Below are 48,649 nucleotides of genomic sequence, written 5' to 3' on the forward strand. Positions count from 1 at the left end.
GGAGCGGGATCGCTCCGGGCCCTTCGGCGTGGTGTGGGGCTAACAGGACTTGAACCTGTGGCCTCTTCCTTATCAGGGAAGCGCTCTAACCGTCTGAGCTATAGCCCCGTACCCTCGGCCCCGCCTGCACGGCGGGACGTCGTACGGAGAAGGGTACCGGACCCGGCGGGGGTGCTCGCACACCGGGGAAACCCGGTGCCCCGGGACCTGCCGTTCGCCCCACGCCTCACCCACTTAAGAAATAAGGTATTAAGAATTAACTGCCCCATAAGGAACCGGAGAGGCCGGCCGTCCCGTGGACCCGCGCAGCAGCCCCACCGCGCGCAGTGCCATGCGCTGCGTCCGCTTATTGCTCGGCTGCACCAGCGCCGCCGAACTGCTCGGCACCGTGCTGGCCGAGGGCCCGGGCTGGATCACCGGCGAGGGCTCGGCGCTCTACCTGCTGGACCCCGCCGGGATGCTCCGGCTGTCCGCCTCCCACGGCCTGCCCGACTGGGCCCACGAGCGCTACAGCGTGGTCGACCCGGCCAGTGAGCTGCCCGCCGCGATGGCCCTGAAGCTGCGCCGCCCCTATCTGCTGAGCCCCGAACGCACCAGCGTCGACTACCCCAACCGGAACGCCGGGATGGGCACCGGGATGGTCGCCATCGTCACGCTGCCGATGGTCGTCGACGAGCGGCCGATCGGCGTGCTCGCCCTCGCCCTCGCCCACCGGGGGATCGTCCCGCGCCGCGACCTGGACGTGCTGGAGACCCTCGCCGACGCCTGCGCGCACCGGCTGGCGTACCTGCTGGACCACGCCGGGGCGCCCGGGGCGCCCGGAGCGCCGCGCACCGGCGGGGCCGCGCCGAACGGGGTCCGCCCCGGTCCCGCGAGCTGCGGCGACCCGGCCGCCGGGACGGCCCACCCGCTGCTCTCGCTCGCCGTCCGGGCCGCCGGGCACGGCGCCTTCGAACGCGACCTGGTCACCGGCGAGACCCACTGGGACGCCCAGGCGCTCCGGCTGGTCGGCCGGCCCGCGCCGCAGGACGGCGGCCCGGCCCCCGCGCCCGACCTCGACCTCGTCGTCCACCCCGAGGACCTGCCGGACGTCCAGGCCGCGCTCGCCGAGGCGCTCGCCACCGGCGGGCCGTACCGGATCCGCTACCGGGTGCCGCGCCGGGGCGGCGGGGTGATCCGGATCGAGGAGACCGGCGAGGTCATGCTGGACGTGCACCGCCGGCCGGTGCGGATCTCCGGGCTGATCGCCGACCTCGACCACGGCCGCGCCCCCGGTGAGCGCCCCGCGGGCGGACGGTCCGGGCGGTCGGCCGGGGCCGCCGAGCGGGCGGCCGTCGTCGGGACGTCCGCCGCCGGGGCCCGCTCGGCGCTGCTGCTGGCGCTCACCCGGGCGCTGTCCCGGGCGGTCACCGTCCGGGACGTCACCACGGCCGTGACCGACATCGCCCGGCCCGCCTTCGGGGCGGCCAGCATCGTGCTCGACCTGGTCGACGAGGGCCGGCTGCTGCCCGTCGCGCACACCGTCTACGGCGGTCCCCTGCGCACCGAGCTGACCCGGCTGGCCGACCTGTCCGAGGGCGTGATGCAGCGCGCGCTGGCCCGGTCGGCCCCGCTGTTCAGCGAGCCGGCCCGGCGCGGCCGGGGCCGGGACCGCGAGCGCCCGCCGGGGGCGGGCAGCACCGGGGGCGGCGGTCCGCTCGCCCCGGGCGCCTGGGCGGTGCTGCCGCTGGTCGCCTCCGGCCGGCAGGTCGGCTCCTGTCTGATCACCTTCGCCACCGAGCGGATCTTCAGCCGCGAGGACCGCACCCTCTACTCCGCCTTCGCCGGCATCCTCGCGCAGTCCCTGGAACGCGCCCGCCTCTACGACACCCACCACCACCGGGCCACCGAGCTGCAGCGCGCGATGCTGCCGCGCACCCTGCCCCGGCTGCCCGGGATCGCCAGCGCCGCCCGCTACCTGCCGAGCACCGAGGGCATGCAGATCGGCGGCGACTGGTACGACCTGCTGCGGCTGCCGGACGGCCGGATCGGCCTGGTGATCGGCGACGTCCAGGGCCACAACGCCGAGGCCACCGCGGTGATGGGCCAGCTGCGCAGCGGTCTGCGCGCGTACGCGACCGACGGGCACGATCCGGCCGCCACGCTGGCCCGGACCAGCCGGCTGCTCGCCGAGCTGGACACCGAGCTGTTCGCCACCTGCCTCTACCTGACCCTGGACCCGGCCGACGGCACGCTGCGGGCCGCCCGCGCCGGGCACCCGGCCCCGGTCCGGATCACCGAGGACGCCAAGGCGGTGGAGCTGGAGCTGCCCGGCGGCCCGCCGCTGGGCGTCGCCCCGGACCGGCCGTACCCGCTGGCGGTGGAGCACCTGACGCCCGGCGAGACGCTGCTCGTCTACACCGACGGCCTGGTGGAGGACCGCGAGGAGGACTACGACGAGTCGGTGCAGCGGATGCTCGGCGGACTGGAGCTGTGGGCGCGCAACGCCGGTCCGGTACGGGTGGAGCCCGGTCCGGCGCTGGAGAGATTGGCCGATCTGCTCACCCTGAACGTCACCGAACGGCGTTCGCGCCCGGACGACGTCGCGTTGCTGCTGTTGCACCGGTTGTCGGCTGTGCACTAGCGGGGCGGGTGGGACACCGGTCGACGGTCCACGGACGGCCCACGGACGGCCCACGGGGCGCCCGATCGGGCCCGAAGCAGTACGGATTGGCGCGGTATTGACAGGATATCGACGAGATCCGGTCACTTGGCGAGATCCGTTCACACCTTCGTAGGATCATCGCCCTAGAATTCGCCGCGTGACGATGACTCAGTGGTGCGCAACGGCAACAGGCGTGCTCGCCGTCCTCGCCCTCGTGGCCGCCGCCCGCTACCGCGCGGTCGCCGCCACCCAGCGCCGCCGGGCCGGCGACCAGCAGCGCGAGATCGCCGCCCTGCGCGACCGGCTGACCAGCGAACTCTCCCGCCGCAGCGCCGAACTGGCCGCCGTCCAGCACGAACAGGAGCTCACCGCCTCCACCCAGCGGGCCTTCCTCAGCGTCGCCCGCCGGATCCTGGTGATGGCCCACGACCAGCAGGCCCTGCTGGACGAGATGGAGCGCACCCACGACGACCCGGCCCTGCTGGAGGGCCTGCTCAAGGCCGACCACGCCGCCGCCCAACAGGCCCGCCTCGCCCAGACGCTGGCCGTGCTCTGCGGCGCCCGGGCCGGCCGGCACTGGCCCGAGCCGGTCTCGCTGGAGGACGTCGTGCGCGGCGCCCAGTCGCGCATCCTGCCCTTCCAGCGGGTGATGATCCGCAGCCGGATCGAGACCGCCGTGGTCGGCGCGGCCGCCGAGGCGCTGATCCACGCGGTGGCCGAGCTGCTCGACAACGCCACCCGCTACTCCCCGCCCAGCACCCAGGTGTTCGTCACCCTGATGCCCGTGCACAACGGCGCCGTCATCGAGATCGACGACGGCGGCGTCGGCATGCCCGAGCAGGCCGTGGCCAAGGCCTCCGCCGCCCTGGCGGGCGGTTCCACGGTGGAGATCTCCCGGCTCGGCGAGGTGCCGCAGCTCGGCCTGGCCGCCGTCGGCCGGCTCGCCGAGCAGTACGGGTTCCGGGTCACCCTCAGCTCCGCGCCCTCGCCCTACGGCGGGGTGCGGGTCGTGGTGCTGCTGCCGAACGCGCTGCTCACCGAGCCGCTGCCGCCGACCGTGCCGGGCCTCGGCGCGGGCGACGCGGTGTTCGGCGGCGGACCGCGCCGCCCCGGCCCGCCGCCGGCCGCGACCGACCGGGGCACCGGGTACGGAGCGGCGCCGGCCCGGCCCGGCCAGGGCGCGGCCGCCCCGTACGACCCGGCCCGGGCGACCGGCCACCCGCCCGCGTACCCGCCGGTCAGCGGCTACCCGCCGGCCGTCACCCCGCCCGCCGCGCCCCGGACCGGCGACGCTCCCGGGGCCGGCGCCCCGGGGGACGGCGCCCCGGCGTACGGCGCCACCCCGCCGCCGCTGCCCCGCCGGAGCCACCGGCGCGGCCGTGCCGCCTCCCGGCACGCGGCCGGCTCCGCCGCCACCCCGCCGCCTCCGCCGTACCGCTCGGCGCAGCAGGCCCAGGCGTTCATGTCGATGTTCCAGGCCGGAACCGCCAGCGGCCGTTCGGCCGCCCGGGCCAACTCCCAGGCCCAGACGGCGTACCAGGCCAGGGCCGGGGCCGAGGCCGGTCAGCAGGACCGGGCCCGCCCCCGCGGCCCGTTCGGCCAGGACCAGGGCGGTCCCCTCCCCTCGGGCCACTCCCCGGCCCCCGCCCCGCACGACCCTTCCCTTCCCGCTTCCCCCCAGCTTCCCCAGCGCTCCGGAGAGTTCCATGACCACCACCCCTGACCTCGGCTGGCTGCTCGCCGACATCATCAACGTCCCCGAGGTCCAGCACGCCGTCGTGGTGTCCAACGACGGCCTGGAGATCGGGCGCAGCGAGGGCATCGTCCGCGAGGACGCCGAGCGGCTCGCCGCCGCCTGCTCCGGCCTGCAGTCGCTGGCCCGCGGCGTCGCCCAGGGCTTCGGCGGTCACCACAGCTCCACCCGGCAGATCATCATCGAGTACGGCGGCGGCTACCTCTTCATCGTCGCCGCCGGGGCCGGCGCCCACCTGGCCGTGGTGACCGGCGAGGCCGTCGACGCCGGCCTGGTCGCCTACCAGATGCAGGTCCTCGTCGAGCGGATCGGCACCCACCTCACCAGCCCGCCGCGCGCCGACCTCGCGGCGGGGGGCCACCGGTGAGCGGCGGCCCGGTCCGCCCCTACGTCATCACCGGCGGCCGCAGCCGCTCCACCCGCCCCGAGCTGGCGGTCGAGAGCCTGGTCAGCGCCTTACCGGAGCGGCCCGAACTGCCCGAGGACGCGCTGCTCAACCGTGAGCACCAGCGCATTGTCGACCTCTGCCGCAGCCTGCTGTCGATCGCCGAGGTGGCGGCCCACCTGGGGCTGCCGCTCGGCGTCGTCAAGGTGCTGGTCGGCGACCTCTGGGACCTCGGCGCCGTCCAGGTGCTCCCGCCCGTCCCGCAGGCCGAGCGTCTGCCCACCACTCTCCTGGAAGAGGTGCTCGTTGGCCTCCGCCAACTCCGCTGACCCGCTCGCCGGCCCGGTGGCCGACGCGTCCTTCGGCCCGCCCGCCGAGCCCCAGTACCTGCCGCCGTCCGTCCAGGGCGCGGTGAAGATCCTCGTCACCGGCCCGTTCGGGGTCGGCAAGACCACCCTGGTCGGCTCGCTCAGCGAGATCACCCCGCTGCGCACCGAGGAGACCATGACGGCGGCGAGCGCCGGCGTGGACGACCTCACCGGGCGCGGCGACAAGAGCACCACCACGGTGGCGCTGGACTTCGGCCGGATCACCCTCAACCGGCGGCTCGCGCTGTACCTGTTCGGCACGCCCGGCCAGCAGCGGTTCTGGCCGCTCTGGGACGACCTGTCGCGCGGCGCGCTGGGCGCGATCGCCATGGTCGACCTGCGCCGCCCGGACGAGAGCTTCGACGTGCTCGGCCGGCTGGAGGAGCAGCAGATCCCGTTCGCCGTCGCGGTCAACACCTTCCCGGACTCCCCGAGTTACCCGGAGGAGGAGATCCGGGCCGCGCTGGACCTGCTGCCCGGGGCGCCGGTGCTGTACTGCGACGCCCGGGACCGCCGGGCGGCGTACGACCTGCTGATCGACTTCGTCGACCACCTGCACCGCACCGCCGTCCTGGAGCTGGAGCGATGACCCTTCCCGAGCCCGCCGGCACGGCCGCCGTCCCGCCCCCGGGGTGCCCCGCGCACGCGGGCGGGACGCCCGGCGCCGCGACCCACCGCGGGACGCTGCCCGGCGGGCTGCCCGTCGGGGTGCCGCTCACCCCGCTGTACGGCGCCGCCGTCGCCGACGACCCGCACGGCCTGTACGCCCGGCTGCGCGCCCAGTACGGCCCGGTGGCGCCGATCGAGCTGGAGCCGGGGGTGGAGGCCTGGCTCGTCCTCGGCTACCCCGAGCTGCTCGAACTCACCCGCAACGAGGCGCTGTTCTCCAAGGACTCGCGCCGCTGGCGGGTGCCCGCCGAGGGCCGGCTGGCCGCGGACTCGCGGCTCCAGCCGATGACCTCCTGGCGCCCGACCCTGCTCAACCTGGACGGTGCCGAGCACCAGCGGCTGCGCGCGGCCGTCGCCGACACCCTCGCCCAGATCGACCACCGGCAGCTGCGCGGGACCACCGAGTCCGCCGCCGATGCGCTGATCGACAGCTGGGGCCCGGACGGCACCGCCGACCTGGTCGCCCAGTACGCGCGCCGGCTGCCGCTGCTGGTCTTCACCCAGCTGCTCGGCCTGCCCCCCGAGGCCGGCCCGCACCTCATCCGGCTGATCAGCCACATCGCCGACAGCGGCGCCGAATCGGTGCGCGCCAACCAGGAGTTCCAGGCCGTCCTGGTCGACCTGGTGCAGCGCCGCCGGGCCACCCCCAGTGCCGACCTCACCTCCTGGCTGCTGGCCCACCCGGCCGCGCTGACCGACGAGGAGGCGGTGCACCACCTGGTGGTGATGATGGTCGCGGGGAACGAGACCACCATCTGCTGGACCGGCAACACGCTGCGGCTGCTGCTCACCGACCGCCGTTTCCGGGCCACCCTCACCGGCGGCCGGCTGACCGTCGCCGACGCGCTGGAGGAGGTGCTCTGGCGCGACCCGCCGACGCAGAACTTCCCCGGCCGCTGGGCCACCGGCGACACCGTCCTCGGCGGCCAGTACATCAGCGAGGGCGACATGCTGGTGCTCGGTCTGGCCGCGGCCAACGCCGACCCGGCCGCCCAGGGGCCCGGCGCGCTCGGCCACGGCGCGCTCGGCGGCAACCGGGCGCACCTGGCGTGGGGCGCGGGCAAGCACGTCTGCCCGGCCCAGCACCCGGCCCGGATCATCGTCGAGACCGCCGTCGAGACCCTGCTGCACCGGCTGCCGGACCTCCAGCTGGCCGTGCCGGCCCATGAGCTGGCCTGGCGTCCGTCCCCCTGGTCGCGCGCCCTGATCAGCCTTCCGGTGCTCTACAGCGCCTTCACCCCGCCCCGCCCGCCCGCCCCCGAGAGGCCCTCCGCATGGACACCGCCGCCGATACCGGCAGACCAGGAACCGACCGTCACGCCGGACCCGGCGCAGGGGGCGCGGACGCCGGAGGGGACACCGGCGGCGCCGGCCTTCGGGGCGGGCGGCCCGGACCCGTCCGGCTCGACGCCCTCGGACGCGACCAGCACGGGGAGAACGCCCGCCTCCGGGAAGCCGGCCCGGCGGTCCTGGTGGAGCTCCCTGGCGGGGTGGTGGTCTGGGCAGTGACCCACCACGACACCCTGCAAGGCCTGCTCGCCGACCCGCGCGTCGGCAAGAACCCGCAGCTGTGGACGACCTTCCGGGAGGGGCGGCTGCCCGAGGGCTGGCCGCTGATCACCTTCGTCACCGTCCCCGGCATGATCACCGCCGACGGCGAGGACCACCGGCGGCTGCGCGGCCTGGTCACCCAGGCGTTCACGCCGCGCCGGATCGCCGCCCTGCAGCCCGCGATCGAGGCCCGGGCGACCGCGCTGCTCGACCGGACCGCCGGGCTGGAGGGCGCCTTCGACCTGCGCGAGCACTTCGCCTACCCGCTGCCGATGCAGGTGATAGGCGAGCTGCTCGGCCTGCCGCCCCGGCAGCAGGACGAGCTGCACGAGCTCTCCGACACCCTGGTCTCCAGCTCCGCGACGCCCGAGGCCGCCGTCGCCGCGCAGCGGTCGCTGTTCGCGCTGCTCTCCTCGGTGGTCGCCGCCAAGCGGGCCGAGCCCGGCGACGACCTCACCACCGCCCTCATCGCCGCGCGCGAGGACGACGACCGGCTCAGCGAGAGCGAGCTGGTCGGCACCCTGCTGCTGATGCTGGTGGCGGGCCACGAGACCACGCTCAACCTCATCACCAACGCGGTCCGCGCCCTGCTCGCCCACCCCGGGCAGCTGCGGCTGGTGCTGGACGGCACCGTGCCGTGGTCGGCGGTCGTCGAGGAGACGCTGCGCCACGACTCGCCGGTCGGCCAGTTCCCGCTGCGCTACGCGACCGAGGACATCCCGGTCGGGGACGTGGTGATCCGGCGGGGCGAGGCGCTGCTCGCCTCCTACGCGGCCGCCGGGCGCGACGGCGCCCACCACCCGGACGCCGACCGCTTCGACGTCACCCGGCAGCCGAACCGGCACCTGTCCTTCGGGCACGGCCCGCACTTCTGCCTCGGCTCCGGGCTCGCCCGACTGGAGGCGGAGACGGCGCTGCGGCTGCTGTTCGAGCGCTACCCGGCGCTGGCGCTCGCGGACGGGCCGGCGCCGGAGCCGATCGGGTCGTTCGTCAGCAACAGCGTGCGCACGCTGCGGGTGACCGCCCGGGCCGCGCGGTGACCGAGGGCGGCCCGGGTCGTTGGGGGGTTCATGAAGAAACTCGCCACCCTGGCCGCCCTCACCCTGGCCGGTCTCGCCGCCGCCGCGCCCGCCGCGTCCGCCGCCACCTCGACCGCGTCCTCCCCGGACGCGCTCGGCGGGCTGTCCAACGGACTCACCGTCTCCCCCGCCGACCTCGTCATCCACAAGGCGAAGGACCTGCCGCTGGTCGGCAGGGCCGCCACCGAGATCGAGGCCATCGGCACCGGCCAGCTGACCCACCCGGGCCTCAGCGGCCAGATCGGGCAGGGCCTGTGACCGGCGCGCGGCGGCCCGCCGCGCTCGCCCTGGCCGCGCTGGCGCTGTCCGTCGCGCCGGCGCCCGCCTTCGCGGCCGAGCCCCCGGCGGCCCTCCCGTCCGCCGGGGACTTCGGAGCCGCCGCGTCCTGCCTTCAGGAGGTGGCGGTCGTCCCGGCGCTCGGCAGCCACGCCGCCGGGCCGGCCCACTGCGCCAACGGCAGCGTGCTCGACCACGCCGTGGGCACGCTGGGCTCGCTCACCCGGTGACGTACAGCCCCTGCAGCTCCCGGTAGTCCAGCCCGCCGTCGAGCGCGGTGTACGTGCCGTCCGCGTACACCTCCTCGGCGGCGCGGCGCACCGCCGCGTACGCCGCCCGCGCCAGACCGGGCCCCAGGCTGACCCGGGCCACGCCGAGCGCCGCCAGCTCCGGCACGGCCGGCGCGCCCGGCCCGGCCAGCACGTTCAGCGGCGCCGGGACGGCCTCCACCAGCGCGGCGATCACCGCGGGGTCGGCCACCCCCGGCACGAAGACGCCGTCCGCGCCGGCCTCGGCATAGGCCCGCAGCCGGGCCACCGCCTCGTCCAACCGTCCTTCCGGCGCGCCGAGCTGCCGCAGGAACACATCGGTGCGGCCGTTGACGAACAGCGGCACGCCGGCCGCGTCCGCCGCCGCGCGGGCCGCCGCGATCCGCTCGGCCGCCTCGGCGGCGGGCCGGGCGCCGTCCTCCAGGTTGACGCCCACCGCGCCGGTGGCGAGCAGGGCGGCGACCGTCTCGCCGACCCCGGCGGCGGTGTCGGCGAACCCGCTCTCCAGGTCCGCGGTGACCGGCAGCGGCCCGGCCGCGCGGACCACCAGCGCGGTCTGCGCCAGCACCGCGTCCCGGTCGGCGGCGTCGCCGTCGGCGCTGCCGAGCGTCCAGCTGACACTGGCGCTGGCGGTGGCGACGGCCGGTGCCCCGGCGGCCGCGACCAGCCGGGCGCCGACCGCGTCCCAGACGTTGGCGAGCACCAACGGCTTCCCCGGGCGGTGGAGTTCGTGCAGACGGCGGGCCTTGTCCCGCTGCTCCGTCGACGTCGTCATCGCGTCCGCCCCCCTACTTCGCGGCCGGGCTGAGGCGGGAGGTCACGCCGATCCGGTTCCAGGAGTTGATGGTGATGATCAGCGCGATCAGCTGCGCCAGCTCGGCCGGCTCGAAGTGGGCGGCGGCCTCGTCGTAGACGGCGTCCGGCACGTGCCCCCGGGTCAGCAGGGTGATCGACTCGGTCAGCGCCAGGGCGGCGCGCTCCTTGGCGGTGAACCAGGAGGTCTCGCGCCAGGCGGGGAGGGAGAGCAGCCGGCGGTGCTGCTCGCCGTGCTCGACCGCGTCGGTGGAGTGCATGTCGATGCAGAACGAGCAGCCGTTGATCATCGAGGCGTGCACCTTGACCAGCTCCGCGAGCACCGGGTCCACGCCCTGACGGGCGGCGCGCTCCACGGCGAACATCGCCTTGTAGTACTCCGGCGCCAGGTCGGGCAGCGAGATCCGCTGGCTCGGGGCGGGTACGGCGGCGTCGGTGGTGGTCGGGGTGATCGTCCCGTTCGTGGTCGTCATGACCGCCAGCCTAGGAACACGGCGGCCCGCTGTCCCGGTACGTTCGGCCATCGGAATCGTGGGCCACTTCGGGCCCGGCGGCCGGGTGCGGGCAGCGATTCTGGCACGACCGGACGGTCGGGCGGAAGGGCCCGGGCCACTCCCGGGCCACTCCCGGGCCCCTCCCGGTCAACGAACGGGCGTGCGAGGATCGCGGGGAGGGCGGTGCGGCCGAGGTCAGGGGGACAGGACGTGTGCACGGCGTTCGTGAGCATCGAGCCGGCGTCGGCGGTGCCGGTGCTGCTGCTGTCGGTGCGGGACGAGTACGCCGGACGGCGGTGGGCGCCGCCCGGGCGCCACTGGCCCGCGCAGCCGTCGGCCGTCGGCGGGCTGGACCTGGTCGCGGGCGGGACGTGGCTCGCCGTGGAGCCGGGCGGCGCGGGCGCCCCGGGGCCCGTCGCCGCGTGCCTGCTGAACGGCTTCGGCACCCCGGCACCGGCGGAGGGCCGGCTCTCGCGCGGTGAACTGCCGCTGCTCGCCGTCCGGGGCGGCCGGATCGACGAACGGGACCTCGACCGGTACGACCCCTTCCACCTGGTGGTCCTCCGGCCGGCCGGCGCCCACGTGCTGAGCTGGGGCGGGAGCGGCGGCCGGCTCGTCGGGACGGAGCTGCCGGCCGGCCTGAGCGTGATCCTCAACGACGGGCCGGAGGGGCTGGCCGAGAGCCGCACCACCTCCGAGCGGATCCGCACCCTGATGGCCGCCCGCGCCGCCCACTTCCGCGCCCGCTTCGCCGCCGAACCCCGGCCCGAGCCCCGCCCCGGCGCCGCGACGGCCGAGCAGGCCTGGGGCGGCTGGCTGCCGATCGTCACCGGCGACGGCCTGGCGCTCGACGACTCGGCCGCCCTGGTCCAGCGGCGCGAGTTCGGCGACGGACGGCTCTGGGGGTCGTCCTCGATCTCCCTGCTCGCCCTCGGCGGCGGGGGCGTCCGCTACGACTTCGCCGCCGCCCCCGTGGAACCGGGTGGCCGCGCGGACTGGCGGCGGGTGGAGCCGTAGCCGACGCCCGGGGCCGGTCCTCCCGGTCACCGCCTGTCGGCTGCGGATCAGCGGGACCGTCGACGAACCGCTCGGCCGGAACTCCACGGTGGCACCGTCCGCCGATCTGCGTCGCGGTCGACGGGATCCCCCGGGCCGGCGCCGCGGGCAAGGCGCGGTCGGGCTCATCCGTTTGCCGGCGGACGGCCCGTCGGATAGGAAGTCGCCATGCTTCGAGGCGACAAGGTCGGGCTGCGGGCCCGGTACGAGGAAGACATCCCGGTCCTGCTGACCGAGCTCTACGACGACGTGGTCAACTCCGCGCGCTCCGAGGGCCGGCCGTGGCGGCCGATCACGCCCGGCTCGAAGGACTCCCGCCTCGTGGTGGACGACACGCAGCAGGCACACGTCCCGTTCTCCGTCGTGGAGTTGGAGGGCGGCACGCTGGTCGGCACGGCGACCCTGTGGGGCATCGACACCCACAACCGGACGGCGCACATCGGACTCGGCCTGCTGCCGTCCACCCGGGGCAGGGGCTACGGCACCGACGTGGTCGCGGTGCTCTGCCACTACGGCTTCGTGGTGCGCGGCCTGCAACGCCTGCAGATCGAGACGCTCGCCGACAACACCCCGATGCTGCGCGCCGCCGAGCACAACGGCTTCGTCCGCGAGGGCGTGCTGCGCTCCTCGGCCTGGGTCCTGGGCGCGTTCGTGGACCAGGTGGTCCTCGGCCTCCTCGCCGAGGAGTGGAAGGCCTGAGCACCGGAGGCGCGTGAAGGGCCGACCCTAGCGACGCTCCAGGAGGCCGCGGTCGAGGGCGGTGACGACCGCGTGGGTGCGGTCGTTGACGTCGAGCTTGGCGAAGATCCGCAGCAGATGGGTCTTCACGGTGGCCTCCGTGATGACCAGGCGGCGTCCGATCTCCACGTTGGACAGGCCGTCGGCGACGGCGGTCAGCACCTCCGTCTCGCGGGCGGTCAGCGCCACGGGGGCGGGGCGGCGCAGGCGGGCGACCAGGCGTTCGGCGACCCGGGGCGCCAGCACGGTCTCGCCCCTGGCCGCGGAGTGGATGGCGTCGACGAGCCGCTCGCGCGTGGTGTCCTTGAGCAGGTAGCCGATGGCCCCGGCCTCGACCGCGCGTTCGATCTCCTCATCGGTGTCGTACGTGGTCAGGATCAGCACGCGGGTGGCCGAGCGGGCGGCGGTGATCTCCGCGGTGGCGCTCGCCCCGTCGAGCACCGGCATCCGCAGGTCCAGCAGTGCCACGTCGGGCCGCAGGCCCGCGACGAGGTCGACGGCCGCCCGGCCGTCGCCGCCCTCGCCCACGACCTCCACGGTCGGCTCCGAGGCCAGCAGGGCGACCAGCCCGGCGCGCATCACGGTGTGGTCGTCGACCACGACGACGCGGACCTTGCGTGTTCCGGAGCCCATGGCGTCACCCCTGCCCGTGGGCCGGGACGGCGGCGAGCACCCGGGTGCCGTCGCCGGGCGAACTGGTCACGGTGAGCTCGCCACCGAGTTCGGCGAGCCGCCGGCGCATGCCGTTGAGCCCGAAACCGCGCGAGTCCCGCACCACGAACCCCTGCCCGTCGTCGGTGATCTCCAACTCGATGCCGTACGGGACCGGCCCGAGCACGACCGACACCTGGGAGGCGGCCGCGTGCTTGCGGATGTTGGCCAGCGACTCCTGGGTGCAGCGCAGCAGCGCGATCCGGGTCGGCCCGTCGCACGCGACCTCCGCCAGCTCCGCCGCCACGGGGAGCCCGGTGTCCTCGGTGAACCGCTCCAGGGTCCGGCGCAGGGCCGCGGCGACCGAGCCGGGGGCGAGCCCCGACGGCGGGGCCGAACCCACCAGCACCCGCGCCTCGGCGAGGTTCTCCCTGGCGGTCCGCTCGATCGAGAGCAACTGCTGGGCGGCCCGGCCGGGATCGGCGGCGAGACTCGACCCGGCCGCCTCCGCCAGCACGATGATCGAGGCGAAGCCCTGCGCGAGGGTGTCGTGGATCTCCCGGGCCAGCCGCTCCCGCTCCTCGGTGGCGCCCTGGAGCCGGTGCGCCTCCGCCAGGCGCAGCCGGGCGGCCTCCAGCTCCGCGCCCAGCCGGCCGGCGCGCTCGTCGCCCTGCTCGACGATCCGGACCACCCCGAGCCCGACGAGCACGCCCGCCAGCCAGCCGATCAGCGTGAAGACGACGTTGCCCGCCGCGAACTCCTGGGCGTCCCAGGCCTGGTGGCGGACGATGCCGGTCACGGTGGCCGCCGCGCCGGCCGCGCTGAGGGCGATCGCCCGGCGCGGGCTCCCGGCGAACAGCCAGAACTGCGGGAGGGAGACGATGAACAGCGCCGCGCCGTCGCCCCGGACGAGCGCGAGGGCCCCCATGCCGACGACGAGCGCGCCCAGGAAGGCCCGCGGCCGCAGCACCGGGCGGCCGGGTCGGACCACGACGCCCGCGTAGCAGAGGGCCAGCGCCGCCGACAGCCCGATCGACCAGGAGGTGGTGGCGCCGTCGTCACCGAGCACGGAGACGACCGGGGGGAGGACCCCCAGGACCACCCACACCACCACGTACCAGCGCCGGAGCGACCGTAACCGGAACCGGTCCTCGGACTGCGGAGGTCGAGTCATGACGATCAGCCTACGAGCGCCTGCCGGGAGCGCGGGCGGGGACGGGGGCGAGGACGCGGGCGGGGGCGCCGCGGCGGCCACCAGGCCGTGTCGCGGAGCAGCAGCAGGGCCGAGGGCAGCACCATGAGCCGGACCACCACGGCGTCCAGCAGCACGGCCACGGCCAGGCAGAAGCCCATCTGCTTCATCTCGGTGAGGTGCAGGGCGACGAAGGCCCCGAACACCGTCACCATCACGGCCGCCGCGCTGGTGACCACCCTGGCCGACCGGCCGATCCCGGCGAGGACCGCCTCGCGGGCCGGCATCCCGGCGCGCACGAACTCCTGGATCCGGCTGACCACGAACACCTGGTAGTCCATCGACAGGCCGAACAGGATCACGAAGAGGAACAGCGGCACCCGGGAGGCGATCGCGCCGAGCGAGTCGAAGGCGAGCAGGCCCTCGGCCCAGGTCCCCTGGAAGACCACGACCAGCAGGCCCAACGAGGCCGCGGCGGACAGCAGGTTGAGAACGACGCCGAGCAGGCCGAGGACCGGCGAGCGGAACGCCCGGAGGGTCATCAGGAAGGTGGCCAGCAGCAGGAGGCCGATGACCAGGGGCAGTGTCCCGCGCTCGTGGGCCACGTAGTCGCGGCCCCGGGCCACGTCCCCGCTCACCGCGCTCTCCGCACCGGCCAACGAACCGACGGTGGCGGGCAGGTGGGTCCGGCGGAGGTGGTCGAGGGAGGCGATCGCCTGGGAGGAGGAGGCGGGGAACGGGACGGCCAGTTCCAGCACGGTGACCCGGCCGTCGGCGGAGTGGCGCAGCACCGGTTCGGCGGTGGTGGCTCCGGCGAAGAGCGGGTCGGCCTGGGCGCGCCGGCCGAGGTCCGCCAGTGCCCGCTTCACCTCGGCGGCCCGCTCGGGGGCGGCGCGGGTGACGACCTCGTGCCTGGTCAGGAGCTCGGGGAAGGCGTGGGTGAGGCGGTCGTGGACCCGCATCGCGGGGATGTCGCGGGAGAAGGTGTCCCTGCCGGGGTCGACGAGCCGCAGGCCGAGGGCGGGCGCGGCCAGGCCGAGCATGAGGAGGGTCGAGAGGCAGAGGGTGAGCGCGGGGTGCCGCTGCGCGGGGCGGAGCAGGGCGCCGGCCAGGCGGCCCGGGCCGTCCGCCGTGCGCTTCGCCCGGCCCTTGGTCCTGCGCTCGGCGCGGCGTTCGGCGCGGCGTTCGGCGCGGCGTTCGGCGCGGCGTTCGGCGCGGCGTTCGGCGCGGCGTTCGGCGCGGCGGCCGATCGTCACCAGCAGGGCGGGCAGCACGGTGAGCGAACTCGCCACGGCGACCGCCACGACCAGGATCGTGCCCGTCGCGAGGGAGGAGAAGATGACGTCGGAGGCCAGGTAGAGGGTGGCGGTGGAGACGATCACGGCCAGACCGGAGACGACGACGGCCCGCCCCGCGGTGGCGGCCGCCAGCTCCACCAGCGCCTCCGGCGCGAGCCGCCCGCCGCTGCGGGCCCGCTCCTCGCGTTCACGCTCCAGGTGGAAGAGGGTGTAGTCGACGCCCACGGCCAGTCCGATGAGCAGGATCATGTTGGTTCCGACCCCGGCGTCGGGGACCAGGTGCGAGACCAGCATGGACAGGCCCAGGGCGGCGGCGATGGAGGAGAGCGCGAGCAGCAGCGGCACACAGGCCATCACCACCGAGCCGAAGACCAGCAGCAGGGTCACGAGCGTCACCGGGAGCGTGAGACGCTCGGAGAGCGCGAGGTCCTTCCCGCGCTGCTCGTTGACGCCCTTGCTGATGGAGGGCGAGCCGGTCTCCTCGATGATCAGCCCGGGGTGGGCGGCCTGCGCCTTCGCGGTCTGGTCGAGGAGCGGGACGACGTTCTTCTTTCCTTCGAGCTCGGGCCCCTTCAGGACCACGGAGACCCGGACGGCCTCGCCGTCCGGTGACCGCACGGGGTCGGCGACCTCGGCCACTTCGGGCAGTGCGCGCATGCGGGTGGTGATGTCCTGGGCCGCGACGGTGGCGGCGGTCGCGTCCAGCTTCCCGGAGGCGGGGCGGATGAGGATGTGTTCGACGGGCTTTCGTTCCAGTCCTCCCTGGGCGGCGATCGCCTCGGCACGCCCGGCCTCGCCGACCCGGTAGTCCTCGCTGGTGGCCTCGTTGGTGCCGACGGCGATCCCGGCGCCGAGGCAGAGGACGACGAAGACGAACCAGCCGACGATGGCGGTCCGGGCATGCCGGGCGCTCCAACGGGCCATCCGCACGGGGAGTTGATTCATACCGCCGATCCTCCGCAACCGGAGCCGGCTCGCGGCACGCCCGCCCGGTGGAACCTGCCGTCCACCGACCGGTGGACGGCCTGGGAAGTCGGACGGGCCGACTTCCCACGCCAGACAAGCTGCCGGCTACGGCGGAGACCATGAGCAAGGGCGGAGCCCGAGCAGCGTAGGAAGTCGGACGGGCCGACTTCCTACGCCGGGCGAGCGGTCAGTTGGGGTGGGTGTGCCAGTAGTGGTGGAGGGCGCGGGCGAGGGCGGAGTTGGTGAGGAGGGTCGCCGCGCAGAGGAGCAGGAGGAAGAGGAGGTTCGCCGCACCCGGGGTGTGGGGGCGGAGCGGGCGGGTGGCGAGGGCGGCCATCGCCGCGCCGGCCGCCACGGAGGCGGCCGAGGTGGCGAGGAGGAGTGCCCTCGGGGGTCGGGGGCGGCTCACGGGGTGGTGGCCTGGCTGCGGGGCGGGGTGAGGGAGACGTATTCGGGGCGGGTCGTCCACTCGATGCCGCCGCCGACCGGGCGGAGGTAGAGGCGTCCGCCGATGGTGTCCATGTAGACGCCGGTGCGGTGGGTTCGGCGGTCGTGGACGATCGGCAACTTCTCGCGGGCCACCGCGACTACCGTCCAGTGGAGGATTTCCTGGCACGATTCGATGAGACGCACAGGGCAAGGATGCTTCTGCTCGCCGACGTCGTGATCCCGCAAACTCGGGGAGGCACCTCATGAATCCATCACCCACCGACCCGGTCGCCTGGAACGCCTACCTCGCGGAGGGGAACGCGAGGCAGGCTCGGAAGCGGGTGGCGGCGGATGTGATTCTCCGGGATGCCGCTGGGCGGGTGCTCGTTGTCGACCCCACCTACAAGGAGGGGTGGGACCTTCCTGGCGGGATGGTGGAAGCCAACGAGCCTCCGCATGAAGCGGCGGTCCGGGAGCTGCGCGAGGAGCTAGGCGTTGAGATCGCGATCGGCGGTCTGCTCGTGGTCGACTGGGTTCCGCCGCACGGGCCTTGGGATGACCAGCTCGCCTTCATCTTTTCAGCTTGCCTCGTCGGTGACACCGACGAGGCAAGCATCGAACCCCTCGACGGTGAACTCGCGGAGGCCGTGTTCCTTCCGGTCGGCGAGATACCGGCGCTGCTCCGGCCGCGCCTGCGCAAGCGCTTCGGCGCGGCCCTCCGCGCGCTCGACGATGGGCGGGTCCGCTACCTCCACGACGGGTTGCCGACATCGGGGTTGTAGGCGTCCCCGGGAGGTACGCGGTCCTCCCGGGGGCGCCGTTCCTCTCCCGCTACTTCCGCCAGAAGAGGTGGTGGGTCACGCCGCTCGGGCTGGGGACGACGTCGACGTGGAAGCGGTCGCGCAGGTCGTCCGGGGAGTCCCACAGGCGCCGGCCCGAGCCGAGCTTCAGCGGGGAGACGGCGATGTGCAGGGTGTCCACGAGGTCGGCGTCGAGGAACTGCCGGATGGTGCTCACCCCTCCGCCCAGGCGGACGTCCTTGCCCTGGGCGGCCTCCTTCGCCTGGGCGAGCACCTCGGCCGGGTCGCCCTCGACGAAGTGGAAGGTGGTGTCCGACAGGGTGATCGACGGCCTCGCGTGGTGGGTCAGGACGAAGACCGGGGTGCGGAACGGCGGCCGCTCCCCCCACCAGCCCTGCCACTCGTGGTCCTGCCAGGGGCCGCGCTGGGGGCCGAACTTGTTGCGGCCCATGATCTCGGCGCCGATGTTCCGCGGGTAGTCGCGGGTGAGGTAGTCGTCGAGGCCGCGGCTGCCGCCCGGGTCGGTGCGCATCGGCCAGCTCGCCGTGGCGCCGGCCCAGGAGAACAGCCGCTCGGGGCCGTCGAGGCCGAACGGGCGCTCCAGGCTCTGGTCCTCACTGGCGCCGGCGGCGATGCCGTCGGCCGAGACGTTGAAGTTCTGGACCCGCAGGAGTTGGGTCATGCGTTCCTCCGGTGTGCGGCGCCCGCCTCCAGGCGGCGGGCGTGTTCGGTGAGGTGCCGGCGTTCCGGGGCGCTGGTCGCGCGGCGGGCGGCTTCGCGGTAGACGGTCGGCGCCGTGGGGTCGCCGAGGAGTTCCAGGAAGTGGGCGCGGGTGGCGAAGAGGCGGTGGTGGCGGGCGAACCGCTGGTCCGCCTCCAGCGGGGCGAGGGCCGCCAGCCCGGCCTGCGGACCCCGGACCATCGCCAGTGCCACCGCCCGGTTGAGGGCGATGAAGGGGTTGTCGCCGAACCGGACCAGCAGGTCGTAGAGCGCCAGGATCTGCGGCCAGTCCGTCGACTCGGCGTCCGGCGCCTCGTCGTGCACCGCCGCGATCGCCGCCTGGACCTGGTACGGCCCCACCTGGCCGCGCGGCAGCGTACGGCTGATCAGCTCGACGCCCTCCTCGACGAGGGCCGTGTCCCACAGCGAGCGGTCCTGCTCCGCCAGCGTCACCAGCTCCCCGCCCGCCCCCGTTCGTGCCGGTCGGCGTGCATCGGTGAGCAGCATCAGGGCGAGCAGCCCGGCCGTCTCGGCGTCCTCCGGGACGAGCCGGAGGAGCAGACGGGCCAGGCGGATCGCCTCGCCGGACAGCGCGGGCGCGGTGAGGTCGTCGCCGTTGCTCGCCGTGTAGCCCTCGTTGAAGATCAGGTAGATCACCTGGCGGACGTCGGAGAGCCGTTCCGGGAGCCGCCGGTCGGGGAGCCCGGCGGCCCGGACGGTCTGCTTCGCCCGGCTGATCCGCTGCGCCATCGTCGCCTCCGGAACCAGGAACGCCGCCGCGATCTGCGCCGTCGTCAGACCGCCGACGGAGCGCAGGGTCAACGCGATCCGGCTGGGCGCCGACAGGTCCGGGTGGCAGCAGAGGAACAGCAGGTGCAGCGAGTCGTCCCGGCCGGACGCGGACGCCGTGTCCGGCGGCGGGCTGAGCAGCGCCGACTGCGGGGTGGCGAGGGCCAGCGCGTCCTCGCGACGCCGCCGGGCCACCTCGCTGCGCACCGCGTCGGCCAGCCGCCGCCCGGCGACCGTCACCAGCCAGCCGCGCGGGTTCTCCGGCACCCCCTCGGCCGGCCACTGGGTGGCGGCGGCGAGCAGCGCCTCCTGCACGGCGTCCTCGCAGGCGTCGAACTGCCCGCGCCCGTAGCGGCGCACCAACGCCCCGAGGGCCTGCGGCGCGAGTTCGCGCAGCAGACCCTCCAGACCGCCCGGGCCGGACGGTACGACGCCGCTCACACGTCCGCCGAGGGGGCCGGGGACTCGTGCAGGATCGGCCACAGCTCCACCGGCTCGACGTCCGCGAACGGCATGTCGGCGGCGATCTCCTGGGCGCGCTCCAGACTCTCGCAGTCCAGCAGGTAGAAGCTGGCCAGGTACTCCTTGGTCTCCAGGTACGGCCCGTCGGTGACCGCCGGGAGCCCGTCCGCGCGCCGCACCAGCTGGGCGGCGGCGGCGTCGGCGAGGCCGTAGGCGCCGAACAGTTCACCGCTCTCGCGGTACTTGGTGTTGAACGCCTCCTGCTTGGCGATCGCGGCCGGCCACTCCTCGGCCGGGAACGAGTCCCACTTGGCCTGGTTGCCGTAGATCATGGCGACGTACTTCATCCCGGGTGTCCTCCCGTCCCGCGTGCCCCGTGCGGCGCGCTCCACCCCGTGGTCGGAGCGGGCCGCGAGGCCTCGACATCCGTCGGCAGAATTTCTTCGCCATCCTTCCGCACCGCGCCGCGGAGGGTGGAAGGGCGCGTCCGGTCTTCCGTTCGGGGGCGGAAATTTGGCATCGTCGGCGGACAGCGTGCGAACGGGCGGGGGGCCATGACGCGGACAGCCATGACACGGACGGCCGCACCACCGCCCACCGTGCGCCGGATCGCGGGCTTCGCCGCGCCCGTCGTGCTCAGCGAGGCCGTCGCCCTCGGCGCGCAGTTCGCGGTGGCCGCGATGCTGGGGGCCGCCGGCGGGCACGCGCTCTACCTGCGCTCGCTCTACACGCCCGTCGGCTTCCTGCTGGTGGCGCTGAACTCGGGGCTCTCGATCGCGCTCCAGGTGGTGGCCGCGCGCGCCGCCGGCAGCGGGCGGCGTGCCGAGCTGCCCGGTCACCTCGCCGCCGCGGCCCGCATCGGCGTGTGCTGCTACCTGGTGTGCGGCGCCGTGGTGGCGGCCGCCGCCGGGCCGCTGGGGGCGCTGCTCGACGTGCCGGCCGCCGACCGGGCGCCGTTCCGCGTCTTCCTGGCCGCGATGGTGGCGGTGAACGCGGTCGGCGCGCTGGGCGAGCTGTGCGCGGCCGTGCTGCGCGGCTCCGGCGCGACCGGGCGGGGGCTGCTGCTGACGCTCACCTCGGCCGGCCTGCTGCTGGCCGGGGTCGGCGGACTGGGGCTCGGGGCGGGCTGGGGGCTGCGGGCGCTGCCGGTCTCGGCCCTGGGGGCCGGGGTGGTGGAGGTGCTGCTCGGCGCGCTGCTGCTGCGACGGGCGGGGCTGCTGCGCCGGGCGGGGCTGCTGCGCCGGACGGCGCCGACGGACCGGCCCGCGACCGGCGGCGGACGGGGCGAGGTGCGGGCGGCGGTGGTGTCCGTCGGCGTGCCGGTCGGCGCCTCGTTCCTGCTGCTCTGCGCCGTCAACCTGGCGCTGCTGCGGGTGGTGACCCCGTTCGGCCCGGGCGCCGTGGCCGGGTTCACCCTCGGCTCGACGCTGCAGAGCGCGATGATCGTCCCGGCCGTGGGCTTCGGCTCCGCCGTCGCGATCCTGGTCAACCAGGCGGGCGCGGCCGGCGACCGGGCCGCCGCCCGGCGGGCCGTGCGCACCGGGGGGCTGCTGACGGCCGGCTGCTACCTCCCCGTGACGGCGCTGCTGTGGACGGCGGGCGCGCCGCTGGCCGCCCGGCTCTCCGACGACCCGGCCACCGCCGGGCAGGCCGCGCGCTTCCTCCAGCTGGCCGGGCCGTCGTTCGGCTGCACGGCGCTGGCGCTGACCGCGCTGACCCTGCTGGAGCAGACCGGGCACGGACTCGTCGCGTTCACCCTCAACGTCGTGTACTTCGGCGCCGTGATCGCCATGGGCGGGCCGTTGAGCGCGGCCCGGCACTCCACCGACCCGCTGTACCTGACCATGACGGCCGGGGCCTGCCTGGGCGTCGCGGTCTGCTGGACGGTGCTGTGGTGGCTGCTCCACCGGCCGCGGGGCGCGGCCCTGCGGCCGGTGGAGGCGCGGCGGGAGGACGTCAGGCCGCCGACAGGCCGAGGCGCTCCAGGCGCTCCGGGTCGGTGAAGATGGTCAGCTCGACGATCCTGCCGCCGCGCACGGTGAACGCCGCGAGCGAGACCGGGCGGCCGTCCACGAAGGCGGCCACCGCCGGTTCGCCGTTGACCAGCACCGGGCGGGACTCCCCGGCGAACTGCGTGCCGAACGCGCTCGCCCCGGCCGCCACCTCGGCCGCGCCGCGCCGGAAGGTGGCCGGCCGCAGGGCGCCGCCGTCGGAGCGGGCCACCACGTCCGGGTCGAGGACGGTGAGCAGGGCGTCGAAGTCCCCGCCGCGGGAGGCGGCCAGGAACGCCTCCACCACCTCGCGGCGCAGCGCCAGGTCGGCGTCCGGCGCGGGGGCGGCGCCCTGGACGCGGCGGCGGGCCCGGCTGGCGAGCTGGCGGGTGGAGGCGGAGGTGCGGCCGAGGATCGGGGCGATCTCGTCGAACGGCACCGAGAACAGGTCGTGCAGCACGAACGCCAGCCGTTCCGGCGGGGCCAGGGTCTCCAGCACGATCATCAGCGCGATGCCGACCGAGTCGGCCGTCAGGATCTCCTGCTCCGGATCGGGTCCCCGGGTTCCCCCGATGACCGGGTCGGGCAGCCGGACCACCTGCCCGTCCTGGTCCTGCAGCGGGTCCTCGCGCCGGGCGACCCGGGAGCGCAGCAGGTCCAGGCAGACCCGGCCGGCCACGGTGGTCAGCCAGCCGCCCAGGTTGGCGACCTCGCCGACGTCCGAGCGGCTCAGTTTGAACCACGTCTCCTGGACGGCGTCCTCGGCCTCGCTGAGCGAGCCGAGCATCCGGTAGGCGACCGCCCGCAGATGGGGCCGGTGCTCCTCGAAGCGCTCGGCCAGGAAGTCTTCCCCGTTCATCCGTCACACCTTCGCGTCGGGATCCGTCAGTATCTTGACGGACGCCAGCGGCTCGGCGTGACACGGACGCGGACGCGGATACGGACGGATCCTGCCCGCCCCCCGGGCCAGGACGCGGCAGCGGGGCCCTCAGGGGCGGCGCGGACCGCGGGCGGTCGCGGACGGGCCGCCGGAGGGGCGCGGGCGCGGCGGACGCGGCGGGCGGGCCGCGCCCGGGGCGGCCTGGCGGCGCTGGATCTCCCGCCAGATCCGCGGCGGGCACGGGCCCTGGGGGTGGTCGGAGAGGAAGCTCTCGTACGGCACCCGGCGCGGCGTCATCCCGATCTCCACCCAGGACGGCTTGCCGGTGCGGTCCCAGCCCTCGTTCTCCATCCGGATGTAGTCGTCGCGGTGGTCCTTGTCCTTGCTGGTGATCTGCAGGACCTCCGCGTACCCGGCCCGGGCGCCGACGACCACGCAGTAGTGCCGGGCCGCCTCCGCGCGGTCCCGGAACGGCACCATCGCCACCCACACCTCCCCCGCCGCCGGGCGGCCGACGGTGGCGGTGCGGGAGGAGGCCCGGTCCGTGGCCGGGGCCGTCCGGCGGGCCCGGACCGGCTCCACCGGGTCACCGGACCAGGACCGGACGCCCAGCCGCCAGATCCAGGCGAACACGCCCACCAGGAGGCACTGCAGGGCGTAGCCGTTCGCCGCCGCCGGATCATGGCCGGTGCCGAGGACCTTCGGCACGAGGTACGCGCCGACCAGGTGGGCGACCAGTGAGCACGCGGCGGTCAGCACGGCCGCCCGCGCCGGCACCACCCACCGGGCGACGGGCCGCCGGTGCCGGCCCGCCGACCGGTCCACCAGCAGGGCGACCGCGTACGCGATGCCGACCAGGATCGCCACCTGCCCGGGCGTGGCGTGCAGCGGCGGGGTCTGCGCCCGCATCAGGGCGGGGACCACGACCGGCACGGCGAGCGGATACCCCAGCAGCACGCAGAACAGCGGCACCAGGAGAACCGCCGGGCAGCCGCCCCGGCCGGGCCGTCGTCTTCGCGGCGGAACCGCTGAACTCCCGTACTGGTACGCCATGTTCGCCACCCCCAGCGCGATCGTGCGTCCGGCGCAATGTATCGGAGATCCGGGGTCCGCGGGGGTTGCGGCGATAATCCCGCCATGAGCCGCCCCCGAACCACCCGTGACGCCGCTTCGTGGACCGCGTTCGGCGGCGACCTGCACCTCGACCTCGGCGAACGGCGCGCCGCCGGGTCCGGGCTGCGTGCGGCGCTGGAGGACGCGCTGCGCGCGGCCGTCCAGGACGGACGGCTCGCGCCCGGTACCCGGCTGCCGTCCTCCCGGGCGCTCGGCGAGGACCTCGGGATCGCCCGGAACACCGTCGTCGAGGCGTACGGGCAGCTGACCGCCGAGGGCTGGCTCAGCTCCCGGCAGGGCTCTGGGACGACGGTCGCCGGACGCGCCGCGCCCCGGCCCGCCGGGCGGGCCGTGGAGGTCCGGGCGGGCGGGCGCCCCACCGGGCGGCACGACCTGCTCGCCGGGCGGCCGGACCTCTCGCTGTTCCCGCGCAGCGCCTGGCTGGCCAGTGCCCGCCGGGCACTGGCGGTGGCCCCGCACGAGGCCCTCGACTACGGCTCGCCGCTGGGGCGGATCGAGCTGCGGCGGGCGCTCGCCGACTACCTGGCCCGGGTGCGGGGCGTGCGCACCGACCCGGAGCGGCTGCTGGTCTGCGCGGGCTTCGGCCAGGGCCTCGGCCTGCTGGCCGCCGCGCTGCGCGAGCGCGGGGCGGGGCGGGTCGCCGTCGAGGCGTACGGGCTGCCGCCGCAGCGGGAGACCCTGCGGGCGTCCGGGCTCGCTCTCGCGCCGTTGCCGCTGGACTGCTCCGGGGCGCGGACGGAGCTGCTGGCGGAGCTGTCGGGCGCGGGAACGGGCGCACGGGAGGGCCGGCGGCGGGCGGACCGGCCGGGGACGGACCGCCTGGGGGCGGACCGGCTGGGAGCGGTGCTGCTCACCCCGGCGCACCAGTTCCCGACCGGCGCGGCGCTGGCCGCCGACCGCCGGGCGGCCGCCGTCCGGTGGGCCCGCGAGCACGACGGCTACGTGATCGAGGACGACTACGACGGCGAGTTCCGCTACGACCGGCAGCCGCTCGGCGCGATGCAGGCGCTCGACCCGGACCGGGTGGTGTACGGCGGCACCGCCGCCAAGAGCCTGGCGCCCGGCCTGCGGCTGGCCTGGCTGGCGCTGCCCGACGAACTGGTGGAACCGGTCGCCCGGCTCAAGGCCCGGGCGGACACCATGAGCCCGGTGATCGAGCAGCTCACCTTCGCCGAACTGATCACCTCCGGCCGCTACGACCGGCACGTGCGGCGCTGCCGGCTGCACTACCGGCGCCGCCGGGACCGGCTGGTCGCGGCGCTCGCCGAGCGCGCCCCGCGGGTGCGGGTCACCGGGATCGCCGCCGGACTGCACGCCGTGCTGGAACTGCCGCCCGGCTCCCGCCCGGAGGCGGAGTCGGTGGAGCGGGCCCGCGCCGCCGGCCTGGTCCTCACCGGCCTCGGCTGGTACCTCGCCGGTGACACCCCGGTCCCGGACGCCGCCCCGGCCCTGGTCGTCGGCTACGCCACCCCGCCGGAGCACGCCTTCCCCGCCGCCCTCGACGCGCTCTGCGCGGTGCTGCGCACGGCGTGAGGAGCCCGGGACTGGCCGGGGCCGCCGGGCGGGTGCCTCGGCGGCCGGGGGCGGGCGGAGCGGGGACTACTTGTTGCGGCTGCCCAGTTCGAACAGCAGCATGATGAAGCCGGCGAAGAGGTGGATGCCCGCGGTGTAGATCACCAGGCGGTGGTAGACGCGGCGGTTGGCCCACTTGCCCGCGTCCATGGTCTTGGGGGCGTCCTCGGCCCTGGTGTCCGGGACGGGCACGGCGGTCGGGGCGGGAGTGGCGGCGGTCTCGGCCATCGGGGTTCTCCTCCGGTTGTCCTGACGTCGGGTCAGTGGTGCGGGGCGGCGGGGCCGCCACCGAGGCAGAGTTCGCCGCCGGGGCTCTGCAGCAGGGTGTGCATGAAGAGCAGTTCGACCCCGGACGAGGAGTCGGCGGCGATGCAGTGCGGGGTGAGCGAGTCGAAGTGGGCGGAGTCGCCCACCTCCAGCAGGTGGACGCGTTCGCCGAGGGTCAGCTTCAGCCGGCCCTGGAGGACGTACAGCCACTCCTCGCCGGGGTGGACGCGGACCACGGCGTCCTGCACGCCCGGGGGGACGTGCACGCGCAGCGCCTGCATCGCCCGGCCGGGCGCACCGGTGCGCCGGTAGCCCCAGCCCCCGGCGCGGCCGGGCTCGATCGCGCCGCCGCGCACCACCGGGTCCGGCTCGGTGAAGGTCTCGCCGAGCAGGCCGGAGACGGAGGTGCCGTAGGCACGGGCGAGTCCGAGCAGGACGGGCAGCGAGGGCTGCCGGCGTCCGGTCTCCAGCCGGGACAAGTAGGCTGGGGACAGACCGATCCGGGCGGCGGCGACCTCCAGGGTGAGGCGGCTGCTGAGCCGGTGGTCGCGCAGCCTGGCGGCGAGGCCGGCCACCTCCTGCGTCTCGTGGTCGCCCACGGGGGCGGCGGGGACGGCGTCGGCGGGAGCCTCGGGCGGACCGGCTGGGCTGGTGGTCATGTGTCCAGTGGACACCTCGCGTGCCGCCCGGGCAATTTTTTTGCCCCACAGGCAAGGGCCGGTGTCGGGCCGCTACGGGCGGGGGATGTTCCTGAGGTTGGACCGGGCCAGGTCGATCATCCGGCCGACGCCGCCGGACAGCACCGTGCGGCCGGCGGCCAGCGCGAACCCCTTCAGCTGGGCGGCGGTGATGTGCGGCGGGATGGACAGCGCGTTCGGGTCGGTGACCACGTCCACCAGCGCCGGGCCGGGCCGTTCCAGCGCCTCCGCCAGCACCTCCCGCACCCGGGCCGGCTCGGTGACCCGCTTGGCCGGGATGCCCATCGCGCGGGCGATCCCGGCGTAGTCGACGTCGCCGTTGTCGATCTCCGACTCCGGGTAGCCGGAGACCAGCATCTCCAGCTTGATCATGCCGAGCGCGCCGTTGTTGAAGACCACCGTCTTCACCGGCAGGCGGTGCTTGACCACCGTCAGCAGCTCGCCGAGCAGCATCGACAGGCCGCCGTCGCCCGCCATCGCCACCACCTGCCGCCCGGGGAAGGCGAGCTGGGCGCCGATCGCGTGCGGCAGCGCGTTGGCCATCGAGCCGTGCAGGAAGGAGCCGATCACCCGGCGGCGGCCGTTGGGCTGCAGGTAGCGGGCGGCCCAGACGTTGTTCATGCCGGTGTCGACGGTGAACACCGCGTCGTCGGCGGCCACCTCGTCCAGCACCGAGGCCACGTACTCGGGGTGAATCGGCAGGTGCTTCTCGATGTCCTTGGTGTACGCGCCGACCACCCCCTCCAGGGCGCGGTAGTGGCGGCGCAGCATGTCGTCGAGGAAGGAGCGGTCGGTCTTCTGCTCCAGCAGCGGCAGCACGGCGCGCAGGGTGGCGGAGACGTCGCCGTGCACCGCGAGGTCCAGGGCGGTGCGGCGGCCGAGCCGGGTGGCGTCGTGGTCGACCTGGACGGTGCGGGCCTGCGGCAGGAAGGAGTCGTACGGGAAGTCGGTGCCGAGCAGCACGACGAGGTCGGCGGAGTGCAGCGCCTCGTGGCAGGCTCCGTAGCCGAGCAGACCGCTCATCCCGACGTCGTACGGATTGTCGTACTGGATCCACTCCTTGCCGCGCAGGGAGTGCCCGACCGGCGCGTGCAGCACCGCCGCGAGCTCCATCACCTCGGCGTGCGCCGCACGCACGCCCGCGCCGCAGAACAACGCGACCCGGCGCGCGGCGTTGAGCGCCCGGGCGAGCTCCTGCACCTGGGACCAGGGCGGGGCGGCGACGGCCTGCTCGGTGAGGAAGTGGCTGGTGCCGGTCGGGTGGGCGGCGGAGAGCGCGGCGACGTCACCGGGGAAGGCCAGCACGGAGACGCCGCGCGCGCCGAGGGCGTGCTGGATCGCGACGCGCAGCAGCCGGGGCAGCTGACCGGGCGTGGAGAGCATCTCGCACCAGCTGCTGCAGTCGGTGAACACCCGCTCGGGGTGGGTCTCCTGGAAGAAGCCGGTGCCGATCTGGGTGGAGGGGATGTGCGAGGCGAGGGCGAGGACGGGGACGCCGCTGCGCTGGGCGTCGTAGAGACCCTGGACGAGGTGGGTGTTGCCGGGGCCGCAGGAGCCGGCGCAGACCGCGAGGCGGCCGGTCAGCTCGGCCTCGGCGGCCGCCGCGAAGGCCCCGGCCTCCTCATTGCGGACGTGCACCCAGCTGATGCCCTCGGCCCGGCGGATCGCGTCCACCACGGGGTTGAGGCTGTCGCCGACCACGCCGTGGACCCGTTCCACCCCGGCCTGCCGGAGCACCTCCACCATCTGCTCGGCCACACTCACCACGGGAGATCTCCTGACGCCGGGGACGCGCGACACCAGCACCTTCCACCGCCGGCGGGCGCCCCGCACCCGGAGTGGGCCGGACGGGTGAGGGCGGGCCCGGTCCCGGACCGGGCCGAGGGGCGCCCCGGCGGTGCGGGGCGCCCCTCGGGTGGACCGGTGGACCGGTGGACCGGTGGGCGGGCTACTCGGCGGCCAGGTGGTCGGGGCCGGAGGTGATGCGGCCGGTGGAGAGGCCGGCCTGGGCCTGGCGGCGGGCCGGTTCGCGGCCGGGGGGCTGGCTGCAGCGCTCCTGGGCGGGCGGGGTGGTGGTGGGCACCGAGACCGGCCGGCCCGCCTTCACCTGGACCGTCTCCCCGTCGTGCCGCAGGTGGATCACCTCGCCCCGGCGCAGCGTGTACGTGGTCTCGTCGTGGTCGATCCGCACCCCCAGCAGCTGTCCGCGGACCAGCAGCGAGAAGCTGAGCCGCATGATCCCGCTGGGCAGCCGGGGCCGGAACCAGAGCACCTCGCCGTGGTCGCGCAGCCCGCCGAAGCCGGCCACCAGGGCGATGCAGGCCCCGGCGAGCGAGGCCATGTGCAGGCCGTCGCGGGTGTTGCCGCCGAGGTCGTGCAGGTCCATCAGGGCGGCCTCGGCGGTGTAGTCGTACGCGAGGTCGAGCTGCCCCACCTCGGCGGCGATCACCGCCTGGGTGCAGGCGGAGAGCGAGGAGTCGCGGACGGTCAGCCGTTCGTAGTACGCGAAGTTGCGGACCTTCTGCTCGTCGGTGAAGGCGTCGCCGCGGACCTGCATGGCGAGCACCAGGTCGGCCTGCTTGACCACCTGCTTGCGGTAGAGGTCGAAGTACGGGTAGTGCAGCAGCAGCGGGAAGTTCTCCGGCGGGGTGTTCTCGAAGTCCCAGACCTGGTGGTCGGTGAAGCCGTCGGCCTGCGGATGGACGCCGAGGTTCTCGTCGTACGGGATGAACATCGCGGCGGCCGCGTCCCGCCAGGCGGCGGTCTCCTCGGTGTTGACGCCGAGCGCGGCGGCCTCGCGCGGGTGCCGGGCGGCGGCCTCCGCGGCGGCGCGCAGGTTCGTCTGCGCCATGAGGTTGGTGTAGACGTTGTTGTCCGCGATGGCGCTGTACTCGTCGGGGCCGGTGACGCCCTCGATGCGGAACCGGCCGACGGCGTCGTGGTGCCCCAGCGAGCGCCACATCCGGGCGGTCTCGACGAGCAGTTCCAGCCCGTACTCGCGCTCGAACTCGTCGTCCCCGGTGGCCCGGGCGTAGCGGGCGGCCGCGGACGCGATGTCCGCGCCGATGTGGAAGGCGGCGGTGCCGGCCGGCCAGTAGCCGGAGCACTCCTCCCCGCGGATCGTGCGCCACGGGAAGACCGCTCCGGCCAGGCCGAGCTGGGCCGCGCGGTCGCGGGCCAGCGGGAGCGTGGTGTGCCGCCAGCGCAGCGCCTGGTTGACGGCGGCGGGCAGGCAGTAGGTGAGCACCGGCAGCACGAAGGCCTCGGTGTCCCAGAAGCTGTGGCCGTCATAGCCGGGCCCGGTCAACCCCTTGGCGGGGATGGCGCGTTCCTCGCTGCGGGCGCCGGCCTGGAGCACGTGGAAGACGGCGAACCGGACGGCCTGCTGGAGTTCGACGTCACCCTCGATCTCGATGTCGCTGGTCTCCCAGAACTCCTTGAGGAAATCCTCCTGTTCGGCGATCAGCCCGTCCCAGCCGGTGTACCGGGCGGCGGTCAGCGCGGCCTCCACCTGGTCCCGGACGGCCGGCAGCGAGCGGGTCGCCGACCAGCCGTAGGCCATGAACTTCACCAGCCGCAGCCGCTCGCCGGGGTGCAGCACGGTGGTGACCGTGATCCGGCAGTGGTCGGCCTCCGACTCGGCCACGGTGTCCAGCCGCTCCGGGCCCTCGATCACGTGGTCCATGCCGGCCGCGACCCGGATGCCGCTGTACCGGGTGCGGTGGACGAGCACGCCCTTCGTCCCGCCCGCGTGGTGCGCCTCGGCGAGCAGCGGGGCCTCCAGCACGGCGGCGGCCCGCGGGTCGCCCTCGGGGCCGCCCGGCAGCTGCTCGTTGGCGACCAGCTCGCTCTGCAGCACGACCCGCACCGGGCCGTCCACCGCCTCCACGGTGTACTCGACGGCGGCGACGGCCCGTTGGGTGAGCGAGACCAGCCGGGTGGAGTCGACCTTGATGGTCCGCCCGGCGGGCGAGGTCCACTCGGCGGAGCGCCGCAGCAGGCCCTCGCGGAAGTCCAGCCAGCGGCGGTGGCTGACCAGTTCGCCGTAGCGCAGGTCGAAGGGCTCGTCGTCCACCAGCAGCCGGATGATCTTGCCGTTGGTGACGTTGATGACGCTCTGGCTGGACTCCGGGTAGCCGTAGCCGCCCTCGCCGTAGGGCAGCGGGCGCAGCTCGAAGACGCCGTTGAGGTAGGTGCCGGGCAGGCCGTGCGGCTCGCCCTCGTCGAGGTTGGCGCGCAGGCCGATGTGGCCGTTGGAGAGCGCGAAGACGGACTCGGCGCGGGCCAGGGCGGTGAGGTCGAGGCCGTGTTCGGCGACCTGCCACGGGTCGACGGCGAAGGGCTGCTCCTGACGGTCCTTGCGCTCCTGGCCGGTCATGCCGACGCCTCCTCGGGCCGGCCGTCGTCACCGGAGTCACCGGAGTCACCGGAGTGGTCGGAGTGGTCGGGGTGGTCGAGGTGGTCGGGGTCGTCGGACCGGCCCGGGTCGTCGGGGATCAGCTCGGCGAGGTCGCGGACGACCACCGTGGCGCCGTCGCGGCGCAGTTCGGCGGCCTGGCCGGTGCGGTCCACGCCGACCACCGCGCCGAAGCCGCCCGCCCGACCGGAGGCCACCCCGGCCAGCGCGTCCTCGAACACGGCGGCGTGCGCGGGCTCGACGCCCAGCGCCCGGGCCGCGGCCAGGTAGGTGTCCGGCGCGGGCTTGCCCGGCAGGCCCTCGCGCTTGGCGACGACGCCGTCCACGATCACGTCGAAGAAGCCCTCGATGCCCGCCGCGCGCAGCACGTCCCGGCAGTTGGCACTGGACGAGACGACGGCGGTGGGCAGGGCGAGCGCGCGCAGCCGGCGCACGTAGCGGACCGAGCCGTCGTACGGGGCGACGCCCTGCTCGCGGATCATCCGCAGCACGGTGTCGTTCTTGGCCCGGCTGACGCCGTGCACGGTGCGGGCGCCCGGCGGGTCGGCGTCGGTGCCCTCGGGCAGGTCGACGCCCCGGCTGTGCAGGAAGGCGCGGGTGCCGTCGAGTCTCGGCCGCCCGTCCACGTGGGCGTCGTAGTCGGCGACGGCGTCGAACGGGATGAACGGCCCCCCGGTGCGGGCGGCTTCGGCCCGCAGGAAGGCGTCGAAGGTGTCCTTCCAGGCCGCGGCGTGCACCGTGGCGGTCTGGGTGAGCACCCCGTCGAGGTCGAAGAGGAAAGCGCGGATGTCGTCCGGTAGCCCCAGCATGGGTGCAGTCTTACCCGTCCGCGCGCGCCGTACCGCCCATTCCCGGCGGCGCGTCGCGGGAACGGGCGGTCCGCCGGGGGCGGCGGGCGCTCAGGGCGAGTCCGGGGTGGAGGTGACCGCGAAGGCCGCGCCCTGCGGGTCGCGCACCACGGCCATCCGCCCGGCCTGCATGTCGAACGGCGGCTGGATCACCGAGCCGCCCGCCTTGACCAGGGCGTCCACCGTGGAGTCGGTGTCGTCCACCGAGAAGTAGGTCATCCAGTGCGAGGGCGTGCCCGGCGCCAGGTACTCGGCGACCGGCTGCATGCCGCCCACCGTGTGGTCGCCGACGTTGAGCGAGTAGAACCCGTCCATGCCCTGGATGGTCCCCGGGCGCAGGCCGAACGCCTGCTGGTAGAACCGGCCGGCCGCGGCGGTGTCGGTGGTGTTGAGCTCGTTCCAGACCAGCGCGCCGGGCTCGTTGACGATGCCCGCGCCGATGAAGTCCAGCTGCTGCCAGACGCCGAACACCGCGCCGGTCGGGTCCGCGGCGACCAGCATCCGGCCGGTGGCGCCGACCTCGGCCACCGGGTGGACGATCGTGCCGCCGGCGCCGGCGACGGCCTGCGCGGCGGCGTCGGCGTCGTCCGTGGCGAGGTAGGTGGTCCAGCCGACCGGGGGCAGCGGCTGGCCCTCCGGGGCGGAGCGGGCCATGATCCCGGCGACCGGCTTGCCGTTCAGCGAGCACACGGCGTAGCCGCCGAACTCGGCCGGGCCGACCTCGCCCTGCCAGCCCAGCAGGTCGCGGTAGAAGTCGAGCGCGGCCTGCTGGTCGCTCGTCGTCAGGTCCACCCAGCAGGGGGTGCCGGGCTTGTACGGTGCGGTGACTACGGGCATTCCTGGGCCTCCAAGCGATGGTCGTCCGCCGCGCGGACCGCCGGGGACGCGGCCTGCCCGGCCGCGCGGCCGACGGCCGTACACCGCCCACGATCGCCGCGCCTCCGCGATCCCGCCACCGGACGGGGTCCCGGCGGGTCGCCGCCCGCCGGGCGTTCACCGGCGGGGCGCGGGCGGTCACGGCGCGTGGTGGTGGCCCCCCGCGGTGTGGAACGGCTGCGCCTTGCCGCTCTGCGCGTAGTCCTTGAGCCGGACGAGCAGCTGCGCCCAGGTGCCGGCCACCATCGGCACGCCCTCCTCGCTGCCGGGCTGCCAGCCGCCGTGCCGCAGCAGCAGCCGGGTGCGGTGGCCGGGCCCGCCCTGCTCGTCGGACCGCTCGGCGAGGTCCCAGCTGATCCAGGTGCCGGCCCAGTGCGGCGGGAAGGCCCCGGCGTTCGTCCAGACCACCCGCTCCGGGCCGGTGCGCTCGCGCCGCAGCCGGTAGGGCTCGGGGTCGCCGGGCACGCCGAGCAGCAGCAGGTCGTCCTCCCGCTCCACGTCGGTGGTCCACCAGGAGGTGAGGCCGTCGTGGGTGGTCAGCGCGGCCAGGACGACGGCGCGCGGAGCGGCGATGTCGAGCTCCAGGGCGATCTCGGCCATGGGTTCCGCCTTTCGGGCCTGCTGCTCCCCCCGGCGTGTCCGACAGGCCCACCATGGCACGCGGCCGGGGGCCGCGCGCCCCGGGCCTCAGCCGCCGGAACCGTATGTCGTCCGGTCGCAGATGTTGTCGTCGGCCGAGCGGGCGTCCTCGGTGACGCTGGTGGGCAGCGGGGTGGGCACGGCCGGGGCGGAGGGGGCCGCGGCGGAACCGCCGGTGGCACCGGGGGTGGCCGCCGCGCCGTTGGCCGCCGCGAAGTCCTTGCCGACGATCACCGTGACGCCCGCCGAGGTGCCGGGCTCGACGACCGCGCCGGGGAACAGCTCGGCGACCTTCTCGGCGTTCGCCTTCTGGCCCGAGCCGTACTGGACCATCGTGGTCGTGTACTTGAGGTTCTTCGCCGCGCCGACCGCGGTGGCGGTGAACTTGGCCGCCTTGAGCTGCTCGGTCGCCTTGGCGGCCATGCCGGGGGCCGTGGTGCCGGAGTAGACGGACACCTTGACGTCCTTGTTGGCGGTCCCGGTCGCGAGCGGGGAGGCGGCGGACACGGCGGCCGTGGTGGCCGTGGTGGCCCCGGTGTCCGGGGCGGCCGGGGCGGTCGGCGCGGCGGCCTCCGGGGGCTGCTCGCCGGTGGCGTTCTGGCCGTCGATGGTCCGGTCGGCCTTGAGGGTGTCGAAGAGCTTGTCGGCGTCCGGCTGGACGATGTCGAGTTCCTTGTCGACCTTGCGGAAGCGCCAGGGCAGGGTGACGAACTTGAGGTCGTGCAGGTCGATGTTGCGCAGCGACAGGCCGAAGGACATCAGCTTGTCGGCGCTGTCGAGACCGGGGTCGACGGTCAGCGACTTGGTGGCGGCGTCGGCCAGCGGCAGCAGGTTCGCCGGATTGAGGCCCTGGCTCTTGATCTTGGAGGCCAGCGAACTGATGAAGGCCTGCTGGCGCTTCATCCGGCCGATGTCGGAGCCGTCGCCGATGCCGTGGCGCAGCCGGACGTAGTCGAGTGCCTGCTGGCCCTCCACCTTCTGCAGGCCCTGCTTCAGGACCACCGCGCCCTTCTTGCCGAGGTTCGGGTTGACGTCGCCCTCGTGGATGTCCTGCGGCAGGCAGACGTCGACCCCGTCGACCGCCTTGGTCATCGCCGAGAAGCCCGAGAAGTCGACCACCATGGTGTGGTCGACCCGGATCCCGGTGAGCTTCTCCACGGTGTTCTGGGTGCACGCGGGGTTGCCGTCCTCGGAACCGCCGGTGGAGAAGGCCGCGTTGAACCGCTGGCTCTTCTCCCCCTTGGTCCACGTGCCGTTGGGCAGCTTGCAGGGCGGGATGGCCACCATCGCGTTGCGCGGCACGGATATGCCCACGGCGTGCTTGTGGTCGGCGTAGACGTGCAGCAGGATCGTGGTGTCCGAGCGGGCGCCGCCCTCCTCGCCGCCACCGAGGTCGGAGTTGTTCTTGCCCCGGCTGTCGGAGCCGATCAGCAGGACGTTGACCGGCTTGTTGCCGGCCGCGTCGGCCTGTGCCTCCGGCGGGCGGTCCTTGGCCACCGCGTCCTGGTCGAAGGACTTGATGTTGCCGTTCAGCTTGTAGTAGATCAGCCCGCCGGTCCCCGCCATCAGCACGAGCACCCCGGCGGCGGACCAGGCGACGATCTTCTTGGCGCCCCACTTGGGCTTGCGGGCCGCCGCCCTGGCCGCGGCCCGGCCGCCGGGCGGTGCCACCGGCGGCCTGCCCTGGGCGGCCCGGCGGGCCTCGGCACGGCCGCCCGGCCGCGGCGGGGGCACCGCGCCGGCGTTCGCGCCGTCGGCCGTGAGCGCACCGGGCGCGTCGTCACCGCGAGCCGGGCCCTCGCCCCACTGACCTGACATGCGTGTACCTTTCACCGCCGGACAGCGCGCCCCCCTACATCCGGACGCGTTGCACACAGAGAGACGGACGGGGTCGCCCCGGGGTTGCACGTACGACGGTCGCAATAACCGATGAACGCCCCCGGGGTTGCGCCCCGCGCAGCCCCCACAGCGGATCCGTCGTCCCCCAACAGACCCGCTTTGGATCATACAAACTGTTCGTCAGATCAAGACGATCCGTCGACGCGGCGCACTCGCCCGCAACGGCGAAGGCCCGGGCGGAGGTGTCCGGCCCGGGCCTTCGTGTCGGTGGGGCGCCAGGGGCTCGAACCCTGAACCTACGGATTAAAAGTCCGCTGCTCTACCCATTGAGCTAGCACCCCGACACCGTGGACATCATGCCAGACCGGGCCGACGCGTGCGGCCGAATGCGGCCCGGCGGACGGGGCGGCGGGCGGGGCGGCGGGCCGGGTGCGGGGGTGCCGGGCCCGGGCGTGACCGGGGTCACCTCCCGGCCGGCCCCCGGCCGGACGGGTCAGCCGCGCAGGCGGACCCCCGGGGCGCCGGGGCGCCGGTGCGTCATGAGCGGCCGGCTGACGGCGAACTCCCGGAACCGGCGGGCCGCTTCGGAGTGGTAGGCGGTCCGGTTCCAGACCAGCGTGAGCACCCGGTGACAGCCCGGGGCCTCCACGTGCACCCAGGCGACCGGGACGTGGGTGTCCGTGCCGGACAGCCGGGACATCGCCGGGATGAGGCCGACGCCGAGGCCGCAGCTGATCATGTCCTGGCTGGCCCCCGGCTCGTCCCCCTCGCAGGACAGCCGGGGGATGAGCCCTTCGGCCGCGAACAGCCGGTCCAGCAGCGCGCGTTGCCAGTGCCCTCGGCGGGTGGTGACGAACGGCTCGTCGGCGAGCTCGGCGATCGTCACGCTGCCCCGGCCGTCCAGCCGGTGCCCGCGCGGCACGGCCAGCAGCACCTCCTCCCGGAGCAGTTCGACGGACGCCAGGTCCGGGCCCGTGAGCGGCTGCGAGGCCACGCAGAAGTCGACCTCCCCGCCGCGCAGTTGGCGGTCCATCTCGACCGCGTTGGCCTGCGAGAGCCGCACCTCGGCCCCCGGGTGGGCGGCCCGGAAGGAGCCCATCAGATGGGTCACGGTCAGCAGGGTCTCGGAGGCGACGCCGACCCGGCCGAGCCCGCTCTCCCGGGCCTCGCGCAGCGCCCGGCACCCGGCGTCGAGCTCGCTCAGCGCGCGGTCGACGTGGCGCAGGAACACCGCGCCGTACTGGTTGAGCCGGATCCGCCGCCCCTGCCGGTCGAACAGCGGGGTGCCCAGGTCGGCCTCCAGCCGGGCGATGGTGCGGCTGAGCGAGGGCTGGGCGATGTTCAGCTCCTCGGCGGCGCGGCTGATGTGCTCGAAACGCGCGACGGCCTGGAAGTGGCGCAACTGCAGCAAATCCACGGTTCACCTCTGCTGATGCCTGGCGGGTTATCGGCACATAGCAAAACCGGTCTTGGAACGTATAAGCAATCATCACCTACCGTCGTCGGCGGGGTTCGTCGCACCGGTGGCGGGCAGCGATGCCCGCCACCTCGCACGTCCGTGGCGAGGAACCCGATCCCCCTCACCCTGCCCGTCCGCCGACCCGGAAGGTCGCCTCATGAGCGCTGCGGACCTGGCCCGACTCCAGTTCGCGGCCACCACCAGCGTGCACTGGCTCTTCGTCATCCTCACCATGGGGCTGGTGCCCCTGGTGGCGTTCATGCACACCCGGGCCGCCTTCACCCGGGATCCCGCCACCCGCGCGGTGCGCGAACGCATGACCCGGTTCTGGGGCCAGCTGTACGTCATCAACTACGCGGTCGGCATCGTGACCGGCCTCGTCATGGAGTTCCAGTTCGGACTCAGCTGGAGCGGGCTGAGCAAGTACGCCGGGAACGTCTTCGGCGCCCCGCTGGCCCTGGAGACCCTGGTCGCCTTCTTCGCCGAGTCCACCTTCCTCGGAATGTGGATCTTCGGCTGGGGCCGGCTGCACCGCGGTGTGCACGTCGCGCTGATCTGGCTGGTCGCGCTCACCGCGTACGCCTCGGCGTTCTGGATCATGGTCGCCAACGGCTTCCTCCAGCACCCGGTCGGCCACGAGGTGCGCTCCGGCGTCGCCTACCTGACCGACTTCGGCGCCCTGCTGACCAACTCCAACGCGCTGGTCGCGCTCGGTCACGTCGCGCTCGCCGCGCTCACCACCGGCGGCGTCTTCGTCGCCGGCGTCAGCACCTGGCACTTCGCCAAGGGCACCCGCGAGACCGCGCTGTTCCGCAGCTCGCTGCGGCTGGGCGTCTGGGTGGCCATGCTGTCCTCGTTCTTCGTGGTCGTCGTCGGCAACCTCCAGGTCCCGGTGATCGAGCGGACCCAGCCGATGAAGGCCGCCGTCCTGGAGGGCAGCGGCGTCGCCGAGGAGCAGGCACGGCTGGTCGCCCAGTACGGCCCCGGGGACTACGTGCCCTGGCAGGGCTGGGTGAAGGGCTCGATGGACCTGATGTCGGGTCTCGGCAACCTCGTCTCGACCATCACGTTCGTCGCCGTCTTCCTGCTGCTGAAGGACCTGCTGGTGCGCAAGCGCTGGCTCTGCTACCTGATGACCGCGCTCGTCCCGCTGCCGTTCATCGCCTCCGTCGGCGGCTGGGTGGTGCGCGAGATCGGCCGGCAGCCGTGGCTCGTCTACGGCGAGCTGACCGTCGACGACGCGCTCTCCGACGTCGGCCGGGGCTCCCTGGTCGTGTCGTGCACGGTGTTCATCGCCGTCTTCGCCGCCCTCGCGGCGGTCAACTGGACGCTGATCACCCGCTTCGCCCGGCGCGGCCCGGACGGCGCCCAGCTCGGCGCCGGCGATCCGGCCGACGACGACCTGCCCGAGGCGGACGGCAGCGGCGAGACGCTGCCGGTCCCGGCCTTCTGAGCCGGCGAAGGGTCCCGCACCGAGATGAACTCCCCTGACGTGACGGAAGGTTGGGCCGCATGAGCCTGGAGACCCTCTGGCTGGCCCTGCTCGGGCTGCTGCTCGCCGGCTACTTCGTGCTCGGCGGCTACGACTACGGCGTGCAGATGCTGTCCCCGTTCCTCGGCGGCCCGCCCGCCGGCCCCGCCGGGGAACGGGAACCGGAACGGGTACCGGAGCCCGGCACGCGCAACGCCGCGCTCGACGCGATCGCCCCGTTCTTCCTCGGCAACGAGGTGTGGCTGGTCGCCTTCGCCGGTGTGCTGTTCGGCGCCTTCCCGCACCTGGAGGGCAGCCTGCTGTCCGGCCTGTTCCCGCTGGTCGTGGCGATCCTGGCCGGCCTGGTGCTCGGCAACGCCGCGGTCCAGCTGCGCGGCCGCTCCCGCGGCGCCCGGGCGCTGCGCCTGTGGAACGCCCTGGTGGTGTTCGGCGGCGCGCTGCCCGCGGTGTGCTGGGGCCTCGTGGTCGGCCTGCTGCTGCACGGTGTGCCCCGCCGGGCCGACGGCTCCTTCCACATCGGCCCCGGCGAGGTGTTCGCCCCGTTCACGCTGCTCTGCGGGGCGGCCGCAGTGCTGCTCTTCGCCGGGCACGGCGCGGCCTTCGTCGCGCTCCGCTCCGAGCCCGCGCTCGCCGCCGCCGCCCGGCGGACGGGCTCGACGCTGCTCGCCGCGGCCGGCGCCGCGAGCACCCTCGCGCTGGTGCTCTCGCTGTTCGGGGCGGGCGCCTCGATGACCAGGACGGCCACCTCGGTGGTCCTGTTCGCGCTCCTCGCCGCCGCCCTCGCGGCCGGCTGGTGGTTCCTCGGCCGCGGCCGCGACGGCCTGGCGTTCAGCGCCACCTGCGCCGCGACCGCGCTGCCCGTGCTGCTGGTCGGGGCCGGCCAGTACCCGTACCTGCTGACCGCCTCCTCCGGGGCCGGGATGACCGTCGGCGAGGCCGCCGCCGACGGGGCCACGCTGAAGCTGCTGATCGGGTTCGGCGCGGTGGTGATCCCGCTGATCCTGGTGTACCAGGCCTGGAGCTGGTGGGCGTTCCGCGGCCGGACCGGCCTGCGCCACACCGGCTACTTCTGACCGTCCCCCCGCAGGCCGGCGGTCCACCGCCGCCGGCCCGCGCGATCCATCCGCACCGCACACCGGGCAGGCCCCGGGAGGGAGCAACGGGATGAAGCCGGCCGAACGCCGTCTGCGGCGCGAACTCCCGGTGGTGCGGCGCCACCTCACCACCTCGGCCGGACTGGCGCTGCTGGGCGCCGCCCTGGTCGTCGGCCAGGCCGTCCTGCTGGCCGGCCTGCTCGCGGACGGCTTCGCCGGACACGGCCCGCAGCTCCCCGCCCTGGCCGCCCTCGGCGCCGTCCTCACCCTGCGCGCCCTGCTCGCCTGGGCCCGCGGCGCGCTCGCCCAGCGCGCCGCCGCCGAGACCGGACGCGCCCTGCGCGAGCGCCTCGTCGGGCGGCTGCGGCGCACCGGCCCGCGCCGGCTGGCCGCCCGGCGGCACGGCGAGACGGCCACCCTGCTCACCCGCGGCCTGGACGCCCTCGACCCGTACCTCACCGGCTACCTGCCCACCCTGGCCGCCACCGCCGTCGTCCCGCCCGCGGTGATCGGCTGGCTCTGGTGGACCGACTGGGCCTCCGCGCTGATCATCGTGGTCACGCTCCCGCTGATCCCGGTGTTCGGCGCGCTCGTCGGCCTGCACACCGCCCGCCGCACCGCCCGGCAGTGGCGGCTGCTCGCCCGGCTCGGCGGCCACTTCCTGGACGTGGTCGCCGGACTGCCGACGCTGCGCGCGTTCGGCCGCGAGCACCACCAGACGGGCGTGGTGCGGGAGATGGCCGACGCCCACCGGCGGGCCACCATGCGGACCCTGCGGGTGGCCTTCCTCTCCTCCCTCGTCCTGGAGACCGTCGCCACCCTGTCGGTGGCCCTGGTCGCCGTCCCGGTCGGCCTGCGGCTGCTGGCCGGCGAGCTCGACCTGCGCACCGGCCTGGTCGTCCTCCTCCTCGCGCCCGAGGCCTACCTGCCGCTGCGCGCGGCGGGCGCGGCGTTCCACGACAGCGCCGAGGGCATCGCGGTGGCCGAACGGGTCTTCGCCCTCCTCGACGAGGAGGAGCCCGCGGCGGCGGGCCCCGTCGCCTCCGCCGTCCCCGACGGCCGGACGGCGCGGCTGTGCCTCGACGCGGTCACCGTCCACCACCCCGGCCGCGCCGCGCCCGCGCTCGACGCGGTCTCGCTCACCGTCCGCCCCGGCGAGCACCTCGCCCTGGTGGGCCCGAGCGGCGCCGGGAAGTCCACCCTGCTCGCGCTGTTCCTCGGCTTCACCGCCCCCGGCGCCGGCCGGGTGCTGGTCGACGGCGCCGACCTCGCCGGGCTCGACCCCGACGGCTGGCTCACCCAGGTCGCCTGGGTGCCGCAGCGCCCGCACCTGTTCGCCGCCAGCGTCGCCGACAACATCCGCCTCGGCCGCCCCGACGCGACCGACGCCGAGGTCCGCGCCGCCGCCCGGGCCGCCTGCGCCGACGGCTTCGCCGAGGCGCTCCCGCAGGGCTACGACACGGTGCTCGGCGAACACGGCGCCGGGCTCTCCGCCGGGCAGCGCCAACGCCTGGCCCTCGCCCGGGCGTTCCTCAAGGACGCGCCGATCCTGCTGCTCGACGAACCGACCGCCCACCTGGACCCGGAGAGCGAGGCCGCCGTGACCCGGGCCACCGCCGCGCTCATGCGCGGGCGCACCGCGATCGTGGTCGCCCACCGCCGCGGCCTGCTGCCGCACGCCGACCGGATCGTCACCGTCCGGGCGGGCGTCCTGCACCCCGCCCCGGCCGCCGAGGGGCTGGTCCTCTCGTGACCGCGCCCGCCGCCCGCGCCGGTTCCCGCACGGCCGCCCGCGCCGCGTCCCGCCCCACCGTGCGGCTGCTGCGGCACCTCCTGCCGCACTGGCGCCGGCTGCTGCCCGCCGTGCTCGCCGCCGCCGGCAGCGAGCTCAGCGGCGCCGCCCTGACGGCCACCGCCGCCTGGCTGATCACCCGCGCCGCCGAACAGCCGCCGCTGTCCGCCGTCGCCGTCGCCGTCGTCGCCGTGCGCGCCCTCGCCCTCGGCCGCGGCACCCTGCGCTACGCCGACCGCCTGCTCGGCCACGACGGCGTGCTGCGCGCCGTCGCCGGCTTCCGCGCCCGGGTGTACGAGGCGCTCGTCCCGCTCGCCCCGGCCGGCACCCCGGCGTTCCGCGGCGGCGACCTGCTGACCCGTCTGGTCGCCGACGTCGACGCCGCCCAGGACCTGCTGCTGCGCGTCCTCGTGCCGGTCACCGCCGCCGTCGCGGTCGCGGCGGCCGCCACCGGCGCGGCCGTGGTGCTGCTGCCCTCCGCCGGACTCCTGCTCGGGGTGCTGCTCGCCGTGGCGGGCCTGCTGGTGCCCGCCCTGGTGCTCGCGCTGTCCCGCCGGGCCGGGCACGCCGAGAAGGCCGCCCGCGCCGAACTCGCCGCGCTCACCGTCGACCTGACCGAGGGCGCGGCCGACCTCGCGGCGTACGGCGCCCGCGGCCGCGCCCACCGGCGGGCCGTGGCCGCCGTCGACCGGATCGCCGCCCTGGAACGCCGCGCGGCGCTCACCACCTCGCTCGCCTCCGCCGTGATCCTGCTGCTCCAGGCCGCCGCCGTGGTCGGCGCCACCTGGCTCGGCCTGGACGCCCACGCCGACGGCCGGCTGCCCGCCGTCCGGCTCACCGTCCTCGCGGTGCTCGCCCTGGTCTCCTTCGACGCCCTGGCCGCGCTGCCCGCCGCCGCCCGCCGCCTCTCCGGCGTCCGGGCCTCCGCCCGCCGGCTCGCCGACCTGCTGGACACCCCGCCCCCGGTCACCGACCCGGCCGACCCGGCCCCGCTCCCCGCCGACGGCCCGCTCGGCGTCGAGATCACCGGCCTGCGGGTCCGTCACCGCCCCGGCGGTCCGGCCGTCCTCGACGGCGTCAGCCTCCACCTGCCGCCCGGCCACCGGGTGGCCCTGCTCGGTGCCAGCGGCTCCGGGAAGTCCACGCTGGTCGCCGCGTTGATGCGGTTCGTCCCCTACGAGGCCGGCAGCATCCGGGTCGGCGGCCGCGAGCTGCGCGACTGCGCGGGCGACGACGTCCGCCGGGTGATCACCGGCATGACCCAGGACGCCCACGTCTTCCACACCACGATCCGGGCCAACCTGCTCCTGGCCCGCCCCGGGGCCACCGACGAGGACCTGCGCGAGGCCGCCCGCCGGGCCCGGCTGCTCGACTGGATCGAGTCCCTGCCCGACGGCTGGGAGACCGTGCTCGGCGGGGACGGCGCGACCGTCTCCGGCGGCCAGCGCCGACGCCTGCTGCTGGCCCGCGCCCTGCTCGCCGACCCGCCGGTCCTCGTCCTCGACGAGCCCACCGAGGGCCTCGACCCGGACACCGCCGCCGCCGTCCTCGCCGACGTCCTCGACGCCACCCGCGGCCGCACCACCCTGCTGGTCACCCACGACCACGCCGCCCTCGCCGCCGTCGACGCCGTCCTGACCCTCACTCCGGGGCCGGCCCCGGAGTGAGGGTGAGGCGGTCGGCGGTGTCCGACCGGGCCTCCCGGGCAGGGGGCCGCCCGGGGCCCGCCCGCTGATCCTGCGGCCCGGGCCGGGCCAGGCCTGGCCTGAGAACGGTCCAGGGCCACTTCCGTCCCGACGGAAGCCCTTCCACCGCCGCCGACTCCGGCGCGCGGTCACCCAGGCCGTGGTCGCCGCGCTGCCCCACGGCGACATGCACCTCGTCACCCTGACCGACGGTGTCGTGTACGACAACGTCCGCTACACCAAAGGCACCTGGCAGGGCGCCGCGGTCGTCGGATCCGGCGCGGACGTGTCCCAGGTCGTCACCGCGGCCATGCCCAACGGCGAGATGCACCTGGAGACCCTCGCCGACTGACGCCCCGACGCTCCGCCCCTTCGCGGGCCGCCCCATCGGCCGGCCCGCGGCAGGAGGAGAACGGGAGAAGCCCCCGGTCGAACCGTCGACCGGGGGCTTCGCGGTGGGCCGCCAGGGGCTCGAACCCTGAACCTACGGATTAAAAGTCCGCAGCTCTGCCAATTGAGCTAGCGGCCCGTGGCCCGGCCGGGTCGCGGCGGGCCGCCGTGATCCTACCCGGTGGGCCCGGAGTCACGCGTCCGGTGGGCGGTGGGTCCAGTGGGCGGCGCGCACCCGGCGCAGCCAGGCGTCGGCGGGACGCTCGTCGGGGCGGTCGGGGAGGACGCCGGGGCGGTCGAGGCGCTCGGCGGCCGCCGCGAGGAGGCGGTCGGCGCGGGCCGGGTCCTCGGCGACGCGCTCGCCGAGGTCGCGGACCCGCTCGGGGTCGGGCAGCCGCACCAGGTTGCGGCCGGTCTCGTGCAGGTGGACGGCCTGGTCGAGGAGGCGGACCAGGTGGCGGGCGTGCTTGGCGGCCCGGACGCGGGTGACCGGGTCGGAGGTGTCGCGGGTCCGCAGCTTGCGCAACTGCTGGGTGGCGTAGCCGAGGTAGGCGGTGCGAACGGCCCGGGCGCCGAGGAGGGAGCGGCGGATCGCGATCAGCTCCTCGCCCAGCGGGGTGCGGACCTCGTAGAGCTCGTCGGGCAGCCAGACCAGCTCGGAGGCGGTGGGGTTGCCGGCGAGCGCCAGCCGGCACCACTTGGCGGCCTCGTGCAGGGTGCGGTCGGGGGCGGTGGTGACGTGCGATTCGGCGGGGCGGTGCAGACCGTGGAAGTCCTCGGTCGGGGCCGCGAACAGGCCGAGCCGGTCGACGTCGGAGCCGGCGTGGGCCAGCCCGTAGGCGGTCGAGCCGACGATGCCGGAGAGCAGGACGGTGCCGGGCGGGGTGGACACGGATCGGGCTCCTCCCGTCGGCCGGTCACGGGATCCCCCGGGAGCGGGGGTCCGCCGGTACCGGGAGTCTGCCGGTCGGGGCGGCCGCGGGCCAGCGAATTCCCGGGGCCGGGGCACGGCGGAGCGCGGCGAGTAGGGTACGGAGCATGGCCACCGCACACGGTTCCGAGCAGCCCGACGTCGTCCTGATCACCGGTGCCGGACGCGGCATCGGCGCCGCCACCGCGCTGCTCGCCGGGCGGCGCGGGTACCGGGTGTGCGTCAACTACCGGGCGGACGAGGCCGCCGCCGCCTCGGTGGTGGAGGCGGTCCGGGCCGAGGGCGGCACCGCGCTCGCCGTCCGCGCGGACGTCACCCGCAGCGCCGAGGTGGCCCGGCTGTTCGACACCGTCGACGCCGAGCTCGGCCCGCTCACCGCCCTGGTGAACAACGCGGGCACGCTGGAGCGGCAGTGCCGGCTGGAGGACATCGACGAGGCGCGGCTGAACCGGATCTGGGCCGCCAACATCACCGGTCCGTTCCTGTGCGCCGCGCAGGCCGTGCGCCGGATGTCCACCCGGCACGGCGGACGCGGCGGCGCGATCGTCAACGTCTCCTCGGCGGCCTCCCGGCTCGGCTCGCCCAACGAGTACGTGGACTACGCGGCGGCGAAGGGGGCCGTCGACTCGATGACGCGCGGGCTGGCCCTGGAGGTCGCCGCCGAGGGCATCCGGGTCAACGCCGTGCGGCCCGGCCTGATCCACACCGGCATCCACGCCCTGGGCGGCGAGCCCGGCCGGGTCGACCGGGTCGCCCCGAACCTGCCGATGCGCCGCGGCGGCCGGCCCGAGGAGGTCGCGGAGGCGATCCTCTTCCTGCTGTCCCCGGCCTCCTCCTACAGCACCGGCGCCTTCCTGGACGTCTCCGGCGGTCGCTGACCGGACAACCGGAGTTTCCTTCCCCTGACCCGGTGGGCGACCGTACGGTGGTGGCCATGACCGACGACGTGCAGTCCGCCTTCATCGACATCCCCGGCGTGCGCAACTTCCGTGACGCCGGGGGCGTCGGTGCGCTCCGCCGCGGTGTGCTGTTCCGCTCCGGCTCCCTCCACACCCTCACGCCCGAGGGCGCCCTGCGGCTCAAGGCCCTCGGCCTGCGCACCGTCATAGACCTGCGCAGCAGCACCGAGATCACCGCCTTCCCCGACCTGCGGCACGATCTCGACCACGAGACGCTCAGCCTCCCCACCCTGCCCGCCAACCGGGAGGACACCGAGCGCCCCTGGCCGGAGGACCAGGCCGAGCTGTACCCGTTCATGGCCGCCACCGCCGGCCCGTCCCTGGTCGCCGCGATCCGCCGCCTCGGTGCCCCCGGCGCCCTGTCGGCCGTCGTCCACTGCGCCGTCGGCAAGGACCGCACCGGCCTCACCATCGCCGTCGTCCAGTCCCTGCTGGGCGCCTCCGAGGCCGACATCACCGCCGACTACCTGCTCTCCAACACCGGCCTCGGCCTACTGGACGGCCCCACCCCCTACATCGACGAGACCGGTGCCGAGCGGATCTCCCGCCCGGTCTCGGCGGAGCTCCTCACCTCGTCCTTCACCTGGATCCACGACCACCACGGCACCGTCCCCGCCTACCTCCGCGCCCACGGCGCCACCGAGGCCGAGCTCGACGCCCTGCGCTCCCAGCTGTCGGCGTAGGCCGGGCGGCGGGGCGGCAGGGCACGCGGGGGGACTACCGGCGTTCCAGGTGCCACCACTGGGCCGGGGAGTCGGTGTCCTCCCACTGGTGGACGGGGGCCGTCGGGTCCTCGGCCGGGGCGGTGAGGGGCTTGCCGCTGACGAAGCTGGTGAGGGTGAAGGTGCCGGGCGCGTCGACGTGGTGCTCGACCAGCCACTCCTGCGCGCCGAAGGCGTTGGCGGACCACTGCTGGACGGGCACGCCGTCCTCGGTCGAGGCGCCGGTGACGTCCAGGCGCTTGCCGCCGGCGACGTTCTCGACGTGGAACAGCGCCCCGCCCCGGTGGACGGCGGTCAGCCGCCAGAGCTGGGCGTCCGAGCCGTCCTCGGCGCCGAGTTGCACCTTCACGCCGCTGCGGCGGCTGCCGCCGGGGACCTCCAGCAGCAGGCCGGTGGCGACGTTGCGGATCCGGTAGAGGCCGTCGGTGATCTCGTGGTCGGTCACCGGGTGAGTCTCCCACCCGCCACCGACAGCCCCGGGCCCTATGCTGCGGCGAATGGTGTTCGACCCTCATTCCGCGCAGGACGGCCGCCCCGGCGGGCCGTCGGACAGTCAGCAGTCCCCCCTCGCCCGGGCGGTGGGTGCCCTGGAGGCCGCCGTGGCCGCTCCGGCGGACGGACCGGACGGGGGTGAGCGGTTCGAGTCGGCGCTGCGCCGGGTCGGCGGGACGCTCGGGCCCGCCGGGGAGGCGGAGTCGGCGGCCGTCGGCCCCCGGCTGGCGGCCCTGCTCACCGACACCCCGCCGTTCCCCCGGGCGCACCTGGCGATGATGGTCGGCGCCTGTGTGGAGCGCGGCGCCGACCCGGTGGCCTGCGCCGACCCGGTGCTCGCCGGGCTGCGCGAGGCGCTGACCGGGGCGCTGCTGCTGCTCGACCGGTGGGCCGAGGACGCCGGGGACGCCCTGCCGGACCCCGACCGGGACGATCCCGGCCCGGTCCACGCCCGGCTCGCCGGGGACGGGCGCGCGGGCTCCCGGCACGCCCACCGGGCGGTGGCCGGCTGGTGGACGCTCGACCTGTGGCAGCGGGCCGCGTTCGCGCTCTGCACGCACGCCGCCGTGCGCCGCTCGGCCCGCGCCGAGGGGGTGGCGGAGGTGCTCGGCGAGCTGATCGACCGCTACCGCGAGCGGTCCGAGCAGCACGACCTCAAGGGCCTGCGGTACCTGGCCGCGGCCCTCGACGACGAGCCGCTGCTCGTCCTGCACCGGCCGAGCGGCACCGGCTACCTGCTCCGGATGGACGGCCTGACCGACAACTTCCAGCTGCACACCCTGCTCGCCGAGGTCCTGATCGGCGGCGGCCACCTGCCCGGGCCCCGCCCCGACCCGGAGGTGGTCGCGCTCAGCCGCACCGCGTGGCTGGACGGGCGCCGGTTCATCGCGACGGGGGCGTTCAACCTGGTCGCGCCGGACGGCGGTTGGATCTGGAACGAGGGCATGCCGGAGTCCATCCCGGTGGTGGACGGCGTACGGACCCTCGTCCTGGACCCGCAGCCGTACGAGCGGAGCTGGGCGGCCGGGCGGTTCGTCGAGCAGGTGCCCGGCGACCTGCGGCTGGAGCGGGTCCTGGCCCCGGAGGAGGCCGCGGCCCGGCTGGCGGCCGCGGCGCCCGCGCTGTCCTTCGAGCAGGCTGCGCGGTAGCCGAGCAGGCGGCGCGGTGGCCGGCCCGACGGCGGCGGGCGGGGGCCCGGGCGGGCCGGCGGAGGCGGCGGGTTATGGTCGAAAGCCCCGGGGGAACCCCGGGAACCCGCCGCGGATCCGCACCGGACCCGCCGAGGAGTGGAGTCGACGATGGCGAGGATCCCGAACGCGCTCGCGAGCACCGCACCGGCCGCGCTGACCGCCGCGAGCGGCCTGGTCGGCGGCTACGGCGTCGCCCGGTGGACCGGGAAGCGGCAGCTCGGCGGGGCGGTGCTGGCGGTGGCCGGCGCGGGCGCCGCCGCGCAGTGGCACCGGCGCTCGGGAGCGCCCGCCGCGGCCGCGCTGACCGGGCTCTACGTGGCGGCCTTCGGCGGCTCGCACCCGCTGGCGAAGAAGATCGGCGCCTGGCCCTCGGTCCTCGCCGTCACCGGGGTGGTGACCGCCGCCTCGGCGCTCACCTCGGCGCTGGTGACCCGCAAGGACTGAGGGCGGGGCGCCTACCCGCCGAACCGGGCCTCGAAGGCGGCCCGGTTCTGCGAGACCGGCGTCCGGTCCCAGACCGCGAAGACCACCCGGTCGAAGGCCGCGCCGTACCGGGCGAGCGCGTGCGCGAAGGCCTCCGCGACCTCGGCCGGGTCGTTGCGGAACACTCCGCAGCCCCACGCCCCGAGCACCAGCGCGCGCACCCCGTGCCGGGCGGCCACCGCGAGCACCCGCTCGGCCCGCTCGGCGAGCACGCCCCGCACGTCCACGCCCCCGGGCGTGCGCAGGGCGAGCTGGCCGGCGTTCGGCGCCGGCGAGGTCAGGAAGGTGACCGGGTAGGGGCGCGCCAGCAGCCCGCCGTCCTCGCCCCGCACCACCGGCACGCCGGGCGAGACGATCACCCGGTGGCTGTACCGGAGGTCGGTGGAGGCCCGGTGCGCCTCGTAGTAGTCCGGCGCCTCCAGCAGGCAGGTGTACAGCAGGGCGCTGCGGCAGAGGTCCTCCTCCTGGGCGCGGGCGCCGCGCAGGTAGCCGCCGCCGGGGTTGCGCGCGGAGGCGAAGTTGAGCACCCCGACCGGTCCGGCGCCCGCCCCGGCCAGTCGGCGGGCCGCCTCGATGCTGCCCTCGGCCGTCACCTCGACGGTGGCCGGGTCCGCCACCGGACCGGGGCCGCCGGCCGCGAGCAGCGCGTCCAGCGCGGCCGGGTCGTAGGACACCGTGCCGGCCCGCGCCGCCGTCAACCGCTCCGCCACCTCGACGAGTTCACCCCCGGCCGCGCGGAAGTCCCCCCGTTCGACGATGCCCTCGTTCACCGTCGCCACCTCACGCAGTCTGCTGCTCATGCCGCCGACCGTAGGGGACGGGGGAGGCACCGCGCCACTGGTTATTCTCGGTTACAGAACAACAGTGCCGGCGCGGACGGCGACGGGCCCGCCCCACCGGAGTGGAACGGGCCCGTCGCGGGTGCGTCAGGTGCTACGCGGCGTCAGTGCCACGCGGCGTCAGTTCTTCCAACGCGGCTTGCGGTCGTCGCGGTTGAAGCCGGAGTTGAAGCCACCGGAGCGGCCGCCGCGGTCGTCGCGGTCACGGTTGAAGCCACCGGACTGCGGACGGCCGCCGGAGCGGTGGTCGTCGCGGCGGGCGAACGGACGGTTGTTGCTGCCGCCGCGCTCGTCGCGGTCACGGCCGAAGGAGCGGTCGCGGTCGCCGAAGGAACGGGCCGGGCGGTCACCGAAGGAACGGCCACCACGGTCGTCACGGTCACGGTTGAAACCGCCACGGTCACGGTCACCGAACGAACGGCCACCACGGTCGTCACGGTCACGGTTGAAGCCGCCACGGTCACGGTCACCGAAGGAACGGCCACCACGGTCGTCACGGTCACGGTTGAAACCGCCACGGTCACGGTCACCGAACGAACGGCCACCACGGTCGTCACG

48 protein-coding genes and 3 tRNA genes are annotated in these 48,649 nt (G+C 75.4%); 24 read left to right on the forward strand and 27 right to left on the reverse strand.

Annotated elements, in window-relative coordinates; all coding sequences use genetic code 11:
* Positions 1-34: 34 nt before the first annotated feature.
* Positions 35-108: transfer RNA gene (locus tag ACFXAM_RS14465), tRNA-Ile, on the reverse strand.
* Between the two features lie 187 nt (positions 109-295).
* On the opposite strand from ACFXAM_RS14465, the gene ACFXAM_RS14470 reads away from it, so the two are divergent.
* The 9 genes from ACFXAM_RS14470 to ACFXAM_RS14510 all read left to right on the forward strand — a co-directional run bounded on the left by ACFXAM_RS14470 (position 296) and on the right by ACFXAM_RS14510 (position 8,955).
* On the forward strand, positions 296-2,623 hold the full coding sequence (locus tag ACFXAM_RS14470) for a SpoIIE family protein phosphatase (RefSeq protein WP_380290959.1): 2,328 nt from the start codon (positions 296-298) through the stop codon (positions 2,621-2,623).
* 184 nt (positions 2,624-2,807) lie between these two features.
* Positions 2,808-4,367, forward strand: a complete 1,560-nt coding sequence (locus ACFXAM_RS14475; RefSeq protein ID WP_380291048.1) for an ATP-binding protein — start codon at positions 2,808-2,810, stop codon at positions 4,365-4,367.
* Complete coding sequence (locus tag ACFXAM_RS14480; RefSeq protein ID WP_380290961.1) at positions 4,351-4,764, forward strand: roadblock/LC7 domain-containing protein; 414 nt, start codon at positions 4,351-4,353, stop codon at positions 4,762-4,764. The genes ACFXAM_RS14475 and ACFXAM_RS14480 overlap by 17 nt, the downstream gene beginning before the upstream one ends.
* Positions 4,761-5,111, forward strand: coding sequence for a DUF742 domain-containing protein (locus tag ACFXAM_RS14485; RefSeq protein ID WP_380290963.1), 351 nt, complete (start codon positions 4,761-4,763; stop codon positions 5,109-5,111). Before ACFXAM_RS14480 ends, ACFXAM_RS14485 begins: the two co-directional genes overlap by 4 nt.
* Positions 5,112-5,127: 16 nt before the next feature.
* The gene (locus ACFXAM_RS14490; protein ID WP_380291050.1) at positions 5,128-5,739 is read left to right on the forward strand and encodes an ATP/GTP-binding protein; all 612 of its coding nucleotides are present in this window, start codon (positions 5,128-5,130) and stop codon (positions 5,737-5,739) included.
* Positions 5,736-7,328 carry a cytochrome P450 gene (locus tag ACFXAM_RS14495; RefSeq protein WP_380290965.1) on the forward strand — a complete coding sequence of 531 codons (1,593 nt, stop codon included), beginning with the start codon at positions 5,736-5,738 and terminating at the stop codon, positions 7,326-7,328. The genes ACFXAM_RS14490 and ACFXAM_RS14495 overlap by 4 nt, the downstream gene beginning before the upstream one ends.
* A complete protein-coding gene (locus tag ACFXAM_RS14500; protein ID WP_380290967.1) occupies positions 7,325-8,410 on the forward strand; it encodes a cytochrome P450 in 1,086 nt (361 codons plus the stop codon). Before ACFXAM_RS14495 ends, ACFXAM_RS14500 begins: the two co-directional genes overlap by 4 nt.
* Positions 8,411-8,440: 30 nt before the next feature.
* Positions 8,441-8,707, forward strand: coding sequence for a hypothetical protein (locus ACFXAM_RS14505; RefSeq protein WP_380290969.1), 267 nt, complete (start codon positions 8,441-8,443; stop codon positions 8,705-8,707).
* Positions 8,704-8,955 (forward strand): hypothetical protein, encoded by a 252-nt coding sequence (locus ACFXAM_RS14510; protein ID WP_380290971.1) that lies wholly within the window; start codon positions 8,704-8,706, stop codon positions 8,953-8,955. Before ACFXAM_RS14505 ends, ACFXAM_RS14510 begins: the two co-directional genes overlap by 4 nt.
* Here the strand turns inward: ACFXAM_RS14510 and ACFXAM_RS14515 are convergent.
* Together ACFXAM_RS14515 and ACFXAM_RS14520 are read right to left on the reverse strand one after the other, a co-directional pair.
* Positions 8,945-9,769, reverse strand: a complete 825-nt coding sequence (locus ACFXAM_RS14515; RefSeq protein WP_380290973.1) for an isocitrate lyase/phosphoenolpyruvate mutase family protein — start codon at positions 9,767-9,769, stop codon at positions 8,945-8,947. The genes ACFXAM_RS14510 and ACFXAM_RS14515 overlap by 11 nt on opposite strands.
* 13 nt (positions 9,770-9,782) lie before the next feature.
* Positions 9,783-10,280 (reverse strand): carboxymuconolactone decarboxylase family protein, encoded by a 498-nt coding sequence (locus ACFXAM_RS14520; protein WP_380290975.1) that lies wholly within the window; start codon positions 10,278-10,280, stop codon positions 9,783-9,785.
* Between the two features lie 246 nt (positions 10,281-10,526).
* Between ACFXAM_RS14520 and ACFXAM_RS14525 the strand changes: the two genes are divergently transcribed.
* Together ACFXAM_RS14525 and ACFXAM_RS14530 are read left to right on the forward strand one after the other, a co-directional pair.
* Positions 10,527-11,318 carry an NRDE family protein gene (locus ACFXAM_RS14525; RefSeq protein ID WP_380290977.1) on the forward strand — a complete coding sequence of 264 codons (792 nt, stop codon included), beginning with the start codon at positions 10,527-10,529 and terminating at the stop codon, positions 11,316-11,318.
* 207 nt (positions 11,319-11,525) lie between these two features.
* Entirely contained in the window at positions 11,526-12,056 is a 531-nt protein-coding gene (locus ACFXAM_RS14530; protein WP_380290979.1) for a GNAT family N-acetyltransferase, read from the forward strand.
* Positions 12,057-12,083: 27 nt separating this feature from the next.
* Here ACFXAM_RS14530 and ACFXAM_RS14535 read toward each other — a convergent pair whose 3' ends face one another.
* The 5 genes from ACFXAM_RS14535 to ACFXAM_RS14555 all read right to left on the reverse strand — a co-directional run bounded on the left by ACFXAM_RS14535 (position 12,084) and on the right by ACFXAM_RS14555 (position 16,835).
* A complete protein-coding gene (locus tag ACFXAM_RS14535; RefSeq protein WP_380290981.1) occupies positions 12,084-12,728 on the reverse strand; it encodes a response regulator in 645 nt (214 codons plus the stop codon).
* Positions 12,729-12,732: 4 nt separating this feature from the next.
* Positions 12,733-13,920: a sensor histidine kinase gene (locus ACFXAM_RS14540; RefSeq protein ID WP_380290983.1), complete on the reverse strand. Its 1,188-nt coding sequence runs from the start codon at positions 13,918-13,920 to the stop codon at positions 12,733-12,735.
* 5 nt (positions 13,921-13,925) lie between these two features.
* Positions 13,926-16,181, reverse strand: a complete 2,256-nt coding sequence (locus tag ACFXAM_RS14545; protein ID WP_380290985.1) for an MMPL family transporter — start codon at positions 16,179-16,181, stop codon at positions 13,926-13,928.
* Positions 16,182-16,389: 208 nt separating this feature from the next.
* Positions 16,390-16,611 carry a hypothetical protein gene (locus ACFXAM_RS14550; RefSeq protein ID WP_380290986.1) on the reverse strand — a complete coding sequence of 74 codons (222 nt, stop codon included), beginning with the start codon at positions 16,609-16,611 and terminating at the stop codon, positions 16,390-16,392.
* Positions 16,608-16,835, reverse strand: a complete 228-nt coding sequence (locus tag ACFXAM_RS14555) for a hypothetical protein (protein WP_380290988.1) — start codon at positions 16,833-16,835, stop codon at positions 16,608-16,610. Before ACFXAM_RS14555 ends, ACFXAM_RS14550 begins: the two co-directional genes overlap by 4 nt.
* A gap of 59 nt (positions 16,836-16,894) precedes the next feature.
* Between ACFXAM_RS14555 and ACFXAM_RS14560 the strand changes: the two genes are divergently transcribed.
* Positions 16,895-17,413, forward strand: coding sequence for an NUDIX domain-containing protein (locus tag ACFXAM_RS14560; protein ID WP_380290990.1), 519 nt, complete (start codon positions 16,895-16,897; stop codon positions 17,411-17,413).
* A 49-nt stretch (positions 17,414-17,462) separates the two neighbouring features.
* On the opposite strand, the gene ACFXAM_RS14565 is transcribed toward ACFXAM_RS14560, so the two are convergent.
* From ACFXAM_RS14565 to ACFXAM_RS14575, 3 genes are read right to left on the reverse strand one after another with little or no spacing between them, the layout of a single operon-like run.
* Positions 17,463-18,113, reverse strand: coding sequence for a dihydrofolate reductase family protein (locus tag ACFXAM_RS14565; RefSeq protein WP_380290992.1), 651 nt, complete (start codon positions 18,111-18,113; stop codon positions 17,463-17,465).
* Entirely contained in the window at positions 18,110-19,381 is a 1,272-nt protein-coding gene (locus ACFXAM_RS14570) for an RNA polymerase sigma factor (RefSeq protein WP_380290994.1), read from the reverse strand. The genes ACFXAM_RS14565 and ACFXAM_RS14570 overlap by 4 nt, the downstream gene beginning before the upstream one ends.
* Positions 19,378-19,749, reverse strand: a complete 372-nt coding sequence (locus ACFXAM_RS14575) for a YciI family protein (RefSeq protein ID WP_380290996.1) — start codon at positions 19,747-19,749, stop codon at positions 19,378-19,380. Before ACFXAM_RS14575 ends, ACFXAM_RS14570 begins: the two co-directional genes overlap by 4 nt.
* Positions 19,750-19,971: 222 nt before the next feature.
* Between ACFXAM_RS14575 and ACFXAM_RS14580 the strand changes: the two genes are divergently transcribed.
* The gene (locus ACFXAM_RS14580) at positions 19,972-21,405 is read left to right on the forward strand and encodes an MATE family efflux transporter (protein WP_380290998.1); all 1,434 of its coding nucleotides are present in this window, start codon (positions 19,972-19,974) and stop codon (positions 21,403-21,405) included.
* On the opposite strand, the gene ACFXAM_RS14585 is transcribed toward ACFXAM_RS14580, so the two are convergent.
* Positions 21,359-22,252, reverse strand: coding sequence for a sigma-70 family RNA polymerase sigma factor (locus ACFXAM_RS14585; protein WP_380291000.1), 894 nt, complete (start codon positions 22,250-22,252; stop codon positions 21,359-21,361). The two genes, ACFXAM_RS14580 and ACFXAM_RS14585, sit on opposite strands and share 47 nt — an antisense overlap.
* A gap of 129 nt (positions 22,253-22,381) precedes the next feature.
* On the reverse strand, positions 22,382-23,326 hold the full coding sequence (locus tag ACFXAM_RS14590; RefSeq protein WP_380291002.1) for a hypothetical protein: 945 nt from the start codon (positions 23,324-23,326) through the stop codon (positions 22,382-22,384).
* Between the two features lie 84 nt (positions 23,327-23,410).
* Here ACFXAM_RS14590 and ACFXAM_RS14595 point away from each other — a divergent pair, with 84 nt between their 5' ends.
* On the forward strand, positions 23,411-24,940 hold the full coding sequence (locus ACFXAM_RS14595; protein WP_380291004.1) for a PLP-dependent aminotransferase family protein: 1,530 nt from the start codon (positions 23,411-23,413) through the stop codon (positions 24,938-24,940).
* A gap of 66 nt (positions 24,941-25,006) precedes the next feature.
* Here the strand turns inward: ACFXAM_RS14595 and ACFXAM_RS14600 are convergent, their stop codons facing one another.
* From ACFXAM_RS14600 to ACFXAM_RS14645, 10 genes are all read right to left on the reverse strand, one after another.
* The gene (locus ACFXAM_RS14600; protein WP_380291006.1) at positions 25,007-25,207 is read right to left on the reverse strand and encodes a DUF6126 family protein; all 201 of its coding nucleotides are present in this window, start codon (positions 25,205-25,207) and stop codon (positions 25,007-25,009) included.
* 32 nt (positions 25,208-25,239) lie between these two features.
* A complete protein-coding gene (locus ACFXAM_RS14605) occupies positions 25,240-25,905 on the reverse strand; it encodes a helix-turn-helix domain-containing protein (protein WP_380291008.1) in 666 nt (221 codons plus the stop codon).
* A gap of 72 nt (positions 25,906-25,977) precedes the next feature.
* Positions 25,978-27,690, reverse strand: coding sequence for a pyruvate dehydrogenase (locus ACFXAM_RS14610; RefSeq protein WP_380291052.1), 1,713 nt, complete (start codon positions 27,688-27,690; stop codon positions 25,978-25,980).
* A 202-nt stretch (positions 27,691-27,892) separates the two neighbouring features.
* On the reverse strand, positions 27,893-30,322 hold the full coding sequence (locus ACFXAM_RS14615; protein WP_380291010.1) for a glycoside hydrolase family 65 protein: 2,430 nt from the start codon (positions 30,320-30,322) through the stop codon (positions 27,893-27,895).
* Entirely contained in the window at positions 30,319-31,170 is an 852-nt protein-coding gene (locus ACFXAM_RS14620; protein WP_380291012.1) for an HAD family hydrolase, read from the reverse strand. The genes ACFXAM_RS14615 and ACFXAM_RS14620 overlap by 4 nt, the downstream gene beginning before the upstream one ends.
* Positions 31,171-31,260: 90 nt before the next feature.
* On the reverse strand, positions 31,261-32,046 hold the full coding sequence (locus ACFXAM_RS14625; protein ID WP_380291014.1) for a VOC family protein: 786 nt from the start codon (positions 32,044-32,046) through the stop codon (positions 31,261-31,263).
* A gap of 177 nt (positions 32,047-32,223) precedes the next feature.
* Positions 32,224-32,685 (reverse strand): SRPBCC domain-containing protein, encoded by a 462-nt coding sequence (locus tag ACFXAM_RS14630; protein WP_380291016.1) that lies wholly within the window; start codon positions 32,683-32,685, stop codon positions 32,224-32,226.
* Positions 32,686-32,772: 87 nt separating this feature from the next.
* On the reverse strand, positions 32,773-34,542 hold the full coding sequence (locus ACFXAM_RS14635) for an LCP family protein (RefSeq protein ID WP_380291018.1): 1,770 nt from the start codon (positions 34,540-34,542) through the stop codon (positions 32,773-32,775).
* 289 nt (positions 34,543-34,831) lie between these two features.
* A tRNA-Lys gene (locus tag ACFXAM_RS14640) sits at positions 34,832-34,904 on the reverse strand.
* A 152-nt stretch (positions 34,905-35,056) separates the two neighbouring features.
* The gene (locus ACFXAM_RS14645; RefSeq protein WP_380291020.1) at positions 35,057-35,980 is read right to left on the reverse strand and encodes a LysR substrate-binding domain-containing protein; all 924 of its coding nucleotides are present in this window, start codon (positions 35,978-35,980) and stop codon (positions 35,057-35,059) included.
* A gap of 199 nt (positions 35,981-36,179) precedes the next feature.
* Here ACFXAM_RS14645 and ACFXAM_RS14650 point away from each other — a divergent pair, with 199 nt between their 5' ends.
* From ACFXAM_RS14650 to ACFXAM_RS14670, 5 genes are all read left to right on the forward strand, one after another.
* Positions 36,180-37,475 (forward strand): cytochrome ubiquinol oxidase subunit I, encoded by a 1,296-nt coding sequence (locus tag ACFXAM_RS14650; protein ID WP_380291022.1) that lies wholly within the window; start codon positions 36,180-36,182, stop codon positions 37,473-37,475.
* 59 nt (positions 37,476-37,534) lie between these two features.
* Entirely contained in the window at positions 37,535-38,587 is a 1,053-nt protein-coding gene (locus ACFXAM_RS14655; protein WP_380291024.1) for a cytochrome d ubiquinol oxidase subunit II, read from the forward strand.
* Between the two features lie 91 nt (positions 38,588-38,678).
* On the forward strand, positions 38,679-40,361 hold the full coding sequence (cydD, locus tag ACFXAM_RS14660) for a thiol reductant ABC exporter subunit CydD (protein WP_380291026.1): 1,683 nt from the start codon (positions 38,679-38,681) through the stop codon (positions 40,359-40,361).
* Positions 40,358-42,067 carry a thiol reductant ABC exporter subunit CydC gene (cydC, locus tag ACFXAM_RS14665; RefSeq protein ID WP_380291028.1) on the forward strand — a complete coding sequence of 570 codons (1,710 nt, stop codon included), beginning with the start codon at positions 40,358-40,360 and terminating at the stop codon, positions 42,065-42,067. The genes cydD and cydC overlap by 4 nt, the downstream gene beginning before the upstream one ends.
* A 205-nt stretch (positions 42,068-42,272) precedes the next feature.
* A complete protein-coding gene (locus tag ACFXAM_RS14670; protein ID WP_380291030.1) occupies positions 42,273-42,437 on the forward strand; it encodes a hypothetical protein in 165 nt (54 codons plus the stop codon).
* 104 nt (positions 42,438-42,541) lie between these two features.
* Here the strand turns inward: ACFXAM_RS14670 and ACFXAM_RS14675 are convergent.
* Together ACFXAM_RS14675 and ACFXAM_RS14680 are read right to left on the reverse strand one after the other, a co-directional pair.
* Positions 42,542-42,614, reverse strand: a tRNA-Lys gene (locus ACFXAM_RS14675).
* A gap of 54 nt (positions 42,615-42,668) precedes the next feature.
* Entirely contained in the window at positions 42,669-43,367 is a 699-nt protein-coding gene (locus ACFXAM_RS14680) for a DNA polymerase beta superfamily protein (protein WP_380291032.1), read from the reverse strand.
* A gap of 146 nt (positions 43,368-43,513) precedes the next feature.
* On the opposite strand from ACFXAM_RS14680, the gene ACFXAM_RS14685 reads away from it, so the two are divergent.
* Together ACFXAM_RS14685 and ACFXAM_RS14690 are read left to right on the forward strand one after the other, a co-directional pair.
* Positions 43,514-44,284 carry an SDR family oxidoreductase gene (locus tag ACFXAM_RS14685; protein WP_380291034.1) on the forward strand — a complete coding sequence of 257 codons (771 nt, stop codon included), beginning with the start codon at positions 43,514-43,516 and terminating at the stop codon, positions 44,282-44,284.
* Positions 44,285-44,340: 56 nt separating this feature from the next.
* Positions 44,341-45,048 carry a tyrosine-protein phosphatase gene (locus ACFXAM_RS14690; RefSeq protein WP_380291036.1) on the forward strand — a complete coding sequence of 236 codons (708 nt, stop codon included), beginning with the start codon at positions 44,341-44,343 and terminating at the stop codon, positions 45,046-45,048.
* A gap of 34 nt (positions 45,049-45,082) precedes the next feature.
* Here the strand turns inward: ACFXAM_RS14690 and ACFXAM_RS14695 are convergent, their stop codons facing one another.
* The gene (locus ACFXAM_RS14695) at positions 45,083-45,532 is read right to left on the reverse strand and encodes an RICIN domain-containing protein (protein WP_380291038.1); all 450 of its coding nucleotides are present in this window, start codon (positions 45,530-45,532) and stop codon (positions 45,083-45,085) included.
* 52 nt (positions 45,533-45,584) lie between these two features.
* Between ACFXAM_RS14695 and ACFXAM_RS14700 the strand changes: the two genes are divergently transcribed.
* Positions 45,585-46,727 carry a hypothetical protein gene (locus ACFXAM_RS14700; protein WP_380291040.1) on the forward strand — a complete coding sequence of 381 codons (1,143 nt, stop codon included), beginning with the start codon at positions 45,585-45,587 and terminating at the stop codon, positions 46,725-46,727.
* 150 nt (positions 46,728-46,877) lie between these two features.
* Positions 46,878-47,213: a hypothetical protein gene (locus ACFXAM_RS14705; RefSeq protein WP_380291042.1), complete on the forward strand. Its 336-nt coding sequence runs from the start codon at positions 46,878-46,880 to the stop codon at positions 47,211-47,213.
* A gap of 11 nt (positions 47,214-47,224) precedes the next feature.
* On the opposite strand, the gene ACFXAM_RS14710 is transcribed toward ACFXAM_RS14705, so the two are convergent.
* The gene (locus ACFXAM_RS14710; RefSeq protein WP_380291044.1) at positions 47,225-48,052 is read right to left on the reverse strand and encodes a TIGR02452 family protein; all 828 of its coding nucleotides are present in this window, start codon (positions 48,050-48,052) and stop codon (positions 47,225-47,227) included.
* Between the two features lie 282 nt (positions 48,053-48,334).
* Here ACFXAM_RS14710 and ACFXAM_RS14715 point away from each other — a divergent pair.
* On the forward strand, positions 48,335-48,649 hold a 315-nt coding region (locus tag ACFXAM_RS14715), incomplete at its 3' end, for a hypothetical protein (RefSeq protein ID WP_380291046.1).

The organism is Kitasatospora sp. NPDC059462 (assembly GCF_042749955.1).
Classification (GTDB): Bacteria; Actinomycetota; Actinomycetes; order Streptomycetales; family Streptomycetaceae; genus Kitasatospora.

Excerpts from the sequence above, each read along its gene's own strand:
- ACFXAM_RS14585 (WP_380291000.1), bottom strand. The coding sequence starts at position 22,252 with ATGAACGGGGAAGACTTCCTGGCCGAGCGCTTCGAGGAGCACCGGCCC.
- cydD (WP_380291026.1), top strand. The coding sequence starts at position 38,679 with ATGAAGCCGGCCGAACGCCGTCTGCGGCGCGAACTCCCGGTGGTGCGG.
- ACFXAM_RS14625 (WP_380291014.1), bottom strand. The coding sequence starts at position 32,046 with ATGCCCGTAGTCACCGCACCGTACAAGCCCGGCACCCCCTGCTGGGTG.
- ACFXAM_RS14515 (WP_380290973.1), bottom strand. The coding sequence starts at position 9,769 with ATGACGACGTCGACGGAGCAGCGGGACAAGGCCCGCCGTCTGCACGAA.
- ACFXAM_RS14635 (WP_380291018.1), bottom strand. The coding sequence starts at position 34,542 with ATGTCAGGTCAGTGGGGCGAGGGCCCGGCTCGCGGTGACGACGCGCCC.
- ACFXAM_RS14530 (WP_380290979.1), top strand. The coding sequence starts at position 11,526 with ATGCTTCGAGGCGACAAGGTCGGGCTGCGGGCCCGGTACGAGGAAGAC.
- ACFXAM_RS14480 (WP_380290961.1), top strand. The coding sequence starts at position 4,351 with ATGACCACCACCCCTGACCTCGGCTGGCTGCTCGCCGACATCATCAAC.
- ACFXAM_RS14690 (WP_380291036.1), top strand. The coding sequence starts at position 44,341 with ATGACCGACGACGTGCAGTCCGCCTTCATCGACATCCCCGGCGTGCGC.
- ACFXAM_RS14505 (WP_380290969.1), top strand. The coding sequence starts at position 8,441 with ATGAAGAAACTCGCCACCCTGGCCGCCCTCACCCTGGCCGGTCTCGCC.
- ACFXAM_RS14595 (WP_380291004.1), top strand. The coding sequence starts at position 23,411 with ATGAGCCGCCCCCGAACCACCCGTGACGCCGCTTCGTGGACCGCGTTC.
- ACFXAM_RS14590 (WP_380291002.1), bottom strand. The coding sequence starts at position 23,326 with ATGGCGTACCAGTACGGGAGTTCAGCGGTTCCGCCGCGAAGACGACGG.
- ACFXAM_RS14610 (WP_380291052.1), bottom strand. The coding sequence starts at position 27,690 with ATGGTGGAGGTGCTCCGGCAGGCCGGGGTGGAACGGGTCCACGGCGTG.
- ACFXAM_RS14580 (WP_380290998.1), top strand. The coding sequence starts at position 19,972 with ATGACACGGACGGCCGCACCACCGCCCACCGTGCGCCGGATCGCGGGC.
- ACFXAM_RS14710 (WP_380291044.1), bottom strand. The coding sequence starts at position 48,052 with ATGAGCAGCAGACTGCGTGAGGTGGCGACGGTGAACGAGGGCATCGTC.
- ACFXAM_RS14535 (WP_380290981.1), bottom strand. The coding sequence starts at position 12,728 with ATGGGCTCCGGAACACGCAAGGTCCGCGTCGTCGTGGTCGACGACCAC.
- ACFXAM_RS14560 (WP_380290990.1), top strand. The coding sequence starts at position 16,895 with ATGAATCCATCACCCACCGACCCGGTCGCCTGGAACGCCTACCTCGCG.
- ACFXAM_RS14620 (WP_380291012.1), bottom strand. The coding sequence starts at position 31,170 with ATGCTGGGGCTACCGGACGACATCCGCGCTTTCCTCTTCGACCTCGAC.
- ACFXAM_RS14630 (WP_380291016.1), bottom strand. The coding sequence starts at position 32,685 with ATGGCCGAGATCGCCCTGGAGCTCGACATCGCCGCTCCGCGCGCCGTC.
- ACFXAM_RS14705 (WP_380291042.1), top strand. The coding sequence starts at position 46,878 with ATGGCGAGGATCCCGAACGCGCTCGCGAGCACCGCACCGGCCGCGCTG.
- ACFXAM_RS14540 (WP_380290983.1), bottom strand. The coding sequence starts at position 13,920 with ATGACTCGACCTCCGCAGTCCGAGGACCGGTTCCGGTTACGGTCGCTC.
- ACFXAM_RS14565 (WP_380290992.1), bottom strand. The coding sequence starts at position 18,113 with ATGACCCAACTCCTGCGGGTCCAGAACTTCAACGTCTCGGCCGACGGC.
- ACFXAM_RS14605 (WP_380291008.1), bottom strand. The coding sequence starts at position 25,905 with ATGACCACCAGCCCAGCCGGTCCGCCCGAGGCTCCCGCCGACGCCGTC.
- ACFXAM_RS14700 (WP_380291040.1), top strand. The coding sequence starts at position 45,585 with ATGGTGTTCGACCCTCATTCCGCGCAGGACGGCCGCCCCGGCGGGCCG.
- ACFXAM_RS14520 (WP_380290975.1), bottom strand. The coding sequence starts at position 10,280 with ATGACGACCACGAACGGGACGATCACCCCGACCACCACCGACGCCGCC.
- ACFXAM_RS14670 (WP_380291030.1), top strand. The coding sequence starts at position 42,273 with ATGCACCTCGTCACCCTGACCGACGGTGTCGTGTACGACAACGTCCGC.
- ACFXAM_RS14475 (WP_380291048.1), top strand. The coding sequence starts at position 2,808 with ATGACTCAGTGGTGCGCAACGGCAACAGGCGTGCTCGCCGTCCTCGCC.
- ACFXAM_RS14545 (WP_380290985.1), bottom strand. The coding sequence starts at position 16,181 with ATGAATCAACTCCCCGTGCGGATGGCCCGTTGGAGCGCCCGGCATGCC.
- ACFXAM_RS14600 (WP_380291006.1), bottom strand. The coding sequence starts at position 25,207 with ATGGCCGAGACCGCCGCCACTCCCGCCCCGACCGCCGTGCCCGTCCCG.
- ACFXAM_RS14650 (WP_380291022.1), top strand. The coding sequence starts at position 36,180 with ATGAGCGCTGCGGACCTGGCCCGACTCCAGTTCGCGGCCACCACCAGC.
- ACFXAM_RS14615 (WP_380291010.1), bottom strand. The coding sequence starts at position 30,322 with ATGACCGGCCAGGAGCGCAAGGACCGTCAGGAGCAGCCCTTCGCCGTC.
- ACFXAM_RS14575 (WP_380290996.1), bottom strand. The coding sequence starts at position 19,749 with ATGAAGTACGTCGCCATGATCTACGGCAACCAGGCCAAGTGGGACTCG.
- ACFXAM_RS14685 (WP_380291034.1), top strand. The coding sequence starts at position 43,514 with ATGGCCACCGCACACGGTTCCGAGCAGCCCGACGTCGTCCTGATCACC.
- ACFXAM_RS14495 (WP_380290965.1), top strand. The coding sequence starts at position 5,736 with ATGACCCTTCCCGAGCCCGCCGGCACGGCCGCCGTCCCGCCCCCGGGG.
- ACFXAM_RS14655 (WP_380291024.1), top strand. The coding sequence starts at position 37,535 with ATGAGCCTGGAGACCCTCTGGCTGGCCCTGCTCGGGCTGCTGCTCGCC.